Origin of the sequence: Kitasatospora sp. NPDC088264 (assembly GCF_040685715.1) — a bacterium.
In the GTDB taxonomy this organism is placed as follows: domain Bacteria; phylum Actinomycetota; class Actinomycetes; order Streptomycetales; family Streptomycetaceae; genus Kitasatospora.
Map to the genome: position 1 here is coordinate 1 of NZ_JBFBIR010000057.1, position 53,643 is coordinate 53,643.

The following is a 53,643-nucleotide window of genomic DNA, read 5'->3' on the forward strand; positions in this document are numbered from 1 at the left end:
CGGGACGCCCCCCAACGCGTCCGGGCCGTCCTCCACCCACACCCACCATCGGCCCCGGTCAGGGCCTGCTTCGACGCCAGGGGGCCGCGCGACGGCGGGGTGGGGCGCGGTCATGAACCCGGGTGCAGTCGGCCCAGTCCCGCGGACACCCGGGCGGCACCGTCGGCGAGCAGCACGCCGGGAGTCGACTCCGAGAACGGCACCACCACGAAAGCCTTGCGCTGCACGGCGGTGAGCTTGCTCAGCACCGGGTCGTTCTCCAAGTAGTCGATCTTGGACTGGGCCGTGTCCCAGCCGGCGTCCGCGACCACGATGGCGTCCGGGTCCGCCGCGACGACCTTCTCCCAGCTCACGTTCTGCCAGCCACCGGACAGGTCCCCGAAGACGTTGCGGGCGCCCACGGCATTGAGAACGAGTTGAGGTCCGCCGTGGCCGGCCCCGACGAACGGCGCCTTGGTGTCCGAGTCGTACCACAGGACCTTCAAGCCCTTGCCCGCGGCCGTCGCCGTGAACTCGGCCAGCTGCTGCTCCTGTTGCTGCTGGATCGCGGCGGCCCGCTCCGTGACACCGAAGACCTTGGCGACGTCGTTCAGTTCGCCCCACACCGCCTGCCAGGTCGTCGGCGGCACCTGGCTCTTGTCCGAGCAGCCGAACGGGGACAGGTACGACAGGATGCCCTGGCCGCGCAGTTCCCCCCGGGTGCCCGCGACCTTGTCGGTGAACGCGCTGGAGTAGGAGGCGTACAGGAAGTCGGGACGGGCCGCGAGGAGCTTCTCCTTCGTCGGGTAGTCCTTGGAGAGCACCGGGACGGAGTCGTAGGCCGCCTTCCACTTCTCCGGGATGGAATCGTCGAGGTAGGCGGTACCGGCCATGCGGGACTGCAGGCCGAGGGCCAGGGCCACCTCGGTGGCACCCTCGTTGAGCGTCACCAGCCGGTCGGGCGGCGCGCCGACCGTCACGGTGGACCCGCAATTGTCGACGCTGACCGGCGCGGCAGTTCCGGTCGTCCCGCCGGACGTGGTGGGCGCGGGGGCGCCCGTGCAAGCTCCGAGCATGCCGATGAACAGGAAGGCCGCGACCGCCCGGCCGACACGTATCGGACCTGTGGGACGTACGGAACATATGGAACGGAACGGATACGGCAGACCGCTGGGCACGTGTTCTCCAAAACCCTCGTGGAACATGTAGCGCCGTGGCCGGTCTCCTGGCTTCCGCATCAACGCGCCGCGGCCGACCTTCCCGGACGGCTCTTCCAACCCGCCCAGTGGCCCTGACCGCTGGAAAAGCCGGTCAGCGAGGGCCGCGGAACTCCGCGGCAACAGTGGCGAGGGCCGCACCGGACTCAGACCGGTTTCCCGTACACCACGGCGATGGCAAGGTATCAGGCGTGGTCAGGTCGGTGCTGGCCAGCCCGTGGGATGGTCGTCTGGACCGTTCCTGGGGTTGCGGGAGGGATCGGCCACGGGGCCCGGTCGGGGGTCTCAGGTGCGGGCGGCGACGATCCAGTTCCTGAACTCGACGGCGTAGTGCCGCAGGTGGTGGTCCAGGACCTCGTCCGGGCACGTGACGGGGAAGTAGGGCGCCGCCACTCGGCCGGCGGGCGGAGACGCGGCTGGTCGTCGGCGTCGAGCGGATCGAGCACGCCGTCACCGACCCTGCTCGGCGGCGGAGGCACCGGGCCGTCGAAGGGGGGCCCGCGCACGCCCTCCCGCGGACCTGCGACGGGTGGTCAGGGGTGTGTTCCCCCACTTCGGGGGCAAGCGACGAGGCGGAGCGGCTCACCGAAAGGGTGTGTCGTGCCGGACAGAGCGCCACCCCTGGGGATAGTTCGTACATCACCAGCAATCACGCGGGCGACGGCCCGGCGGTCGTGCCCGCCCAGTGCCGGAGGAACGATGGACGACAAGCCGAGACGAAGGAGCAACGGCATGGCGAACGACCAGAACGACGCTACCGCGCGGCGCGACGAATCCCTCGCGGATCCGGTGGCAGGGCGGACAGGGTGGGACGAGGTCGACGCGCGGGCGGTGGACACCGTGCGGCTGCTGGCCGCCGACGCGGTGCAGAAGGTCGGCAACGGCCATCCGGGCACCGCGATGAGCCTGGCCCCACTGGCGTACCTGCTGTTCCAGAACGTCATGCGCCACGACCCCGGCGACGACCGGTGGCTGGGACGGGACCGCTTCGTGCTCTCCTGCGGCCACTCCAGCCTGACCCTCTACATCCAGCTCTACCTGGCCGGCTACGGCCTGGAACTCTCGGACCTGCAGGCTTACCGGACCTGGGGCTCCGCCACCCCCGGGCACCCCGAACACCGGCACACCCCCGGCGTGGAGATCACCACCGGCCCGCTGGGCCAGGGCCTGGCCAGCGCGGTGGGCATGGCGATGGCCGCCCGCCGCGAACGTGGTCTCCTCGACCCGGACGCCGAAGCGGGCACCAGCCCCTTCGACCATCACGTCTACGTGATCGCCTCCGACGGAGACATGATGGAGGGCGTCACCGGCGAGGCCGCCTCCCTGGCAGGGCACCAGGAACTCGGCGACCTCATCGTCTTCTACGACTCCAACCACATCTCCATCGAGGACGACACCGACATCTCCTTCAGCGAGGACGTCCCGGCCCGCTACGCCGCCTACGGCTGGCACGTGCAGACCGTGGACTGGACGCGCACCGGCCGCTACGTCGAGGACGTCGACGTGCTCCTGGCGGCCACCCGCGCCGCCCGGCAGGAGACCGGCCGCCCTTCGCTGATCATGCTGCGCACCGTGATCGGCTGGCCCGCCCCGACCAAGCAGGACAGCGGCAAGGCCCACGGATCCGCGCTGGGCGAGGACGAGGTCGCCGCCACCAAGCGGCTGCTGGGCTTCGACCCCGAAGAGCACTTCATCGTCGAGGAGGACGTCCTGGGCCGCACACGCGAGGCCGCCGACCGCGGCCGACAGGTGCACGCCGAGTGGGACGAGAGGTTCGCGGCCTGGCGCACGGCGAACCCCGAGCGCGCCGTCCTGCTGGACCGACTGCGGGAGCAGCGGCTGCCCGACGGTTGGGCGGACGTCCTGCCGACCTTTCCCCCCGACGCCAAGGGCATGGCCACCCGCGCCGCCTCGGGCGAGGTCCTCACCGCACTGGCCCCGGTCCTGCCCGAGCTGTGGGGCGGCTCCGCCGACCTGGCCGGCAGCAACATCACCACCATGGTCGGCCAGCCGTCCTTCGTCCCCACCGACCGCCAGACAAAGAACTGGAAGGGCGGCCCCTACGGGCGCACCCTGCACTTCGGCATCCGTGAACACGCCATGGGCGCGATCCTCAACGGCATCGCCCTGCAGGGCCTGACCCGCCCCTACGGCGGCACGTTCCTGACCTTCTCCGACTACATGCGCCCCGCCGTCCGGCTGGCCGCCCTGATGCGACTTCCGGTCACGTACGTCTGGACCCACGACTCCATCGGCCTGGGCGAGGACGGCCCCACCCACCAGCCCGTCGAACACCTGGCCGCACTGCGTGCCATCCCCGGTCTGGACGTCGTGCGCCCAGCCGACGCCAACGAAACCACCGCGTGCTGGCGCACCATCCTCGAACACCGCGACCGCCCGGCCGGACTGGTCCTCAGTCGCCAGAACCTGCCTGTCCTCGACCGCGACAGCGGCGAGTTCGCCCCCGCACGGGAAGCGGCTCGGGGCGGGTACGTCCTGGCCGAGGCTCCGGGCGGCGCGACGCCGGACGTCATCCTCATCGCGACGGGCTCCGAGGTGCACCTCGCCCTGGAGGCCCGCACCCTGCTGGCGGCCGGGGGACTCGCGGTGCGGGTGGTGTCGATGCCCTGCCGGGAGTGGTTCGCCGCCCAGCCCCAGGACTACCAGGACCATGTTCTGCCCCTGGACGTACGGGCCCGGGTGAGCGTCGAGGCCGCCGTCGGACAGGGCTGGCGGGAGATGGTGGGCGACGCCGGACGGATCGTCAGCCTGGAGCACTACGGCGCGTCCGCCGACTACCAGCGCCTGTACACCGAGTTCGGCATCACCCCCCAGGCGGTCGCCGCAGCCGCCCGCGACAGCATCCTCGACACCCGGCGGGCACCGCGTCCCGGCGGCCACCAGCAGACCTCCACCCCGACCACAGGTGGCACCGGGGACCTCAGCCGCTCCGACACTTGAACGGTGGGCAGGAGGCCGATGTCCGCTTCGCGCGGCCCGGCACCGTTGGCACGCTCCTTGTGATCAGAGTGCCGTGGGGCTGGTGGCGGTGGCCGCCGAGACGTCGGGGTGGAGGGCGAAGACCCGGTCCAGTCCGACGATGTGCAGAATCCTGATGGTGTTGGCCGGGACCGCGGCCAAGGCCATGTCGGCGCCCTGTTCGGCGGCCACGTTGCGGACGGCCAGCAGAGCGGTGATGCCGCTGGAGTCGCAGAACTCCAGACCGGTCTCGCTGTTCCGCCCTCGGAGGAGGGTGGAACCACAGGACTGGTCGCAACCTCACACAAGCCCTCATTCCCGCACGTCGTGGCGGTTGGTGAACCAACGAGGTCCGCCATCCCGTTGAGGCATGTACCTGACCATCCTCCGATAGAGAGTTGGCTGCCATGACCTCCAAGCGTGTTGTCCAGTCCTCCGTACTGACCGCCGTCCTGGCGCTGAGCGCCGGCTTGGCCCTGGCTCCCGCGGCGCAGGCCGCCGGCCCCTCCGCCGGAACGACGCGGTCGGCCGCCCCAGTGGCGTCCGCCGCCTACGCGGTGCGCAGCACCCAGGTCACCCTGTCGAACCAGACCGGCAGCATGCTCTACCTCGGCTCGGCCACCCTGGCCCACGGGTGCTGGAGCGCCGGCAGTCCTCTGCCCCCGAGCTACATCCTGCCGAACGTGGCCCCCAGCTGGAAGACCGAGTCGTGCGGGTTCCTGACGGGCACCGAGGGGCAGATCGGCTTCGGCGTGGACACCTGGAGCGGGTTGATCCACTGGAGCAACCCCTACGCCGGGTCGAACGTCAACGAGTGCACTGTCGGTGCGGGTCTCACCTGCCAGGTGATCGGCGGCGGGGGGAACAACGCGGAGGTCACCTTCGTGGTGCGGCGCGCCTGAGGCCCGACCCCACCCGGTCGCCCGCCACCTGAACCACGAGTGCCTCCGGCAGGGCGGCCGAAATCGTACCGGCGTCCTGACCGGCCGCCCGCTCCCTATCCTCCCGAGCGGGTTGCGGTGCCGGATCGGTCCGGGGAGTGCGGCGCGGCCGCTCTGCAGGCGGCGACCTCGGTCGTCGGCTCCCGGGCGGCGCGCGGCGCGGTCTGGCTGCGCCGAACCGGTCGCGGGGGCTCCGTGCGACCTTGTCGCGTCCGCGAGCCGCAGCAGGGCTGCCGGGGCGTCACGTTCCCGGTCGTGGGCGGAATGGGGATCGGCTGCCGTCCCTGGGTCGAGCACCGCCTCAAGGGTGCTAACTTAGGCAAGCCTAACCAAGAAGCGCGACCACACAGCCCAGGGGGGCACCATGGCAGACCAACCGACCCGCCGGACACCGCAGGCCCGTGAAGCACAGGTGCTGCGCACCGAGCGGATCACACCGCACATGGTGCGCCTGGTCCTCGGCGGTGCGGGGTTGGAGGACTTCGACGCCACCGAGTTCACCGACCACTACGTCAAGGTGCTCTTCGCACCCGAGGGCGTGAGCTACCCGGAGCCCTTCGACATGGCGCGGATCCGCGAGGAGTTCCCGCCCGAGCAGCGGCCGATCACCCGGACGTACACCGTGCGGGCCTGGGACCCGGCCCTGCGCGAGCTGACCATCGACTTCGTGGTGCACGGTGACGAGGGCCTGGCCGGGCCGTGGGCGGCCCGCGCACAGCCCGGCGAGACGGTGCGCTTCCTGGGCCCCGGCGGCGGCTACGCCCCCGACGCGAGCGCCGACTGGCACCTGCTGGTGGGCGACGAGAGCGCGCTGCCCGCGATCGCCGCGGCGCTGGAGCGGATGCCGGCCGATGCCGTGGTGCACGCCTTCGTCGAGGTCGCGGACGCCGCGGAGGAGCAGAAGATCGTCTCGCCCTCCGGGGCCGAGATCAGCTGGCTGCACCGCGGCGCCCGCCCGGTGGGCGAGGCGCTGGTCGAGGCGGTGGGCGCGCTGGAATTCCCCGCCGGCACGGCATCCGCGTTCGTGCACGGTGAGGCGGGCTTCGTGAAGGAACTGCGGCGCCTGCTGCGCGTGGAGCGAGGCATCCCGCGCGAGCGGCTGTCGGTCTCGGGCTACTGGCGGTCCGGTCAGAGTGACGAGGCCTGGCGGGCGGCCAAGCGCGAGTGGAACGCCCAGGTGGAGGCCGAGCAGGAGTCGGCCGGCTGATCTACGCGGCCGGGCAGCCGCCCCTCCCCGGCCTCTGCCCGCCCCCGGCGGCCCCCCGCCGCCCGCCCCCCGCGGCCCCCCGCCGCCCGCACTCCCGCCTCCGTCGACGCTGTACACGGAATCGTTGTCCTCACCGCGCATGCCTCCGGCCCAGTACCGGTTTCATGATCACTGAGGGAGAATTCCAGAAGGCCAATTCGGCGCAGTCGACAGGGGGTTGGGCGATGTCGAGGCTCTTCGGCGGGCGGGGCGGCGGCAGGGGAGACGAGGGAAGCGGGAGTACGCAGGAGCTGGCCAGGTCACTGGCCCGGCAGGGGGCCTGGGGCGGTCTGTGGAAGCTGGTGCTGTCCCTCCCCTTCCCGCAGGCCGCGGCGGCAGCCGCCCACCTGAAGCCATCGCGGTGGCAGCCCCAGGGAATGGCGGAGCGCCAGCTGGCCCAGCTGCTGGCCGAGACCGACCGTCGTGAGGTGGCACGGGTCGGCGAGTCGGTCCACGCGTCGGCGTCGCGGGTGCTGCCGTCCGCCCTCAACGCCGCCGGCCCGGTCGGCTTCTGCCATCAGCTGCCGCTGGCCGCGATCAACCTGATCGGCGAGGACCTCCACCGGTGCCGGATCGTGACGGTGGACCGCACCGGCGTCCTGAACGAGTTCTACGAAGGCCCGACGAACCACGTGTCGCTGTGCTGCGTGGACGCGGGTACCGTGGTCGCCCTGCGCGACTTCGCCGGCGACGGCCACCTCCGGAACGCGGAACTCGTCGAGTACACACCCGGCGGGGAGACGGTCCTGGCCGGCGGCACGGCGCTGCTCGGAGCACGGGTGGAGGCGACGGCCGACGGTTTCGTGACGGGCCTGAGGCTGGTCAGGGCGGCGCTCGGGTTCTCCGGCGGCCAGGAGCTGCAGCTCGACCTGGCGGAGTTCGGCTTCAACCGCGCCGACCTGTTCGCCGTCGACCCCTCCGGCACCCGGATCGCGTTCGCCGACGGGTTCCGGATCCTGATCACCGACAGCAGGCTCGAACCGATGCACGAGTTCGCCGCGGACGACCACCTCGGCCACGGACCGATCAGCGCCATCGCGTTCACCGCCGACTCCCTGGTCACGGCCGGCCTGGACCGTGGCCTGCAGCGGTGGCAGGTGGTCGGCGACCGCCTGCGCCCGCTGCACCCCGCCTCGTTCCCACCACCCAGGGCCCTGCACAGGCTCAGCCCCGTGCCCGCCTGGGACCTCCTGGTCGGGGACGGCGGCAACGAGAACTTCTTCTACGACCAGACGTCCCTGGACAGCCGGACCTCGCCGCCCTTCCTGGGCTCCCTCGACACCGGCATCGGGCACTTCGAGTCAGCACCGTACGGCAGGCTCGCCGTCTACGAGGGCGGCCTGTTCCCGCCGACCCGCGACAGCGCCGACGGCTTCTACTCCACCGTGGTCCTCGACCTCGACCACCCCCTGAACCTGCTGGCCAGAGGGCTGTCGTCGCTCTCCCGCGCGGACGCCGACCGATCGCGCGCCACCCGCGCCGACGCCGGCCGCTACCCGCTGTCGGACTCCGCCCGGAACGTCCTCGACCGCATCGAAGCAGCCGCCGAACTGGTACCCGAACTCGCCCGGTGACCCCGCGATCGTCCACGTACTCGTCGTTGATCGCCGGAAGAGTTCTCTCGAACGCCCCCACCAATCTCATCAGGCCGCCTCGGGGCGGTTCGGCGAGGGCCCTTGGGGGTGCGGGAAGCGTAGCCGGCGGTGTCAGCGTCGAGCATGACCATGTCCTGGTCCTCCATGTCCAGGCCTCGGAACCTACCCCGCTGAGCCGTGCAACGATTCCCAGGTGAGAGTCCCTGATGCTCCTTTCCGTGAACGCCTGTTTGTCGAGGCGCTGGCCGTGCTGGCGGCCGATCCCTCGGCTCAGCTGACCTGGGTGGACGAGCAGGGTGTCTCGACGGATGAGGTCGCCCTGGACTTCGACCACGCCTTCCGCATGGCCGAGGGCCTGGTCGAGGACGGGGATCTCAGCCGCGAGGCGCTACGTGACCTTCGAGCGATCGATGCGATCTTCGCCGGGATGAGCGGCCGGGAGAACTCGGACCGGTGGGACAGGGAGGCTCTGACGGTCGATCCAGGGTGGATCGAAGCCCGGGAACTGGCCCGCCGGATCCTCATCGGGATGCTGGGCGAGTGGTGCCTGCCGATGCCGGAGATTCTCGTCGTGCGATAGCGGGCCCGGATCCCCCCGCAGTAGGCAGCGAAGTCACCGAAGGGTAATTTCGTAACAGCTTGTCTTTGTGATGAATACTCAGAGTGACTGCTATATGTGGGGACATGACACATGAACAGCACTCAGTCCCTCCCGGACAGCGCCCGCGGCGCGTCCGGACGGCCCGGCTCGCCGCAGGGGCCCTGGCCCTGATCGTGGGCGCCGGAATGCCCCTGTGCCTGGACATCGGGACCCAGGCGCAGCCTCGGGCCGGAGGCTCGCCCCTGGTCAGCGAGACGTTCACCCAGGCCGCCGCCCCGGAGTTCACCGGCGTGGGGTCGGCCTGTCTCACCGGCGCGCCGGCTGCCGCCGCGCCCGGCCCCGGGGACCATCCGCTCGGCGGCTGCCCGGGCGGCGTGGGCCCGGTGCCGCCCCCCGGCGGAGCGCCGCACGGCTATCTGCGGCTGACGGACGCGTCCAACGACCAGGCCGGCGCGGTCCTCTACAACAACGCGCTGCCCGCCAACCAGGGCCTCGATGTCACCTTCGACCAGTGGCAGTACGGGAGCACGACCCCGGCCAACCCCGCTGACGGCATCTCGTTCTTCCTGGTGAACGGCGACGGCGCGCTGACCCACCCCGGCGCCTTCGGCGGCAGCCTCGGGTACGCGCAGAAGCTTCCCGACGACGATCCCACCGCCACCTTCCTGCCCGGTGTGGACCGCGGCTACCTGGGCGTGGGGCTCGATGTCCTCGGGAACTACTTCGGCGACTGGGAGCACCGCGGCAACGGCTGTCCCACCCGCTCGCCCGCCGGGACGGCGTTCCGCGTCCCAGGCCCCGGGGCCAACATGGTCACGGTGCGCGGCCCGGGCGACGGGATCGAGGGCTACTGCTTCCTGACTGCCACCACCAGCAACTTCAGCACCACCGCACCCTGGCCGTCGACGCTCCCGGGCACCCTGCAAGGGCCGCTCACCGCGTTGCCCCCGGGTGCCACCCCCGTCCAGGCCGAGACCGCGCTCGAACCCTCGCGCCGCCGGGTCCATGTCGAGCTCACCCCGACGCCCGACCCGGTGCTCACCGTGTCGGTCGACTTCAACGACGGCACCGGCTCCCACCAGGTGCTCAGCACACCCGCCCCGCAACCGGCGCCCGCCACCTACAAGTTCGGGTTCGCAGCCTCCACCGGCCTGTTCACCGACGTGCACCTCATCCGCAACGTGGTGGTGAGCAGCAACCAGCCGCTGCCGCAGTTGAACCTCGTCAAGCAGGTCCGGCAGCCGCTGCCCGGTGACCTGGTGGCCGGGACGCGGGTGCCGTACGACTTCGTGGTCACCAACTCCGGTGCCACGGACATCACCGGCCTCGCCGTCAACGACCCGAAGGTCGGCCCGGTCTCGTGTCCCACGACGACGCTCGCGAGCGGTCATACGGTCACCTGCACTGCCACCTACACCGTCACCACCGCCGACGTGACCCACGGTTCCATCGACAACACGGCCACCGCGACCGGCGCTTCGGGCGGCCGACCGGTCTCCTCGCCGCCGTCCTCGCAGAGCGTGCCGATCGAACGGCCGCCCGGCCTCGCCATCGAGAAGCAGGTGCAGACGCCCGGCCCCTACACGGTCGGGCAGACGGTCACCTTCCGCTACACCGTCCAGAACACCGGGGGCACCGAGCTGACCGGCGTCCACGTGACCGACGACCACGTCGCCGACATCACCTGCGCCTCGACCGCGCTCGCCCCGGCGGAGAGCCCGGGCGACCGAACCACCTGCCACGGCACGTACACGATCACCGAGAACGACGCTGCGGCCGGCTCCGTCACCAACACCGCCACCGCCACCGGTACGGCGAACGGCCAGCCGGTCACGTCCCCGCAAACCCAACTGACGCTGCCGATCGGGGCGCCGCACCTCGCCCTGAAGAAGCGGGTGCTCTCGCACGGCCCCTACGCCGTCGGCGACACGGTGGAGTACTCCTACACGGTCACCAATACCGGCAGCACCGACCTGCACGGCGTGCTGGTCAACGACGACCGCATCGCCAGCGTCAGCTGCGAGGCGACCACGTTGACGCCCGGGGCCAGCACCACCTGCCACGGCACCTACACGATCACCCTGGCCGACATCGAAGCCTGTAAGGCGGCCCACCACCGCGGCGGCGCCGAGAAGGGCTGCGACCTCACCAACGTGGCGTTCGCGGCGGCCACCGCCCCGCACGGGAACCCGATCGTCAGCGAACCCGCCAAGGCCACCATCACCGTGGGGGAGGAGAAGGACTCCTACTGCCACAAGCACCCCGGCCACGGCCACTGCCGCAAGGGGCTCACCGAGCGCGAGCCCGACCAGGAGAATGACTGACGGTACCTCGCCACCCCCGGCCCTCGCGTCCCCTTCCCGCACGGTGTCTTCCCGGTCGGCGTCTTCCCGCACCGCGTTCACGCAGCGCTTCGTCCAGCGTCCGGGCCGGTCGACGTTCCACCTCTGCGGCGGGGCCTCGGCGCAGAGGACGCAGGCGAAGTCCTCCTCGCGCACGATGCTGAGCTGCTGGCAGGACGGGTGGCGGCGGAACACCACCTCGTGCGGGAAGCCGGACGGGCGAACGACCCCGGCCCGCCGCCGGCCTGCCGCCAGCCGTCCCGGCGGTGCCCGCCGCCCTGGGGCGCTGTGTCCCGGGGTGCCGGTCGGTCGGGTTGACTACCTGTTAGCGTGCGCGAATGGAAGATCTGGGAGCTGTGGTGTGGCCGCCTGAGCCGGTCAGGACCGGGAGGCTCGTGCTCCGTGCGTCCGAGATCCGGGACCGTGCGGCGTTCATCGAGCTGCTCGCCTCGCCGGAGGTGCACGCCTACCTCGGTGGCCCCCGGCCGCGTGACGAGCTTGAGCGCGAGATGCCCGGGGCGCCCGAGCGGTGGCCCGGGAGTTTCGTCGTCGAGCTCGACGGGTCGATGATCGGCCAGATCCTGCTCAGGAGGGCGACGGGGCACCGCCGTCCGGCTGCCGCGGGGAAGATCGATCTCGGCTACCTGTTCCTGCCGCGGGCGTGGGGATTCGGGTACGCCGCCGAGGCGTGCGCGGCGGCACTCGGCTGGCTCGCCGGCGCGCTTCCCGGCGAGCCGGTGGTGCTCACCACCCAGAGCGCCAACGTGGGCTCGATGCGTCTGGCGGCGAAGCTGGGGTTCACCGAGGTGGAGCGGTTCGAGGCCTGGGGCGCCGAGCAGTGGCTCGGCATGCGCTCCCCGGCCACGCCGTCCGATTGAGTCTGCGACGCAACCGCCGGGGAGCCCCCGCCCACCTGCGCGCGGGAGGGACCCGTGGGTTCTCGGCCGGACGCCGTCAGGAGTCGGCGCACCTGTCGTTCTCTCGTGGCGGAGAGGGGCGCTTCGCGCGCGTCCAGACGGGCGGGGGCCCGGCGCGCGCGTGTCGGTAGTGGCCGTCGCGACGGGTGCGCCGTCCGCGAACTGGCGCGGAGCAGCACCGGCCCCCTGTCCCGGCACTCCAGCAGGCTCGGCATCGAGGTCCGGCTGGAGTACCGGGGACAGGGGACCGGTACCGCGCGCGCGATCAGGCGTTCTGCGCCCCGTTGAAGACGTTGTAGGCGTCGTCACGGTAGTAGGCGCTCACCGCCCACCACTTGCCCTGCCAGCTGTTGCCCGTGACGAAGTCGCCGGTCTGAACGGCCGAGCCGTCGTTCTGGTCGTAGTTCACGAAGAACGGCCCGCCGCTGGCACCTCCGCCCAGTCCGATGCAGTTGTCGATCCGCGCGGTGGGAGGCTGCTCGGGGCCGGCCACCGGCTGGCCGCCGCACCAGAGCATGTGCTCCCGCTCGGCGGGGACCACTCCGGGGATGCCGATGATGTGCGCGTAGTTGTTGATGTCCCGGTTGAACCCGATGCCGGTGGCCCCGACGACATCCGCGATGTGTCGGCCGTTCAGCGTGTTCAGCACGAGGAAGGCGATGTCGCCCTGCGGAGCGGGGGCGTCGACCCAGCCGGCCGCCCGCCAGGTCCACCAGCCGTAGGGGGCGTTCCCCGCGTCGTAGCCGGGAGCGAACTTGAAGTCGTGCCCGCCCTCCACGCAGTGCCGGGCGGTGGCGATGACATCGCGGTTGGCGCTGGAGACGACGTTGGCGGTGCACACGCCGTCCCCGGTGAGCAGCCGCCCGGTGGTGCCCCAGACGCTGGCCTTGGCGCCGGCCATCGCGTCGGCGTTGGCCTTGGCGCCTCCGTTCGGGCTGACGGTCGGTTCGGTCGCGTGGATCGTCAGCGGCTGGCCGTCGAGGGAGCTCTCCTTCTCGGGCGCCCAGCTCGTACTGCCGGCATTCGCCGGGTTGATCAAGACGTGGCTCTTGCCGCTGACCCGCTCGATCGGCTTGGCGTCCGTGGCCGGTGCGGCGGACGAGGCCGGCACGGCCATGCCGAGGGCCGCCACCGATGCCACGACTGCTGCGAGGAGACCGCGCATGCGCATGGTTGTCCTTCCTTCGCTGTGGGGTGTGCTGTCTGCTGTCCCGTCAGCTTGGAGGCAGCATGTCAACAACGAGTCAACAACATGTCAATGGCCGGCGCGGCGACCGGCGCCGGCGACCGCGGCCCAACGCGGTGATCACCGTCCTCGGCCCGCCGATGCCGCCCCTGCTGCCGGTGGCCCAGCTCTACGCGCGCTACATCCCCTTGCTGCCGTGCCCTGAGGGCGCGGACCTGCTGCAGGTGCTGTGGTGTCCGCTGAACCACGATCCGTCGCGGTTGCCCGCGGCCAGGGTGGTGTGGGGCTCCTCCGCGCAGGTCGACGCGCTGCTGACCGATCCGCCGCTACCGGCTGACGTGGAGAATGACGGCGACTACGTGCCCGAGCCGTGCGTGCTGCACCCGGAGGTGGTGACGGAGTACCCGGCGCCGCTGGAGCTGGGGGCCGACCTCGCGGACCGGATCGGGGACTGGTGCGAGCGGGAGTTCACCGGCACCGATCCGAGGTACCGGTACGCCGAGGAGTTCCGGGCCTGCTACCAGTACGAGCTGTCGGTCGCCCCTGGGTGGAAGGTCGGCGGGCAGTTCGACCGGTGGGTGAGCAGCAAACGGCGACGCGGGCGAGGACGAGTCCGGTGTTTGTCCGGCGGCGGCGGGCCGGGCGTCGTGCGGAGCGGTCGGGGACCAGGCCTCGCAACTCACCCAACCCGTGCGGCCCTTCCACCGCCACGGCCCCACCAGCACCGGGACCGTTCATCCCATGGCCGTCAATCCGCCTCTTGGTCCCAGGGCGGCAGCTTGGTGGTCGCAGGCTGTCCGAGGTGGTCGCGCAGTTCGTGCCTGCCCAGATCCGTGAGGGCGAGGGCACGGGTGGTTCCGATCCGGGTCAGCCACCCGGCGGCCAGGGCGTGCCCGCAGATGGCGGCGCCGACGGCCCCGCCCAGGTGCGGGCGCCGTTCGGTCCAGTCCAGGCAGGCGCGTACCAGCGGTCTGCGGGAGGCGTCGGGCAGTGCGATGCCCAGGTCGTGGAGCCAGGCCGCCCCTTCGGCGGTGAGCGACGGATCGGCTCCCCACGCCAACAGGCCGAGGCCGGCCATCGAGTCGGTGACGGCCAGGCCCAGTTCTCCGGCCAGGTGGTCGTAGCAGAGCCGCGCGCGGGCCAGGGCCCGCTGCCGCCCTGAGCCCGACAGCGAACGCGGCCTGGGGGTGTGGCGCGGGGCGAGTGCGGCGAGGCTCTCGATCAGGGCCATCACGCGCGGATCGGCCATCCGCAGGTAACGGTGGCGTCCGTGGCGTTCCTCGGCGAGGAGTCCGCCACGTACGAGCACGTTCAGGTGCTCGGTCGCGGACGAGGCCGCGACACCGGCATGGCGGGCCAGTTCCATGGCCGTCCAGGCCCGGCCGTCCAGCAGGGCCAGGCAGAAGTCCGCCCTGGTGCCGTCGGCCAGCAGCCTGGCCACGGCGGCCAGGTCCACGCCGACGTCCCGGCCCTCGCGCTGGTGGTCCATGTCCCCGATTGTCGTCGATCTCGCTTCGGGCTCGGCCGAAGCGTCCGCGCCCTAACGTCCCGTACCGGCCGAGGCCACCGCGCCCTGCGCCCGCACACCTTCCGCCAACCGCCCTGGGAGCCCCATGCCTGCCACCGACAACACGCCATCGAACCCCTGGCCCGGCATCGGCCTCACGGTCACCGACGCCCCGAAGCCCGCCGACGTATCGCTCATCTCCGACGCCCTGGACCGGTTCAACACCGACTCGACAGCCGTCGACGACCGCCGCCCACTGGCCGTCCTGGTACGTGACTGCGTGACCTCCCAGGTGATCGGTGGCCTGACCGGTCGCACCTCACTCGGGCTGTTCTTCCTCGACCTGTTCTTCCTGCCGGCCGAGTTGCGCCACGGTGGCCTGGGCAGTGAGATCCTGCGCCGGGCCGAAAGCGAAGCCCGCGCACGCGGCTGCCGCACGGCGGTCCTGTACACGATCAGCTTCCAGGCTCCCGGCTTCTACGCGAAGCACGGCTGGCGACGCCTGGGCGAAGTCCCGTGCGACCCGCCGGGCACCAGCAGGGTCTTCATGACAAAGGACCTCGACCCGCCGACAGCTGCCTGAATCCGCAGCACCGCGGTTCTGCGTGCCGTGTTCTGCCCGCTCCTCAAGGACCGCGGTGGCGGGTGAGCATACGGCCCCTGCCTGAGCAGCCGACGGGCTGGCGAGCAGCCGACGGGTTGGCCCCCGCGGCCGGCAGAGCGGCGGCGGGGGCCTGCCGTCAGGTCGCCTCCGTCCGTCGAGGTACTCGCGCGTCCCTGGCCTGACCTCGTCCATTCCCGCCCCTTCCTTCTCACTCCTGTGGCACCTGTTGCCCCGGACGATACGCACCGCCGCAGACAACCCCCGGTGCCGCGGCCCGCCCGGCGCGGCCGGTTCTGAGCGGGCCGCAGGGCCGCAGGCGCGCAGGCCGGTTACGGGGAAGCTTCCGAAACGAGAACCGTTTCCAAAAACCCCACCATCGATCGGTCAAGGTCTGGCGGAACGCGGCCGTAGCGACGGCCCGCTGCGCCAGGGTGGGCGCCATGAGACTCCTGAAACCCCGTCCTGCCCCGCGCGCGGGCCGAACGCCGTTCCGCGCGCTGCCGCTGATCGCGCTGGTGGTGGCCGGCGCGGTGATATCCCTCGGTACGGTCGTCCCGGCCGCGGCCGCGACCTCCCGGGTCGACCTGAACGTCCTCGTCGTCACCGACGGCAACCCGTGGGTCGAGGGCATCCACAAGCAACTGGTCTCCGAGGGCGTGCCGACCACCGTGGTCGACCTCACCAGCAGCAACCGCGCCACCCTCACGGCGTCCTTCCTCGCCGACGCCCTGGCCGACGGCACACCGCACGGCCACTTCGAGGGCGTCGTCCTGCCCAACGACGCGCCGAGCCAGCTCTCCGCCGCCGAACTCTCCGCCCTCACCGGCTACGAGCAGGCCTACCACGTCCGGCAGGTCGACTCCTACGTGTGGCCGGGCGCCAACACCGGTCTGAGCACGCCCTCGTGGACCGGTTCGCTCGACGCGACCACCGCCACCGCGTCCTCCTCCGCCCGGACCGACGCCTTCCGCTACCTCAACGGCCCGGTGCCGTTCGAGGGCACCGCGGGCGGCAGCGGCTCGTACGGCGCGCTGGCCACGCCGGTGCCCGACAACCCGACCACCGGCTCGCACTTCGAACCGTTCCTCACCGAGACGGTGCCCGGCACCTCGACGCAGGGCGTGCTCGCTGGCGTCTACACCAGCGGCGGCCGCCAGCAGTTGGTCCTCACCTTTGCCTACAACTACGACCAGCAGCAGTTCCGGCTGCTCGCACACGGAATCGTCGACTGGGTGACGCGGGGCGTCCACCTGGGCTACTGGCGCAACTACTTCTCGGCACACATCGACGACCTGTTCAACGCCAACTCCCGGTGGAGCCAGAGCGGCAAGTGCACCCCGGGCGAAGGCGACTGCGCCGCCGGCGTGCCGGACACCACGCCCATCCGGATGGCCGCCTCCGACGTCACCGACACGGTGAACTGGCAGCAGCAGAACGGCTACACCCTGGACTTCCTGTTCAACGCCGGCCCGGGTGTCGAGTACCAGCAGGAGCAGGGCGGCGACGACCCGCTGAGCGACGCGCTGCTGGCGAACAAGAACAGCTTCCGGTGGGTCAACCACACCTACGACCACCCGTTCCTGGGCTGCGTGCAGGACTTCTCGGTGATCCCCTGGCGGTGCCAGACCGACGCCTCGGGCGCCATCGAATACGTCGACCAGCCCACCATCAGCTCCCAGATCACCCAGAACATCCAGTTCGCCCAGGCCAACGGCCTCCCGTTCCGGCCGAACGAACTGGTCGCGGGCGAGCACTCCGGCACCGTGATGCTGCCGCAGCAGCCCGACGACAACCCGAACTTCCTGGCCGCGCTGAGCGCCGACAACATCCAGTGGCTCGGCGTCGACGCCTCCCGCGAGAGCGGGCAGCGTCAGATCGCCTCCGCGCTCGGTACCCCGCGCCACCCGGTCAACGTGTTCTACAACGTCTCCACCCAGGCCGACGAGGTGAGCGAGTACAACTGGCTCTACACCTCCAAGGCGAACGGTGGCAGCGGCAACTGCGAGGCCAACCCGGCCACCACGACCTGCATCGCACCGCTGGACCCGAACACCGCCTGGTCGAGCTACGTCCTGCCGCTGCAGGTCAGGATCACCCTCGGGTACGTGCTCTCCAACGACCCGCGGCCCTTCTTCATGCACCAGTCCAACCTGACCGACGACAAGCTGGCCCTGCAGACCCTCACCGGCATCCTGTCCACCTACCGCACCTGGTTCACCGCGGACACCCCGGTGGTCAACCAGACCCTCACCGACTCCGGGACGGTCCTCCAGCAGCAGGCCGGCTGGCAGCACGCCCAGAACACGGGCTCGGCCACCGGCTACGTCCAGGGCGGCGTGGTCACCCTCCAGGGGACCTCCGGCACCGCCGTGCCGGTCACCGTGCCCGCCGGCACCACCGTCGCCGGCGGTGCCACCTTCGGGGCCGCGTACGGTGGCGAGCAGTCCGCGAACACCACGCTCGGCGCGACGGCGACCGCACTGACGCTGCCCACGAACGTGTTCGGTACGGTGGCCGACTCGACCCCCACCGGCCCGGGCGCGGAGCTCGCCTCCTACGCCAAGGGCTCCCCGCACGACGTGCGCCGCGACGGCGACGCCATCGTCATCACCGACCCGACCGGCACCCACGTCCTGCCCAAGCTCGCCGGCGCGCCGGAGGAGCAACTGCACATCGGCGACCACCACCACAACCCGTACAACGCCGTCCCGAAGGCACCGGCCAAGAAGTAGCCCGCACCCCGTACCGCGCACCCCGTACCGCGGCGGCGGGCCGCACGAGCGCTCCCCGGCCCGTGCGGCCCGCCGCCCGCCGCCCGCCGTCGGCCCGGCTACGCGGTGCCGACGGTGAGCCGGGTGATGGTCCCGACCACCTCGGTGTCGGTCGCGTCGAGCAGCGAGGCCCGGACGGCCGCCGTGTCACCCGCGACGTAGCGGCTCTGGTTCAAAGTCGTGACCGGGACGGTCACTTGGACATTCGCGCCCGTGCAGTTCGGGGTGAAGCGGGCGTAGCCAAGGGCGCCGGACGCACGGTCCTCGGCGGTCACGGTCGCGGACGCGACGAGACCGCCGGCGTCGCAGGAGTACGCGATGGTGACGTTCACCGTCGCCGAGGCGCCACCGGAAACGGTCGCGCCGTCGACCCGCACCCCGGCGCCGGCGTGCGCCGGGGCCGCACCGAGCACCACCCCCGCGAGCAGTACGGGTACGCCGAGCAGAGTCACGATCCTGCCGTTCATGATGCCCCTTCCAACGCCGATCGCTGTTCCCACACCGTCGACGACGGTACGGACCGGCCGGACGGCAAGTCGATCCCGGAGTCCTTCCCCGGGGTGATACGCCGGGGCCGGCGCCGCCGGCAGTGTCACCGCCGGGACCTGCAAAACTGACCTGACCATACATCATCAGTGCTAACTGGCAAGGAAGTTGACTCAGATCGCGCGCACGCGGCGGCCTGTAGATAGCCCGGCGGCCTCGCAACCCGGCCTGGCTCCCGTCCCACCCCGTCTCGTCGCGCTGCGACAGCCAGGACCGTAGGCCACCGTCGCCCCGATGCGCCTGGCCTGTGTACAGGTGACAGGGGGCTCAGGTGCCGTGGTGGGCGGTGTGTCCGGGCAGGGGGCCGTAGGCGGTGCAGTAGCCGCAGTCGCAGGTGGTGAGGGAGTTGGCCTGGCAGTGGGCGGTGGGCCAGGCCCAGGAGGTGCAGGGCCCGGGGTCGACGGGGGTGCCGTCGTCGGGCAGGGTGCGCCGGCACCAGTCACACCGGACGGAGGCAGGTACGCCGGCCCGGCGCAGCTGGCGGGCCGCGGTGGCGGCGATCTCGAACGGAACGTCTTCCCGCACGGTGGCCGGTGCGCTGTCCAGGAGCCGCTTGCTGTGCCACAGACTCAGGCCGGTGACCGCACGTACCGCCTTCAGGGCCGTCGCCCCGCCAGGCGAGCCACCGTTCACCACGATCGTGAACTGCGGATCCTCCACGAACCCCCCTTGGTCGGTCAGTGTCGTGTCCGGTGCCAGTCAACCGCCCGGGCCCGAGCCCGGCCACCGGTTTTCCACACCGGGCGCGCCGTCAGACCCCGACACCCGGCCGCACCCCGGTGAGCCGTGCCGTACGCCTTCCCGCCGACTACCGTGACTTCGTCACGTACTACGGCGGCGAGCTGGACGAGTACCTCGGCGTCAGCACGCCGCCGGTGGCCGGCTCCCCCCCGGTACGGCGACCTCGTCGACGGACTGGACTTCGACCCGGCGGAGGGGGCGCCGCCCCTCCCGCGCGGCTGAACGCAAGCGCTCGGAGCTGTAGCGGAGCTCGCGCACCAGGACGGCCCTCCACGGGCTTTCGGGGCGTGAGGCTGCCTGCCCGCAGCGCGCGTCGGACGACCGCTCTCCCATGGCTGACGGGCAAGAAGGTAGCGATTCATCGTCGCCGCGTGACTACGAGAGGAGCCTGGCCTCGACCCACGTCAGCAGGGAAGCAGAGCCAGAAACCTCGCGGCCTTCTCCATCAAGGAAGGCGGCAGATCGGCCAACCCTGAGACGATCACGCCGAGCTTCCGTCCAAGCTCGGGCCACTCGCGCCAGACCGCTGAACTCCTGGTGAGTACGGCGGACAGCAGGTCGCCCTCATACATGTCGCCCTCTGCCATTGGGTTGTCTCGCAGTACCTCCACGGCCATCGGCAGGAGATGAGCAAGGCCCACGTCCTGTCCAATCAGCAGACGCATATCCTCGACGGTCAGCTCGCAGATTGGCCGACGCCGAAGCGCATGCACCGTCGCGACGAGATGGCTCGTGTAAGCCGGCGTGGCGGGCCAACGGTCGCGTTCAAGCTCCTCCAGGGAACGGCCAGGGTCTACGAGTCGAGTCACCGGCCGATCGTCCCACGCCTCACATCCCAAACGCAGTCAGACTGAGGACCCGCTGGGGCCTGACCGTTGCCGCCCGGTAGCGGGAGGCGACGGAGCAGCTGGCCGCCGGCTGCCCCAACGAGGCGCTGGCTGTGGCCGTCGCCGCTGACCGGTGCCCCATGGGGGCTGCCCGTGTCGCCGCTACTGCCTCGGCGCGCTCGGCGAGTTCGGGTGTGTTCGAGGTCGCGGCCGCGGACCAGCGGCGGATCACTCTCCAGGTTCGACCCACTGCGACCGCCAGGCCGGCGGGTCGAACGGGTCGGCGAAGTACTGCGTCTCCCGCACCACGCGGCCTGCCGAGAACTCCATGATGCTCACGGTCTGCGTGGGTTTGCCGTCATAGGTGAGCACGAATTCGGTCACCCAGAGGTCGCCGGATCCGAGGATCCTGCGCACGGTGAAGGTCCGGACCGCGGGATGTTGGGTGCGCAGTGCCTGGATGTTGCTCCTGCCGCGGATGACCTCGCCGGACTGCGGGTACTCGACGATGACGTCGTCGGCGTAGATGTCGTGTTCCGCGTCCGCGTCGCCGCTGTTCGATGCGGCCCAGTGCCGATCCAGCAGGGCCCGGGCAACCGTCGCTTCCACCGTCATGGCTCCTTCGCTCGGAACACCACGCGTCCGATGTCCTGCGACGCGGGCGCGTGCCTGGGCCGGATCGCTCCAGGACTGGTCACTTGAGGATCTCCAGCATCCGGTTCCCGAGGACCGCGGCCGAGGCCGGGTTCTGTCCGGTCACCAGGTTGCGGTCCTCGACCATGTAGGGCTCCCAGACCGGACCGCGGCTGAAGTCGACCCCGACCTTCGCCTTCACGTCGGTCTCCAGCAGCCACGGCGCCCTGGAGGCCAGTCCGACGCCGTCCTCCTCCTCGTCGGTGAAGCAGGTGATGTGGTAGCCCTTGAACGGCGACTCGCCGTGGATCCTGGTGGCCAGCATCGCGGCGGGACCGTGACAGACGATGAACAGCGGCTTGCCCGAGGCCAGTTGCCGGGTCAGCAGCCGCCCCACGTCGGCGTCCCACGCCAGGTCCGCCATCGGACCGTGACCGCCCGGCAGGTAGACCGCGTCGTAGTCCTCCAGACGCACGTCCGACAGCTGTAGCGGTCGACGCAGCACCTCGGCGGAACGGATGACGGCCTCCAGCTCCAGGGCGCTGTCGTTTCCGCCGACCATCTCGGGGCGCAGGCTCATCATGTCGACGGTCGGTGTCACACCGTTGGGCGTCGCGACGACGACCTCGTGACCGGCGTCCGTGAGGATCTTGTACGGGTTCGCGAACTCCTCGGCCCAGTAGCCGGTCGCGTGCCGCGTGCCGTCCTTCAACACCCAGTAGGTGGCTCCGCTGACGATGAAAAGCACCGTTGCCATGGCAGAGATCCCCTCTCGGACACATGCCAGGAGTGGGTTCGGCGGGATGCCCCACGGTGGGATGTCCCACGCAACCGACCCGCCCCGCCGGTCTCCTCCCCTCGCCCCACGCAACCACGCTAGGCAGCTGCGCCGACCGCGCGCAACCCGGTGCTCCGTCGGCGGTAGCGCCCCCGGTCACGGACACCTCCGGTTACATGTCCAGGACCACGTCGGCCGGGGGCGTCGAGCAGCAGATGAGCGCGCTTCCCGTGGCGGGGGGCTCCAGGGGCTGCGGGGCGTACTCGACGTGGCCGGAGAGGAGCGCGGTCTCGCAGGTGTGGCAGATTCCGGTGCGGCAGGACCAGCGTACGGGCACGTCGCACGCCTCGGCGAGTCCGAGCAGCGTGCCGTAGTCAGGGTGCCAGGGGACGATCAGCCCGGTGCGCGCGAAGGCTACGGACGGTCCCGGGCGGCCGGCGGGAGGAGCGGCCGGCTGGTGCGGTGCCCGGGCGGGTCCGGTCACCAGGCCGGGGGTGACGGCGGACGTGGCCCCGAAGACCTCGGTGTGGATCCGGGAGGACGGCAGGCCGCAGGCCTGAAGGGCTCCGGTCATGTCCCGCATGAACGCGTTCGGTCCGCAGATGTAGGCGTCGGCGTCCGGAGGCGGCTCCAGGCCGCGGATCCGCTCGGGACTGAACCGCCCGCTGACCGTGTAGTCGACACCCGGGCGGTCGGCGCCGGACGGACGACTGTAGGAGACGAACGACCGGCGTGCGGGCAGTTGGGCGAGCAGTGCGCGCACTTCGTCGGCGAACGGGTGGTTCTCGCCGTCCCGGGCCGCGTGCAGCCACCACACCGCGCGCTGCGAGTGCTCCGCGGCCAGGGCGTGCAGCATGGCCAGGACCGGGGTGGCGCCGACACCGGCGGACAGCAGCAGGACCGGAGTGTCCGCGTCCGTGAGCAGGAACGTGCCGCGCGGGGCGGCGACATCGAGGACGTCACCCACCTTCACGTGCTGGCGCAGGTAGGTGCTGGCGACACCGTTCGGCTCCTGCTTGACACTGATGCGGTACGTTTCGGCGCCCGGCCGGCCGGAGAGCGAGTAGTTGCGGATGACCGGGGAGGCCTGGGGGTCCGGCCGCAGGCGGACCGTGAGGAACTGCCCCGGCAGAGCGGCGGGGAGGGGCTCGCCGTCGACCGCCGCCAGAGTGAGCGAGAAGATGCCCGCGCTCTCCGGCTCGATGCGGGAGACTTCGAGCCGACGGAACCCGGGCCAGGCCGGCGGCGGGCTGCTGGTGGTCAGCCCGCGGTTTCCACCCGCGGCGCCGGAGCCGCGGTCCGCGTCGTCGAGCAGGGCTCGCAGCGACGTCTTCCAGCCGGGGCTCAACGCGGTGATGCGCAGGGCCCGTTCGAGCTGTGGCCGGGCGTGGCCGGGCAGGTAGAGCAGCGCGTCGATCTCCGCGACGGTCATCTCCTCGGGGCCCGAGGCGATCTTCACGATCTCGTCCCCGGCCCGCACCCGCCCTTCGGTCAGCACCCGCATGTAGAAGCCTGGGCGGCGATGGGACACCAGCAGGGCGGCCATCTGCGGCTCGCCGAGCCGCAACCCCACGCGGTAGCACGTCACGCGGGGTTGGGTGACCTCGAAGACCGCACCGCCGATCCCGTAGCGGTCACCGACGCACACCTCGTCGTCGGCGAGTCCGTCCACGGTGAGGTTCTCGCCGAACTGGCCGTACGTGAAGTCGTCCCGTTTCAGGTGCTCCTGCCAATGGCGGTAGGAGCTCAACTGGTAGACCAGTACGGCACGTTGCTCGCCGCCGTGCCCGGTGAGGTCACCCTGCCCGTCGCCGTCCAGGTTGAGCCGGCGCGCCATCACGGGCCCGGCGACGGGGTGCTTCCAGATGCCGGTGCGGGTGGTCCTGCCCTGCCAGGGGACGTCCTTGGGCATGCCGACGTTCACGGCGATCAGAACGGCCATGACCTGTGCTCCTCCCGCGCTCGACAGGCCGGTTCCTCCAGCGTCGTATGGTCGGCCGCCGGCCGCACCCGATGAGCTCTGCGCGGCGCCGGGGCGCGGCGACGAGTAGGGTGAGAACCGGTGGGCACCGCCGCCGGACGCGTGCCGCAGGCGCGGGTACGCCGTCGTCGGTGAGGCGATCATGAACCTCGACGATCATGAACCTCGAACAGGCCTCGTTCGTCACCGGCGAGGTCCTGTGTGTCGACGGCGGCCAGAGCGCCGGCTTCTGAAAGAACCGGGATCGGGAGCGATCGACATATGCGCACTCGCAAGCAGCTGACCCCGCTTGGCGCTGTCGGTGCGGGCCTGGCGGCGGGAGTGGTCGGCACCGTCTGCATGGACGCCGCGCGGTTCCTGCGCCAGCGCCGGGTCGGTGGCGAACGCAACGCCCTGCACTGGGAGTTCGCCCCGGTCCGCACCTGGCAGGAGGCGCCGGACCCAGGGCAGGTCGGAAAGCGTCTGGTCGAGGCCTTCACCCGGCGCGAGCTGCCGGACAGCGCGGCGTTCCCCGTCAGCACGTTCATGCACTGGGCTTACGGAGTGGGCAACGCGGCCTTCTACGGCGCCGTCAGTGCCTCGCTGCGCAAGCCCCACGTCCTCTACGGGCTCCCGTACGGTGCGCTCGTGTGGCTCAGCGGATACGTGGTGCTTCCGATCGCGGGACTCTACAAACCCATCTGGACATACGACGCCAAGACGCTGGGTGATGATCTGACCGCCCACCTCGCCTACGGCCTTGGCACCAGCAGCGCTTTCTGGTTGCTGAGCAGGGTTTCCGTGTTCTCACGACAGCTGTAGTTCGCGATCCGGCCGATGCTGGTGCTGGTCGGCGAGGTGGTGGCCGGGTCCGGGCATGATGACGGTACACATCGCGACCATGGCGAGGTGTGACCCAGGATCCGACCTGATCAATATCGCGCTGTTCACGCACTTCATCCCGTGCGGGGTGTGGGAGGCCGTCTACATCATCGAGGGCCTCCTCAAGAACACCTCCGAGGTCAAGCCGACCACCGTGCACGCCGACACCCAGGGCCAGAGCGTGCCCGTTTTCGCCCTGGCGCATCTGCTGGGCTTCGATCTGATGCCCAGGATCAGGAACTGGAAGGGCCTGACCTTCTACCGTCCGTCCAAGCAAAGCGAATACGTCCACATCGACTCCCTGTTCGGCGAGCCGGGCAAGAACGTCATCGACTGGGATCTGATCGAGTCCCAGTTCCGGCACCTGATGAAGGTGGCCGTGTCCGTGCGGGAGGGCGCCATCTCGTCCTCGACGCTGCTCAAGCGGCTGCGGTCGGGCTCGCACAAGAACTCCACCTACACCGCCTTCCGCGAGGTCGGCCGCGTGATCCGCACGGTGCAGCTGCTGCGCTACCTCTCGGACGCGCCGCTTCGCCGGCGGGTGACCGCGGCGACCAACAAGGTCGAGTCGTTCAACCGGTTCTCCCAGTGGGTCGGCTTCGGCAATCAGGGCGTCCTCGCCGACAACGACCCCATCGAGCAGGAGAAGGCGATGAAGTTCAACGCCCTGCTCACGAACGCGGTGATCTTCCACAACGCCCTGGATATCGCGGAGATCATCCGCCAGCTCCTGGAGGAGGGCTGGGAGATCGACCCGGAGGACCTGGCCCACATCTCGCCGTACCTGACCGAGCACATCAAACGATTCGGCGAGTACTCCACCCACGAACTCGGTATCCAGCCCGAGGCGTACGACCCGAAACTCGACGTCGACTTCACCCAGCTTCGGGACCAGGACCCGGCCGCCTCCGGCTTCAGCACAGCCGCCTGACCGTCACCTCTGTGAAGGACCCTGTCATGCCCGTTGAGCAGTACGGCCCTCCGCCTCGCTCGCATTCGGCAGGAGCTGAGCGTCACGCCGGCGGCCGGGCGAGTTTGGCGGCCACGGCGTCGAGGACCCAGTCCAGGCCGGTCGCGAAGGATGCCTCGGCGTCCACGTCCGTGCCCTCGTACACGGCCTTGGTCAGCGCCGGGAAGCGGCCCGTGGCCAGCATTCTCGTCAGGTGCGGGCCGCGGGCGCGCTGCCAGTCGTGCTTGGACAGGCCCGTGGCGCGCTCGGCCCGCAGATTCGTGATCTCGCGCCTGATCGCGCCCGTGAAGTAGGCGCTGACCGTCTCCACGGCGCGCATGACGGTGTCGATGTCGGCGAGGCCGTCAAGGGCGGACAGGGTGGACTCGGCCACGGCGAGGCCGTTCGGGCCGAAGGCCGGGCGGCCGCCGAGCAGGTCGGCCAGCCATTCGTGACGGAGGGCGGCCTGCCTGGTGCGGTGGGCGAGGACGCCCAGCGCCTCCCGCCAGTCACCGGGCTGTTCCTCGGGGAGAATCTCGGCCTGGACCTCGTCCACCATGAGGTCGAACAGCTCCTCCTTGGTGGAGATATATCCGTACAGCCGCATCGGGCCGGCCTCCAGCCGGGCGGCGACCTTGCGCAACGACACCGCCGCAAGGCCGCCCTCGTCGGCCAGCGCGATGGCGGCGGCGACGATCCGCTCCCGGTCGAGCGGCACGGGGCGAGTCGGCGGCTCCGGCCGGTCCCACACGGTCATGGTCACTCCGAACTGTTGCGATGCATCGTAATGAGCAAATACAGTGTATCGATATGAGACATCGTATCGCTGTGGTCGGGAGCGGCCCCGCCGGCCTTACCTTCGCCCGCGTCCTGCACCGCCATGGCCACCCCGTCACCGTCCTCGAACGCGATCCCGCCCCCGACGCCCGCCCCCCGGGCGGCACCCTGGACCTGCACGAAGGGCTGGGCCAGCTCGCGCTGGACAAGGCGGGGCTGCTGGCGGAGTTCCAGGAGCTGTCCCGTCCCGAGGGACAGGCCATGCGCATCCTGGACACGGACGGGACCGTCCTGCGCGACTGGCAACCCCGTCCAGATGACCGGGCCAATCCCGAGATCGACCGCGGGCAACTTCGTGACCTGCTGCTCGGGCCTCTGGACGTTCAGTGGGGGCGGGGCGTGACGGAGGTGGTGCCGGGGACCCGGGATGGCGTACTGGTCCATTTCGCGGACGGGCGGCAGGAGACGTTCGACCTCGTGGTCGGCGCGGACGGCGCCTGGTCCCGGATCCGTCCGGCGGTCTCGTCGGTGACGCCGCACTACACCGGCGTCACCTCGGTCGAGACCTTCCTCGACGACGTCGACACCCGCCACCCTGACCTCGCCCGGTTGATCGGCGACGGTTCCGTGGCTGTGTACGGTGTGAACCGAGCTCTCGTCGCCCAGCGCAACAGCGGCGGCCACGTCAAGGTGTACGCCAAGTTCCGCGCGCCGCTGGACTGGCACACGAACCTGGACCTGGCCGACGTCGACGCCGTGCGATCGAGCCTGCTGGCTCTGTTCGACGGCTGGGCCGCTCCCGTCCTCGACCTCCTCCGCCACGGCACCGCTTTCGTCCACCGCCCCCTCTACGTCCTACCCGTGTCCCACACGTGGGTCCACGTGCCCGGGGTGACGCTCCTGGGCGACGCCGCCCACCTGATGCCCCCCTTGGGGGCGGGCGCGAACCTCGCGATGCTGGAAGGCGCCGAACTCGCCGAGTCCATCGCCACCGGCCCTGGAGATCTGGACGAGGCCGTCCGCGCCTTCGAGGAACAGATGTGGGCACGGGCCGGCAGGTGGGCGAAGATCACGACGGCCGGTCTGGAACGCCTCGTGAGCCCGGACCCTGCCGAAGCCCTCGCCCTCTTCGACCAAGTCCAGCCATCCTGACTGCCAAGCGCGAGAGCACCAGTATCAATAGCTCGCCACGGCTTCACGGGAAGGTACGGCACCGTCGCTCCCTTCCGGCAAAACCACCGTTAGACGAACGCACGAACGCACGGACGCCTGTACCGAACGCAGCCCTCAGCCCGCTACCGCGAATCCGGTCCGATCCTCCTCGCACACATAACTACCAGGTGCGCGAAGAGTGATGGGCTCCGGCCGGGACGTCCTGTCCGTCCTCCGTGTCGTCAAAGGATCGAATGGCGACAGGCGCGGCGGACGTCCAATGAACCCGGGCTTTCCGGGGCCCGGCGGCGGCGCAGATCCAATCAGATCCGATGACGGATGATGACAGGGTTTGCTGACAGCTAGGGTCGAATGCGACCACCACAATGGGGAGCAGCATGGCCAACCTGGTCTACAAGCGGGTGTCGACCGACCAGCAGTCGACCGACCGCCAGAACCTGGTGCTGGACGAGGCCGGGATCGAGGCCCCGGTTGTCTTCGAGGAACAGGCCGGGACCTCCAGCCGCCTTCATCCGCTGGAGCGGCCGAAGTTCGGCGAGCTGCTCGCGTACGCGCGGCCAGGCGACGCTGTGCACATCTCCGAGATGTTCCGCCTGGTGCGCGGCACCGGGCACATCCTCGACGTGCTCGACGTCCTGCACCGCGACCGCCTCGCCCTGCGCATCCACGATGGCGCGTTCTCCGCGATGGACCTCACCGCCCGCCACCCGCGTACCGGCGAGCTGCTGTCCACCGTGAAATTCATGGTGCAGACCCTCGCCGCCGCCGGCGAACTCCAGCGCGACCTTCAGCGCGAACTGACCCACGACGGGCTGCGGGCCGCCGAGGCGAAGGGCAACAAGGGCGGGCGCCGCCCCGCCGTCCCGGCCGCGAAGACCGACGCCGTACGCACCGCGTACCTGGAACGCCGGTCCATCGCGGCCCTCGCCCGCGAGCATGATGTCAGCCGCGGCGCCATCCGCACTGCCGTCGTGGACCTCCTGCCCGAGTACACACCCGCCGACCCAGGCGCCCCGGCCCCGGAACTGCCGATCGTCCTCGACATGCCGGGCAAGGTCGCCGACTTCCTCCGCGCCGCCGAGTTGGAGCCCGTCGAGCGCGTCACGCTCGACCAGGGCGTGACCGTACGGTGCGGCCAGGGCTACACCCTTTGCGTCACTGCCGTGCCCGCGGTCCACCGCCAACTCCTCGACCGCTGCCAGTCCCTCGACGGCACCACGGCGGTCCCGGCCCAGCGCAAGGCCCGCCGCGAGTACGAGAACCGTGTCAACGCGCTCCCGGTTGCCAGCCTGCGTTGAACGGACCGAGCACCACACCCACCAAGATCAAGTACTGGCGGCTTCTGGGCTTACCTCGGCGCTACCCCTTGTTGTGAGGATAGGTGAACCTGCGGATGAGCGCCCGTACTCGTGGACAGGGCGATCTGCCGTGGTACGGGGTCAGCCGTCAGTGGCCCGTGGCCGTGTTCAACAGGGCCACGGGCGGTGCCGTCGTCACCGGTGACCGGGGCACGTCACCTGCACCCGCAGTGACGCCCTTCCCGCCGGGGTACGACCTGCGCTGCGACCACCGCGAGCACTGGTGGAGCAACCCGGGGTCCGACGGGGCGAAGCATCGGCCACCAGCGCGGTGGCCGGTGCTTCTTGCCGTCCGGTGAGGGGCCCGAAGGTGTGACCTGGCCTGCTTGCAGTGCTCGCTCCTGGAGGGCCCTGGGCGGGGCCGCCGGTCCGGTGCGGATGCGCGTTGGGCCATTGGTGTGCAGGGTGGATGGGTACGGTCCGGGCTGCCCGGCGGCGGCAGTCCGTCCAGCCGTGGAGCGCTCGGTGGGCGGGTGATCGCCCGGCCGCCGGTGAACTTCCCGGGAGCGCCGTCGATGACCGAAGGAGACGCCATGCCCACCTGGAAGGTCCTCCGCCGGGCTCTGGCCCCGACCGCCCTCGCCGCCGTGTTGGCCGCGCCGTTCACGATGCCGTCGCCGGCGCTCGCCACGGGGGTCCTCGCCCCGCAGGTGGTGGCCGCTGTCGCGCCGGTCTCGTTCGTCGGCCTGCCGGACCGGCCGCTGCCATCCGACCACGCGGCGCACCCGATGACTGTCACCTACCGCAACGACTCGTCGGCGGACCGGACCGTCGCCCCGCAGATCCTCGTCGAGTCACCGGACGACGGGCCCTTCCTCGCCCCGACGGACATCAAGCTCGAGGTCCTGACCGGCGGCCACTGGAGGACCGTGCGGCTGGCCAGCCAGACCGGAACGCTGTACACGGACCTCACCCGGGCGAAACTGGTCCTCCACAGCCATCACACCCTCACCCAGCGGTACCGGCTCACCGTCGTCAAGGCCGGCCCGGGCACGGTCCAGCCCAGGATCGCGCTGTACGCCTGAAGCCCTCGGGGCTCCGCCGGCCGCATGGGTCGCATGGGTCGCATGGGCCGCATGGGCCGCGTCGAGATGCCTGGCGACTCGCACCCGGCCACGAACGACGCCGGGGCGTCTTCGGAGCGGGGTATGCCGGCGGGACGGACGGGCGTCTCGGTGGCCCGGCCGGGATCCCGTGACGGCTTCGCGCCCTGCCCGACCGCCGCCCTGCCGGCCAGGGGGCCGTCAGCTGTGGCGACGCCCTGTGGTGCCGTTCCCGCGTCGGCCGGGTGTGGTGGCGGTCTCAATGGCGGCCGATCGGCGGTGACTCGGCGTGGTGGCGGCGGGCCGGTCGGTGATGGCGCCGGGGTTGGGGCCGTGAGTGCGCTCACATGTGAATGCGGTGTACGACGACGGATAGTGGTGTCCGTTTTGCACTATTTTGCAACTGTTTGGTGGGTTATTGGGGGGTGTTTGTGCAGGCGGAGCGGGGTCGGCGCGCTCCGGGCGGCCCGCCCCTCGAACCAGTGCCGGTCGCTTCGCTACGACGGCGGATCGTAGCGGAGGGGTCTTGGCGAGCGCCGATCCGGTCTGGCAACTTGGCATTCATCGCCAGCCACACCGGCTCCTGTCCCACCGGTGAACGGCTTACCGCCGAGTCACACCCCGCGACCGTTCGGCCCCTGTCCGGCCACGGTCGAGGCGGGGAGTGACGCCGGCCCAACTGATTGAGGTCTTGCTCTATATGCCCGCTTTCAAGTTCCGTATGCGTACCACTGCCGTGATTCTTGCCGGTGCCGCCGGTGTGACCGCCCTGGGTGCCGCCGTGGTCCCCGCCGTCGCCTCGGCCGCGGACGCCTCCCCGCAGGCCATCGCCGCGCAGATCGTGCCGGCGGACCAGCTGGCCTCGTTCAGCCAGATCATCTCCCACGAGTCGGGCTGGAACGTCACGGCGACCAACCCGAGCTCGGGCTCGTACGGTCTGGGCCAGGCGCTGCCGGCCTCCAAGATGGCCTCGGCCGGCGCGGACTGGAAGACCAACCCGTCCACCCAGATCAAGTGGTCGCTGGACTACATGAACACCCGCTACGGCAGCCCGAACGCGGCCTGGAACTTCTGGCAGGCCAACCACTGGTACTAAGCCGACCACTCGGCTTCCCCTCACCCCGGGGGCCGGACAGGGGCAACCGGAGTGACCCACGAGGGCCTGTTCCCGCGCATCTGCGCGGGAACAGGCCCTCGTGCCGTCTCCGGGCCGTTCGAAACACACGATCGGCAGCAGCGCACCTGTGCCGGCGCCTGCCGTGGCGGCACGGCGACGTACCACTTCCGTGACGGCTGCCGGGAGGTGTTCGTCATCGGCACCGGCCACGCCGTGTGGACGCGTTGGACCCGCCCCTCGGGGACGTCGGTTACGGGATGCTCATGAGGCCGTCGAACCGCGGTGACACAACGGTCAAACGGCGCGAAAAGAGGTCTCCTAGCTTCTTCCGCATGACCTACGAACACCGAACGTCCCATGACCACGACACCCACGCCGTTGGCCGCGGCCTGCGCCGGGGTGGCATCCTCTGCGCTGCCGTCCTCGCCGGCGCCCTCGCCCTGACCTCCTGCGGAAGCTCCCCGGCCGAGGACGGGGGTGGCCCGGGGCCGGCGAAGGCCGGGGCCGGCGCGGAGCGGCCGTCGTCGGTGCCCGGCGCCGGAGGGTTGAAGAAGCCCTCAAGGATCCTGTGGATGGGGGACTCCATCGCCGTCGGGGAGGCGCTGCCGCTGGCCGCCGCGCTCAAGTCCACCGGCATCGAGCTCACCTCCGTCGCCGCCGACGGCGGCGGCGCAGCGGTCGGACCGGTGGCGATGTCCAGCGGCGACGTCGCCTCCCGGCTCACGTCGGTCCGCCCCGAGCTGGTGGCCTACCAGATCACCACCTACGACTGGGGCGGCCCGCAGGCGCAGCAGCAGGCGTACGAGAAGCTGATCGACACGGTCAAGGCCGCGGGTGCCCGTCTGGTGATCGTCACCACTCCGCCGTTCGACACGGGCGATGACTTCTACGCCCCGCACAGGGCCGACATCGAGTCCGCTCCGGGGGCGGCGAAGGCGGCCGTCGCCGCGCACCCCGGCGATGCCTTCTTCCTCGACGCCTCCGCCTTGTGGGGCACCGACTTCAAGGCCCCGCAGGCGCAGCGTTCGAACGACAGGACGCACTCCTGCCAGCAGGGCACGGCGAAGTTCGCGCAGTGGTTCACCACCGAGGTGGGCAAGCTGGCCGGGTTCTCGCCCGCCGATCCCAAGAGCTGGGCCAACGGCGACTGGACCAAGTCGGATGTGTTCGCCCAGCTGAACTGCGCCTGAGCCGGTGTCCGAGATGAAGACCGCCTCGCCGACGGCCCGGCGGGGGAACGCGCGCGTGTCCCGCCGCCGGCCGGGCCCGGGGACCGCCGCGCGCTCCGGCTCCCGCCGCTCCCACGTCCCGGCCCTGGACGGCCTGCGCGGGCTGGCCGTCCTCGGGGTCCTCCTGTTCCACCTCGGGGACTTCCCCGGCGGGTTCCTGGGGGTCGACCTGTTCTTCGTGCTCTCCGGCTTCCTCATCACGGGGCTGTTGCTGCGGGAGGCCGGGGAGAACGGCGGCCGGATCGACCTGGCGGCCTTCTGGGGCCGCCGGGCCAGGCGGCTGATGCCCGCCCTCGCCCTGGCCCTGGGCTCGGCGATGGTGCTGGCCTCCGTGCTGGGCACGGCGGCCATGGCCCGCTTCGCGCACCAGGACGCCCCCTGGGTGGTGGCCAACCTCGCGAACTGGCATTTCATCGACGCGCAGGTCGGTTACTTCCAGGCGAACCCGACCCGGGTGTTCACCCACCTGTGGAGCATCGCGGTGGAGGAGCAGTTCTACCTGCTGTGGCCACCGCTGGTGCTGCTTCTGTTGCGGCTGCGCCGGACCGCGGGTGCCGTCGCGGTGGCCGGCGTGGCGCTGGTCGGTGCGCTGGTGTCCGCGGCGCTGATGGCGCTGCTCGTCGACCCGATGGACACCACCCGGGTCTACGAGGGCACCGACACCCGGGTGTTCGCCCTGCTGCTCGGCGCGCTCGCGGCCACTCCGGCGGTGCGGCTGCGGGTGGCGCGGTTGCCGGGGCCCGCCGCGGGCCGGCTGGCGCTGATCCCGGCGGGCCTGCTGGCCGCCGGGTGGGCGCTGGCCTCGGGGACGGGGCAGCTCGTCCTGTTCCGCGGCGGGTTGCTGTTGCACTCGGCGGCGGCGGCCGCGCTGATCGCCCTGCTCGCGCACGTCCCGGCGTCCCCGCTGGGCAGGGTGCTGAGCTGGCGCCCGCTGACGGTACTGGGCGGGCTCTCGTACGGCCTGTACCTGTGGCACTGGCCGCTGATCCTGCTCCTGGACCACGCTGGTCCCCGCCTGGAGGGCTGGGCCCGGATGTTGTGGCTGGGCGGGCTGGCGGTGGCGGTCGCGGCCGGGTTGAAGGCACTGCTGGAGGACCCCGTCCGCTACCGGGCCCGCTGGGCCCGCGGCCGCCCCGGGGTCCTGGCGGCCGTGAGCACCCTGGGCGCGCTCGCCGCACTGTGGCTGGTGCTGCCGCTGATCGCGCCGACGGCGCCGGGTGCCGTCGTGGACGTCACCCAACTGTCCCTTCCCTGAGGCGCGGTGGCCGGATCCGCGCTGTGCCTGCGTGCGTTCGGGCCGGGCTTCGGGACCTGTCCCAGACCGTCGCGGGCGGGCAGGCAGGCAGACAGGTAGGCAGCCGGTGCCGGTGATCCGGCTCGCTGAGCCCGGGCGGGCGTCCTCACCGAGGTGTGTGGCGAGGCCTCGTGCGACCTTCCAGGTCGGGTTCCGTCGGCTTCAGCCGGTGTGGTGGAGGTCGCACTGCGCGAAGACCGGTCCGGGGGCGTCGCTGCTGACCACGGCGATCCGGGGGGCGGTCGCGGTGGTCGCGGGGGCGTCCTCGGCGGTGCAGACCAGCTGCTGGATGGCGTAGGGGCTCAGCGCGGAGGTCGGCCAGGACAGGCGCAGGGTGACGGTGCCGTCCTCGCCGGCGGCGGTGACCTTGCCGGAGGCGGGCAGGGCGGTGCCGAGACCGGTGTGCTGCTCCGTCTGGGTGGGGCCTGCCATGAGGGCGTCCAGGGTCTGCTGGAGGCCTTCGCGTTCGGTGCCCGGCCTGATCGTCAGGCGGATTCCCTGGGGGCTGAGGAAGTACAGCCGGGTGCCGGACTCGATCCCGGTGGCGGGCTTGCCCGACTTCACCGCGCCCGCCGTGTCGGGGATCGCGCAGCCGCAGGCCGTGAGGAGCAGCGCCGCTGCGGCGGTCGAGCGGAGGCGGATGGTCATGGGGCGTCCTTCGTCAGGGGTCCGCGGGGCAGGACGAGGGTGAACACCGCGCCGCTGCCGGGGGCGTTGGCGGCCTCGATGAAGCCGCCGTGCAGGCGGGCGTTCTCCTGGGCGATGGCCAGGCCGAGCCCGCTGCCCTCGGAGCGGGTGCGGGCCCTGTCGGCCTTGTAGAAGCGGTCGAACAGGTGCGGGAGTTCGGCGGGCGGGATGCCCGGGCCGCGGTCGGTGACGGTCAGCACCAGGTCGGATCCCGGCCGCGGGTCACGGGTGGTGAGGGTGAGGCGTACGGGCGGGCGGCCGTGGCGCAGGGCGTTGCCGGCCAGATTGGCGACGATGACGTCGAAGCGGCGTGCGTCGAGGCGGACGGGCAGGGCGGCGGGCAGGTCCAGCTCGATCCGGTCGCTCCAGCCGCGCAGGTCGAGGGTGGCGCGTACGGCTTCCGCGGCGTCCACGTCCTCGGTGCGCAGCGGGGCGGCGCCGGCGTCCATGCGGGAGATCTCGATGAGGTCGTTGACCAGGCGGGTGAGGCGGCCGGTCTCGTTGCTGATCATGCGCAGGGCGGTCGCGGTGTCGGCGGGCAGGTGTTCGGCGTCCTCGTCGAGGATGTCGGTGACGGCGGCCATGGCGGCCAGCGGGGTGCGCAGTTCGTGGGAGACGTCGGCGGCGAACCGGCGGCCCTGGCTCTCGACCGCCCGAAGCTCCTCGATGGTGCCCTGGAGGGTGCGGGCGGTGTGGTTGAACGTCTTGGACAGCTGGGCGAGTTCGTCGTGACCGGAGACGGCGAGGCGGGTGTCGAGCCGTCCCTGGGCGAGGGCCTGGGCGGCGTCGCCCAGGGCGCGGACGGGGCGCAGGACCTGGCGGGTGGCGAGCAGGGCGAGTCCGGCGGCCAGTACGGCGGCGAACACGCCGGCGCCGGTGGCGGCGGCCAGCAGGGTGCTGGTGGCCTCCTGTTCGCGGTCCAGGGGCAGGAGGGCGTAGACGGTCAGCCCGGACAGGTCGCCGGCTCTTGCGGCCGGGGTGGCGGGGCCGGCGGTGGTGTGGGTGGTGTGGGTGACGGGGACGCCGACCGCGAGCCAGGAGTGCCCGTCGGCGGTGAATCGCTGGAAGGCGCCGTGGCCCGAGCCGACGGTGTCCTGGAGGGCGGCCGGGATGGTGACGGCGGCGGTCCACTCGGAGTGGGCGGCGCCGTAGCGGGCCAGGACGTGCCAGTCGCGGAAGCCGCCGGTGCCCGAGAGCCGGAGGGACAGGCGGTCGAGTTCGGCCTGGGTCGGGGGGAAGGGCAGGGCGGGGGCCAGGACGTCGACGCGGCGGCGCAGCTCGTCCAGGGCGGTGTCCTGGGTCAGGTCGAGGGTGGAGCCGGTGGCGGCCTGGTAGGTGAGTGCGGAGGTGGCCAGGGCGCTGACGGCGGCGGTGGCGACGAACGCGGCGAGCATCCGCGGACGCAGCCCCAGGACGGCCCGGCGCCACCGGAGGAAGCGGGAGGCGTCGGGGCGGTCCGGCCGGTCGTCGGCACGGGCGGTGCCGTTCGCGGCTCCGCGCGTCCGGGTTTCGGCCGAGGGGTGCTCCGGTGTGTGCGGCGGGGTGGTCACAGGGGGCCGAATCGGTAGCCGAAACCGCGCACGGTCTGGAGGTAGCGGGGCACGGAGGGGTCGTCCTCCAGCTTCGCGCGCAGCCGGTTCACCCCGGCGTCGACCAGGCGGATGTCCTCCTGGCGGCCCAGGCCCCAGACGGAGTCCAGCAGCTGCTCCCGGCTGAAGACCCGGCCCGGCGCGGCGGACAGCTCCAGCAGCAGGCGCAGCTCGCCGGGTGCCAGGGGCAGCGGGGTGCCGCGTTTGGCGACGGTCAGCGCGGCCCGGTCCAGCACCAGGTCGCCGTGCACCTCCCGCACCGCCTCGGCCACCCCGGGCGCGGGGGACACGTTGGTGGTGCGGCGCAGGACGGCCTTGATCCGGGCGTCGAGGACCCTGGACTGCGCGGGCTTGACCACGTAGTCGTCGGCCCCGTACTCCAGGCCGAGGACGGTGTCGATGTCGTCCCCTCGCGCGGTCAGCATGATCACCGGGACACTCCCGTGCGTGCGCAGCCGCCGGCACACCTCGAAGCCGTCGATCCCGGGCAGCATCAGATCCAGCACCACGATCTCCGGAGGCTCCCGGAACACCTGCTCCAGGCCGTCCTCGCCGGTGGCGGCCATCCGCACCTCGTGGCCCTGGCGGCGCAGGCCCAGGGCCAGCGCCTCGCGCACCGACGCGTCGTCCTCGATCAGCAGTACCCGTGACATATCCACCAGTATCCGGCCCTCCGACCTGCGCAGGAGGCCGTGGAGCAGGGATCGGTGAGGTTGTTGCGAAACGCTCATACGCAGCTCACAGGCCCGGAAACCGCGCGACGGACGGTGGTTCCGTCGCCGTGGCGACTCCGCCGAACAGTCGCCACCCCCGCCAACGCGTGAGGAACCCCACGTCCAACGGCTACACCTTCAGTTTCCCCGAGCAGTGCCCCCGCCCTGCGGATCTGCTGCTCCGCGCCCGGGCCCCCGGGCCGGCGGATCAGGTCGTGGGGAACTCGACCCGGACCCGCAGTCCGCCCGTGCCGGCGGGGACGGCGGTGACGACGGCGTGATGGGCGCGCGCGATGGAGGCGACGATGGACAGGCCCAGGCCCGCGCCCTCACCCGGGCTGTGCCGACGCTCCCGGAGGCGGCGGAAGGGCTCGAAGAGATAGGGGACGGTCTCCGGCGGCACCTGGGGACCGGTGTTGGCGACCTCCAGGACACCGTCGTGCACGCCGACCTCGACCCGGCCGCCGTCGTGGTTGTAGCGCAGGGCGTTGCCGACCAGGTTGCGCACCAGGTGTGCCAGCAGCACCGGATCACCCTCGACGGACACGGGGGCGGTGTCGGTCCGGACGGTGACGCGGTTCTCCCGGGCTTCCTGCGAGGCGTCGCACTCGGCGGCCACCGCGCGGGCCAGCTCGTCCAGTGCGACCGGTTCGCGCCGGTCCAGCCTCTGGTCGGAGACGGACAGCAACAGCAGGCCCTCGATGAGCCGTTCGCTGCTCTCGGAGACCTCGATCAGTTTGCGGCGGACCCGGGCGACGGCGGCCGGATCCTCGGTGGCCAGCCCGATTTCGGCCGCGGCCCGCTGCACCGCGAGCGGAGTCCGCAGTTCGTGCGCGGCGTTGGCCGCGAACCGCTGCTGCGCACCCACCAGTTGTTCCATGCGGTCGAGCATGGCGTCGAAGGTGTCGGCGAGCTGTTTGAGCTCGCCCGGGGGTGCGTCGAGGGCGATCCGCTCGTGCAGGTTCTCACCCGAGAGCCGCCGCGCCGTGTTGGTGATCACCGCCACCGGGCGCAGCACCCGCCCCGACATCCACCAGGCGAGCGCCACCGAGATGACGGCGAAGGCGGCCAGAGCGATCAGGGAGACGGTCAGCAGCTGGTTCTGGGCTGCCTGCTCGGCGGCCTGGGTGACGACCTTGACGGCCTGGAAGTGGGACTGTCCGCCGTCGGCGGGGGCGGTTCCGGGTGGAGCGTTCGCGGGTGAAGCGGTTCCCATCGTGAGGGATTTCGCCGCGGCGGGGTCCGGGGTCGCCAGTGTGGCCAGTCGCGGTTCGACGGCGACGGCCGTGCTGATCGAGGTGTACAGGCCCTCCCGGACCAGGAAGTTGACCAGGAAGATGAGCATGGCCCCGGCGAGGACGAGCAGCCCGCCGTAGAGCATGGTCAGCCGGCCCCGTTCCCCGCCCGGCAGCCGCGGGCGTGGTCGGCCGGGCAGCGGAGGCCGGTTCAGGCCGACCGAGGCGAAGCGCCTCATGCCGGGACGCCGATGCGGTAGCCGTGGCCGGGCACGGTGTCGATGACCGAGGGCTCGCCGAGCTTGGCGCGGAGTTTGCTGAGGACGACCCGAACCGCGTTGGTGCGGTATCCCATGTTCCGCTCCCACACCTGCTCGATCAGGTCATCACCGCAGACCACGGCGCCCTCGGCCTGCATCAGCACCTCCAGTACGCCGAACTCCTTGCGGGACAGGGCGAGGTAGCGGCCCTCCCGGAAGGCCTGGCGGCGAGCGGTGTCGAGGGTGATGCCCGCACGTTCGATGACCGGCGGAAGGGCGGGGTGGGTGCGGCGGCCGAGCGCCAGGACCCGGGCCAGCAGCTCCTCGTAGGCGAACGGCTTGGTGAGGTAGTCGTCCGCGCCCAGGTCCAGGCCGTCGACGCGGTCGCGGACGGTACCGGAGGCGGTGAGCATCAGCACCCGGGTCAGCAGCCGCTGCTCGACGACGCTCTGGCACACCTCGTCGCCGTGCGCCCCGGGCAGGTCGCGGTCGAGTACGAGCACGGCGTAGTCGGTGAGCCTCAGCCGCTCCAGCGCGTCGGCGCCGTTGTACACGACGTCGACGGCCAGGGCGTCGCGCCGCAATCCCTCGGCGATCATGTCCGCCAGGAATTCCTCGTCCTCCACGATCAGTACACGCATGACACCAGGTGTACCTGAGACCCACCTTTCGTCGCCGTAAAGGTCTCGGCTGACAGCGGCGAAATGCGGGTGCGTGCCAGCCTCTGCGTGGCCGGAGCGGTCGGCCACTCGTCATCGGCCACTCGTCATCGGCCACTCGTCATCGGACACGGAGGAATTCCATGCGGAACCACATGCGGAATCACAGGTACGGCGCGGCGGCCGCGCTGGTGGCGGGGATCGCGCTGTTCGCCACGGCCTGCGGCGGAGGCGCCACGGGCTCCGGCGGGGGCGGCGGCTCGGACTCGTCGGGCAAGGGCGCGGCGGCGGACCAGGCCTACGAGCACCGTAAGTGTCTGCGCGAACACGGCGCCCAGGTGAAGGAGCCCGAGCCGGGCCAGGACCCGCGGGCCATGGTCCTGGAGGGCGGCCAGGACAAGATGGCGGAAGCCCTCAAGGCCTGCGGGGGAGTCGGTGGCGCGGGTGGCGCGAAGATGTCCCAGGCCGACAAGGACAAGGCCCTCGAATTCGCCCGGTGCATGCGCGGTAACGGTGTGGACATGCCGGACCCGAATTTCGACGGCGACTCGGCGATGTCGGGATCGGCGATGAAGATCCCGGAGGGCGCCGAGAAGGACAGGTTCGACCAGGCGAACAAGGCGTGCAGTGGTCAGAATGCGCAGTGAGCGCGGGCGCAGCCGCCGGACGTACCTGATCGCCGTGCTGGCCACCTCGGTCACGCTGGCGGGCGGGGTCACGGCCCTCTCGCGGACCGGAGGCGGCGGCAACGCCGGCGTGGACCGCACGGACGGGCTGCCGCCGAGCACGGGCTCGGTGGAGCGGCAGGACCTGAGCAGTCGGACCAGGGTGGACGGGGTCCTCGGTTACGCCGAGGAGCGCCGGATCAACGCCGGTGTGCCGGGCACCCTCACCTGGCTCCCGGAGGCCGGCGCGGTGGTGAAACGCGACGGGGTTCTCTACGAGGTCGACGGCCGGAAGGTCCGGCTCATGGTCGGCGAGCGCCCGATGTACCGGACGCTGAAGGCCGGCGACGAGGGGCCGGACGTCAGACAGCTGAAGGAGAACCTCCGCGACCTGGGCTACGGCAAGGGGCTGGCCGCGGACGAGAAGTTCACCGCCGGTACGGCGGAAGCGGTCAAGCGCTGGCAGAAGGCCCACGGCCTGGCCCAGACCGGCGAGATCGGCCCCGAGCAGATCGCCTTCTCGCCCGCTCCGGTGCGGATCAAGAAGAACGACGCGGCCGTCGGCGACCAGGCAGCTCCCGGCAAGCCGGTCCTCACCGCCACCGGTTCCGAACGGCAGGTGCAGATCAAGATCGAGGTCTCCCGGGCCGACCTCGCCAAGCCCGGCACCCGGGTCGAGGTCGACCTGCCCGGCGGCGCCAGGGCCAAGGGCAAGGTCGCCTCCGTGGACCGCACCATCGGTGAGGACGGCAAGGAGCAGGGCTCCCCGGACAAGCCCGCCAAGATCACCGCCCGGGTGGTCTTCGACGACCCGGGGCAGGCGGAGGGCTTCGACCAGGCGCCCGTCACCGTCGAGCTCGAAGGCGAGGTCCACAAGGACGTGCTGACCGTACCGGTCAACGCACTGCTCGCGCTGTCCGGCGGGGGCTTCGGCGTCCAGGTCGTGGAGAACGGGAAGGTGCGCGAAGTCCCGGTCCAGCTCGGCATGTTCGGACAGGGCCGGGTCGAGGTCAGCGGGACCGACCTGACCGAGGGGATGAAGGTCGGGGTGCCCAAGTCATGAGCGCGGTGGTCGAGTTGAACCAGGTCACCAAGGAGTATCCGGGCGGGGTCACGGCGCTGCACGGAGTGGACCTGCGCATCGGACGCGGCGAACTGCTCGCCATCGTCGGCCCTTCGGGGTCGGGCAAGTCCACCCTGCTGCACATCGTCGGCACCCTGGACCGGCCCAGCGCCGGATCCGTCACCCTGGCGGGCCACGACGTCGCCGCCCTCTCCGACCGCAGGCTGTCCGCCCTGCGCGCCCGGCACATCGGCTTCGTCTTCCAGTCCTTCCACCTGGTGGCCGGGGTCAGCGCCCGGGACAACGTCGCCGAGGGCCTGCTCTACTCGGGCCTGCCGCGCGCCCAGCGCCGCAGGCGCGCGGCCCTGGCCCTGGAGCGGGTCGGGCTCGCGGACCGGATGCACCACCGTCCGCACGAGCTGTCGGGCGGCCAGCGGCAGCGGGTGGCCATCGCCCGGGCGGTGGTCGGCGAACCGGACCTGCTGCTGGCCGACGAGCCGACCGGCGCGCTGGACTCCGCCTCGAGCGAAGCGGTGATGGAGCTGCTCTACGACCTCAACGCCGAGGGTGCCACCATCGCGGTGATCACCCATGACGGCGAGATCGCCGAGAGCCTGCCACGCCAGGTCCGCATCCGCGACGGCCGCGTCGTGGCGGATCTGCGCACGGGCGCCGCAGACCCGGCCGATCGGGGTGGGGAGCGATGAGTCGCACACGGCTCTCCCCGGCCCGGCTCGGCCCCCGCGACGTCCTCCACGTCGGCTCGGCCGGCCTGCGCACCCGGCCGCTGCGGGTGGTGCTGTCCGCGCTGGGCATCGCCATCGGCATCGCCACCATGATCGCGGTGGTCGGCATCTCCTCCTCCAGTAAGGCCCAACTCCTCCGGCAACTCGACCAGTTGGGCACCAACCTGCTGGTGGCATCCCCTGGGCAGGGGCTGTTCGGCGAGAAGGTGAAGCTGCCCGAGGAGTCGATCGGCATGCTGAGCCGCGTCCCCGGGGTCGAGCAGGTCGGCGCGACCGGGGACCTGGCGCAGTCCGTCAGACGCAGTGAGAAGATCCCCAACGACGAAACCGGCGGCATCACCGTGAAGGCCGCCACCGAAGGACTGCTGGACGTCGTGCGCGGCGCGGTCGGCTCGGGCACCTGGCTCAACGAGGCCAACGGGCGCTACCCGTCGACGGTTCTCGGACACGTCGCGGCCCGGCGCCTGGGTATCGCCGCCCCCGGCCAGCAGGTCCACATCGGCGGCCAGTACTTCACCGTCATCGGCATCCTCGACCCGCTGCCGCTGGCTCCCGAGATCGAACGGGCCGCCCTGGTCGGCTGGGACGGCGCCGGCGCGCTGCTGGGCTTCGACGGCCACCCGACCCAGATCTACGAACGGTCGACGGACCAGACGGTCGGCGCCGTCCGCGCGCTGATCCCACGCACCGTCGACCCGCAGAACCCGCACAACGTGCAGGTCACCGACCCCTCCGCGGCACTCCAGGCCAAGGCCGCCACCGAGGGGGCGTTCACCGACCTCCTGCTCGGACTGGGCGGGGTGGCACTCCTGGTCGGCGGCGTCGGGGTCGCCAACACGATGATCATCTCAGTGCTGGAGAGGCGCCACGAGATCGGACTGCGCCGCTCCCTGGGCGCCACCAGGGGCCAGATCCGTCTCCAGTTCGTGACGGAGTCCCTCCTGCTCTCCGGACTGGGCGGGCTGGCCGGCGTGGCCCTGGGCGCGACCGCCACCTACGCCTTCGCCGCCTCGGGCGGCCTGCCCTGGGTGATCCCCTTGTGGGCCGTCACCGGGGGCTTCGCCGCCACCTTGCTCATCGGTACGGTCGCAGGCCTCTACCCGGCCGTCCGGGCCTCCCGACTCTCCCCGACCCTCGCCCTCCACGCCGGCTAGCGGGCGGCACGGCGTGGGGTGCTCCTGGGAGCCGATCCACCCGACCTGCCCAGAACGTGTCCGGCCCCGACGTCTCCGTCGGGGCCGGACACGTTCTGCAAAACAATGAGGCCGGCCGGACCGGCACAGCTTCGATCCGACCGGCCCCATCGGGTCAGTTGACCTCTGTTACTTGACCTCTGTTACTGCGCCACCGAGGACTCGATGCCGACGCCGTCCTGCACGCCGACGAGTCGATCCGTGGGCAACTGGTCAAGGGCGCGATCCTTGAGAAGGACCAGAGCACGGGCGGGCAGAACTCGTCGCTGGGCTGCCCCACCACCCGAGAAGCCCCCTGACCAGCCTCGATGGCCGCGCGGGCAGCCGGTCGAAAGCCGCGAGGAATCCTGCCGCCCGGCTGCTGCCGCGCAGGGTGGATACGGAGAGTGCTGGATCACGGTGGTCGGCCCGCACGTCACGCGACAGGTCCAGGTCCAGGTGCTGGAGCGGCGCGGCCTCGTCCGTCGCGTCGGCGCGCCCAAGAATCCGACCTGGTACCACAACCTGGTCGCGCATCCGCGGGTCGAGCTCCAGGGCGGCGGCGTGCGCCAGGACATGACGGCCCGCGAGGTCGAGGGCGCGGAGCGGGAGCTGTGGTGGTCCCGCGCGGTCGAGGTCTGGCCGGACTACGCCGAATACCAGACGAAGACGGACCGGGTGGTCCCTGTCTTCGTGTTGGAGCCGGAGACCGCCGGCCGTTGACCCCGAACGGCTCGGGCGGGACCCGGACGGTCAGAAATCGCCCACCCGCCCGAGCCCTTCGACCTGCCGTGCCGAATCGTCGTACCTGCGAGGGTCTTCGAAAATACCGGCTGGGGTGTTTTTCCCTGCGGCGATAACGCGGACGGGAGTCCGGTCGGCGCTACCTGCGACCCGCCGGCCACTTCGGGGCGGTGGCCGCCTCCCGCTCCTTCCTTCCCTCCCTCCCTCCCTGCTGCGCGGACCCACCGGCGCAGCCGAGCCCTCGCCGCCGGAACAGACCACCCCACCGGCCGTCGACGTCATGGCGTAGCCCCGCGCGCTGTCGGCGGCCGCTACCGGCACCGTGGAGGGAGGCTTCCCGGGCTCGAACCCCCGAGCGGGTCCGGGAAGCCGTACCAACGGCAACGGCCTCAGCACAATGCCCTCTCGCTGGGGGGCAGCCGGAACTTCTGGCTCGATTCCGCCGCCGATGCCTTGCTCTGCGGGCGGGGTTCCGCCCGTCCACGCCGGACGGCCCGGCCCTCATGAGGAGAGCCGGGCCGTTGCGATCTCGGTTCGGGTGGTGGGTCAGCTGGCGGGGGTGCCGACGATGTTGGTGAGGTCGACGGTGGCCCATTGGCCGTTGGGTTGGAGGGCGGTGAGGCTGAGGTGTCCGCCGTCGGTCGAGCCGCGGGAGTAGATGGCGAGGGTGCCGTCGGGGTCGGTGGTGGCGCTGAGGGCGCCGTCGGTTACCGGGGTGCCGACTTTGTTGGTGAGGTCGGTGGTGGCCCAGTGGTTGGCGGTGTCCTTGTAGGTGATCTGCAGGTGGCCGTTGGCGGCGTTGGCACTGACCACGCCGGTGACACCGTTCTTCATGGTGAAAGCACTGGGCGCGCCACCCGCCGAGACCGGGGTACCGACGACGTTCGTGAGGTCGACCGTCGCCCACTGGCCGTTCGCATACCTGGCGGTCCCCTGGAGATGACCGTCGACACTGCGGGAGTAGATCATGAGGGTGCCGTCGGAGTCGGTCGTGGCACTGAGCGCGCCGTCGGTGGCCGGTGTGCCGGCCTGGTTGGCGAGGTCGGTGGTCGCCCACTGGCCGGCGGCGTCCTTGTAGGTGATCTGCAGGTGGCCGTTGGCGGCATTCGCGCTGGCCACACCGACGGTCCCGTTCTTCTGGGTGAAGGTCGCGGGCGCCCCACCCGCCGATATCGGGGTGCCGACGACGTTGGTGAGGTCGACGGTGGCCCAACTCCCGTTCGGCTGGAGAGCGGTGAGACTCAGATGCCCGCCATCGTTCGAACCACGGGAATAGATCGCGAGAGTGCCATCGGGATCCGTCGTGGCACGGACCGCACCCCCGGTGACCGGCGTACCGACCTGGTTGGTGAGGTCGCTGGTGGCCCACTTGTCGGCGGCGTCGCGATACGTGATCTGCAGGTGGCCGTTGGCGGCGTTGGCGCTGGCCACGCCGGTGACACCGTTCTTCATCGCGAACGCACTCGGCGCGCCACCCGCCGAAATCGGAGTGCCCACGACATTGGTGAGGTCGACGGTCGCCCACTTGTCGGTCGGATACCTGGCAGTCCCCTGAAGATGACCGTCGACGCTGCGGGTGAAGGTGTAGGCCGTGCCGTCGACACCACTCACCGAACTACCGTCACCAACCGCCGGCACCCACGCCGAACCCGGCGCCGGGTCGTTGACGACGTTCTTGTAGCGCAGTGCCTTGTAGTCGCCGTTCGGGTGCGAGTCGAGGGCCGCGGCGTTGATCGAGACCCCGGTCCGGTGCTTCACCGGTGTGCTGCCGAAGGAGTAGTACGAGAAGGTGGTGCGGGCGGCGTCGTCCCACTTCTCGAAGAGGATGACGTGGTCGTAGTACGAGTTCAGGATGTCGCCCGGCATCAGATCGCTGCGGCTGATCTGGTAGGTGAAGCTGTCCGCGAGGCCCTGCGTGTTGGCGCTGGTGCCGAGGTGCCAGGCCATCGAGACATAGCCCGAGCAATCCGTGCGGTAGGAGCGGCCGGAGGAGTCCGGGTACGAGCCGCCCTGGTCGTAGCCGATGGACTTGCCGTACCAGTACTGGGCACGGGCGAGGATCTCCGATCGGGTGATCTGGCCGCCGACCGAGGAGGTCGTCGCCGCGTACGAACTCCCGGCGGTGACGGCCGTGACGACCACGGCACCGGAGGCGGCGATGGCGGCGGCGAGCGTGACGCGCAGCAGCTTGGAGGCGTTCGAAGGCATGACAGCTCCAGCAGGCATGACAGCTCCAGCAGGGAGGAAGGGGTGGGATCGGGCCGTGCGTGGCGCTGAGCGCACACCGGGAGGTGACGGCTGCCCTGCAGGAGCAGCGGTCGGTGACACCTGGTCCGGTGTGCTGCCCCGGGCAGGTGCTCCCTGGCGGCGGTCACCAGTCTCACCACCGGTCAGGAGCCTCGAAAGGACCTTGGGCAGGCCGGAACCGGCCAGGCCCGTTCCGGCCTGCCCGCTCGTTCTCCTTCACCGGGTTCCGGCCAAGTGCTGCTCTACAGTGCGTCGTTGAGTGGCGTTGATCAGGAGGCGAGTCCAGTGAGGCAGAGGTCGCCCGCGCAGTCGAGGGCTGCACGGACCTCTCCCGACTCCACGGTGAGCTCGGTGAGCTCGGCGAACGCGGCGCACGCCGCCGCACCCTGCGCGACTACGTCCTTCCACCGCATCCCGGCCGCCGGTCCGGGGCGACCACACCCCCGACGGCACGGCCTCCCTCGCCCCGCGAAGCCACCCGCTGGATCATGGGCCACCCCGGCCACCTGCGCGAGGATGACCAGCAGCAGCTGAAAGCACTGCTCGCCCGTTCACCCGGGCTCACGGCCGCCGCCGGTCGCGTCCGCACCTTCGTGATCATCACGACCAACCGCGAAGGCGACAAGCTGCGGCACTGGATCGCCAACGTCTGCGCGGACGAGCAGGCCGGCCCGGCCGAGATGGAAGGTCGGGCCCAACTGCCCCGCGCTGGAGCCGTGGTGGAAAGCAGTGAGGCCCAAAACGCCTGTATCGGATGCCCCTACTTCTGGTGGACCCAGCCCAGATGCCACGCCTTCAGGAGATCCACGCCAACCTCGTCGACCGCCTCCAGGGGGCAAAGGAGCAGGGATGGTTCGGCGAGGTCGCCGCCATCGAGACACCCTGGCCGCCGCCGCGCAGAAGCTGGAGGCCATGTGCGAGCGTGCAGCGCAACCGTCTACCGTCCACCTCGGGATGCCCGACCTCCGTCGGGACGCCGACCGGAGCAGCGCCGATTCGGAGGACTGAGCGTCGACCGCTGGAACCCAAGACCCGTGGGCGCGGCGGACGCTCTCGTGCGCGCCCCGTGGGTGCTCCTGCACGCCGTCTACCGCGTGGCGTGGAGGTGCGCGAGGATGGGCGGCCGACCGTGTCCGGCACACGACCGAAGGGGCAGCAAAATGGGTGAGCACGAGAAGCCGCCGCCGGATCCTCAGAAGGGCACGCCGCCTCCCAACAACGCCGACGGCGAGGTCCCTCCGGCTCCGCCGTCCGACGGCAAGCACCGCAAGTAGAACCGTGGCTGACGAGGACTTGGCCGGGCGCCGGGCGCGCCTGGACGCGGAGATGGAGCGGTGCGGGGCGTGGCCGGCCGCTTCGCCGTGGCTGCGTGGCGCCTTCACCGCGCTGCCGCGCGACGCGTTCGCGCCGGACCGGCTGTGGCGGTGGGACAACCGGGCCTACGTGCCGCTCGACCGCTCGGCGGATCCGGACGGCTGGGCGGCCGAGTTGTACTCCGGCGTCTACTCCGCGGCCGTCACCCAGCTCGACGGCGGCCGGCCGTCCTCGTCGCTGTCCGCGCCCTCGGTGGTGGCGGACATGCTGGACAGCCTCAGGGTGGAGCCGGGGCACCGGGTGTGGGACGTCGGTACCGGCCAGGGCTGGACGGCGGCGCTGGCCGCCTGGCGGGCCGGGCCCGGCCTGGTCGTGACCACCGAGGTGGACGGGTACCTGGCCGAATCCGCGCGCGCCCGCCTCGCGGCCGCCGGACTCGACGCCGAGGTCACCCTGGGCAACGGCACCCGCAGCGGCCCGCCCGGCGGCGTCCCGGTCGACCGGCTCCACGCCACTTACGCCGTGGAGACCGTCCCCTGGTCCTGGGTGGCGGCGGTACGGCCGGGCGGACGGATCGTCTATCCCTGGGGGCGGCTGGGCCACGTCGCCCTGACCGTGGCCGACGACGGACGGTCCGCCACAGGATGGGTCCAGGGCCTGGCCCAGTTCATGGGCGACCGGCACGGCCCGGCACAGCCGAGCACCGGCAGCGCCGCCTTCGCGCAGGTGCGCGGCGGTACCGAGCCCGAGACCCGCCAGGCGCTGGACCGTGACTCGCAACTGCTGGACGACTGGGACCTGCGGTTCGCCCTGCGGGTGGCCGTGCCGGACGCTGTGGTGCTCACCGCCCGGGACGACGACGGCCTCAACGCCTGGATCCACGACGGCACCCGGTCGTGGGCGACGGTGACCGCGCGCGGTGACGGCGAGGCGCCGCTGCTTCTTCAGGGCGGACCGCGCCGCCTCGGGGACGAGGTGGTCGCCGCCTGGACCCGGTGGGAGGAACTCGGCCGGCCGGGCCGCTACGACTACGGGATCACCGTCACCCCTGAGGAGCAGTGGGCATGGCAGGGCGGCCCGGGCGGCCCCCGCTGGCCCATCGCGCAGGCAGCCCCGGCCGGACGCTGACCGGGGCGGCGCGGTGGGGACACCGTTGCAGCGCCCCGAGGGCCTACTCGGTGACGGCGCGTCCGGCGTCCCCCGGGCGACGGCCTCCGTTCCCCGGGCGAGGACGGCGGTGGTGAACGAGTCCAGCGGGGCGGGACCGGTCCTGGGGGGCTACCCGTCACGGACCGATTCGTCAGCGCTCGCCCCGTCGGCGTCAGCCGTTGGCTGACGGGCACATCCATCGGTCAAGGTCCGGTGGCACAGGACCTTCTGGAGGAACCGGAACTCCTGACAGGGCCGCGGCGGCCGTCCTCGACCACGGTTGCGGAAAACCCTCAGGCTCCGTGCTCCCGGACTGCCGCGATACCCGCCCGTACCTGTTCCAGTAGGGCTTCCAGGCCCTGTGCCTGCTGCCATTCCTCGGCCGAGTGGTGCCATGTGTGCTGCGTCGCCGGGGCTTCGGGCGGGCCGGCGACGATCTCGACGGTCCGCCTCCCCTTCCGGTCGGGGCCCGCGACCCGCAGGTTCGTGTTCCGGATGTGGAACCGCTTCGGAGAGCTGCCGAAGACCTCCAGGATCCGGCCGTCGAACGTGTAGAACTCTCTGCCTGCCCTGGCCGTGGTCTCGTCGGTCATGGGGTGGCGCTACAGGCGGGGACCCGCGGCTGCCAGGCCTCCGTTCGCCGGCAGGTCCGGGTTCGAGACCCGTGGACAGTCCAAAGGAATCCACGCGATCTCAACTCCTGCAAGCCGAAGGAAACTTGCAGAAGATGATCGTGTCCATCCCGTCGGACGACGACGAGCAGGCAGCCGTCGAGGGCGGCCAGGCAGCCCTTTGACCGGCTGCTCGACCGCCTCGCCGACACACCCACTCCAGTCGGCCCGATACCACGCGAACTGGACGTGCCGGTGACGGCCCGCGTCCCGCCACTCGTCGACGTCCGACAGGGCGAAAACGAGTGCGTGGCCACCCCGAGTTACCCGGCAGAGTCAAGCTGCGATGCCGGTCGTGGTCGGGGGATCGACGGTCTCGGGCGGACCGTAGTCGCTGAAAGCCATCGTGAAGGCGACCGGTGTTCCGTCTGTGGCCCATCGCTTCTCGGCGTAGCGGGTGCGGCCCTGCGTGTCGATCCACATGTCGAGGTCGATGCCGGCCCGGCGGCTCGGGCCGACAACGCGGCCGCGGGGTGCCGGGGGTCGCGGGGAAGGGCTTCGCCGGGGTGACGGCCACGACCTGCTCTATCGTTCCCGTACGGATCGGGTGGGACAGGTGGGACGGGTGAGCGGCCGTGGGCCGGGGAGGGGGTGTGCGGTGTCGGGGCGTTCGGGCCGGACGGTCACGGTGTTGGGCGGTGGGGTGGCCGGGCTGACGGCGGCCATGGAGCTGGCGGAGCGCGGCTTCGAGGTGACCGTGGTGGAGCCCTCCGGGTGGGGCGGGAAGGCCCGTAGTGCCTCGGTTCCGGGGACGGGTACCGGCGGGCGGCTCGACCTGCCCAGCGAGCACGGGTTCCGGTTCTTCCCCGGCTTCTACCGGAGCCTGCCGGACACGATGCGGCGGATCCCCCTCCCGGGATCGCCCTCGGGGGTGGAAGGCAACCTGCGGGAGGCACCGCAGATGCTGTCCGCCCGGTCGGGGAGGATCGGGGAGACGGTCTCCGACGTGTCCCTGGCCGCCGGTCCGAGGACGCCCCTGCAGATCCTGCGGGCCCGGGGCATGAAGCTGGGCGCCGGGGGAGAGCTGAACGAGGAACTGCTGTACTTCGCCAACCGGCTGCTCGTCTACATGACCAGCAGCGCGCAGCGGCGGCTGGGGCAGTGGGAGCAGATGTCGTGGTGGGACTTCACCGCCGCCGACGGCGCCTCCGAGGAGTACCGGAAGGTGTGCGTCGTCGGGGCGACCCGTACGGTCGTGGCGGCCAGGGCGGAGGTGTGCAGCGCGCACACCGTCGGGGGGTTCCTGGAGGCCTTCGGCTACGGCTTCCTCGGCCGGGGCGAGGCCCAGGCCGCCGACCGGGTCCTGAACGCCCCGACCAGCACCGCCTGGATCGACCCCTGGGTGCGGCACCTGGAGCGGCTGGGGGTGCGGCTCGAACTCGGTTGGCAGGTGGAGCGCCTGACGGTGCGGGGCCGCGCTGTCGCCGGCGCCGTCCTGCGCGGCCCGGGCGGCCGGCGGCGGGAAGCGGCCGCCGACTGGTACGTGTGCGCGCTCCCGGTCGACCGGATCGGGGCGCTGCTGGAGCGCGGCCTGGCCGAGGCGGACCCGGAGCTGAAGAAGACGGCGGACCTGCGCACCGACTGGATGGTCGGCCTGCAGTTCTACCTCACCGAGCCCACCCCGATCACCCGCGGCCACGTCATCTACCAGGACTCCCCGTGGGCCCTGACCTCCATCAGCCAGGCGCAGTTCTGGGACACCGACTTCCGCGCCACCTACGGCGACGGGACGGTGGCCGACTGCCTGTCGGTCGACATCTCCTCCTGGGACACCCCCGGAATCCTCTACGGCAAGCCGGCCCGCGACTGCACCCGGGCCGAGGTCGTCGCCGAGGTCTGGGCCCAGCTCGCCGACGCCCTCAACGACGGCCGCCGCCGGACCCTCCACGACGGCCTGCTCCACTCCTGGCACCTGGACCCGGCCGTCAAGAACCTCGACGGCCCCGGTCCCGCCACCAACGACGAGGCCCTGCTGATCAACACCACCGGCTCGTGGACGCTGCGCCCGCGGGCGCGGACGGCCGCGGTGAACCTGTTCATGGCCGGGGACTTCGTCCGCTGCCCGGTGAACCTGGCCACCATGGAGGGCGCGAACCAGAGCGGCCGGGCGGCGGCGAACGCGCTGCTGGAGGCCGCCGGGCACGGGGCCGAGCCGGCCGTGGTCCATGCCCTGTACGAGCCGCAGGAACTGCGCCGCCTGAAGGAGGTGGACGCCGCGCTCTACCGGCAGGGTCGTGCGCACATCCTCGACACCCCGGCGCCCTGGTCCTCCCGCGCCGGGGGCGACCGGTTCAGTGCGACCGGTTGACGATCAGTTCGCAGAGCGCGTCGAGGTCGGCGACGGCACCGGCCACCGCGCCGGGGCCGTCGGCGAGGCTCCGCAGACGGCGTCGGGCCCCGTCCGCGTGCTCGGCGGCGCGCTCCACCGTCCAGCGCCGGCCGCCGGCCTCCTCCACCAGCCGGGCCAGCTCCGCCTCCCCGGCCCGGCCAGGGCCGGCCGACAGCGCGTAGCGGCGGGTCAGTTCGTCGCCCGCCGCAGTGTTCGAGGCCATCGCGGCCACCACCGGCACCGAGAGCTTGCGGGCCCGCAGGTCCGCGAAGACCGGTTTGCCCGTGACCGCTTCGTCGCCCCAGATCCCCAGCAGGTCGTCCACCAGCTGGAACGCCATGCCCAGGTCGTGTCCGAACGCGGCCAGGGTCTCGACCTGCGCCGGCCCGCCGCCGCCGTAGAGGGCGCCCAGCCGACAGGCGCAGGAGATCAGCGACGCCGTCTTGCCCGACACCATCTCCAGGCACTCGGACAGCTCGACGCGGGGCGCGGCCTCGAACAGCACGTCCAGGCTCTCACCGACCGCGAGCTGGATGAGCGTGTCCAGCAGGGCCGTCGACGCTTCACCGGCGACGGCTTCACCGGCGAATGCTTCGCCGTCGGGGCCTGCGAGCACCTCGAACGCCAGCATCAGCAGTGCGTCGGCAGACCGGGTCGCCGCGCCCGGCCCGAACACCTCCCAGGCGGAGGCCCGGTGGCGACGGAGCGCGTCGCCGTCCAGGACGTCGTCGTACAGCAGCGACAGGTTGTGCACCATCTCCACCACCACGGCGGCGGGCACCGCCCGCTCCGGGTCCCCTCCCACCGCCCGGGCGCAGCCCAGTGCCAGGGCCGCTCGAACGTTCTTGCCGCCGTGCCGCCGGTGAGGGGATCCGTCGCGGGTCCATCCGAACTGGTAGGCCGCCACCTGCCCGACCGCGCCCTCCAACTGTCCGACCCAGCGCCGCAGGTGCGCCTCACAGGTGGCAGCCGCGTCCTTGAGGACCGATTCGGCCCGCGCACGATCCGACAACACCCACCCCTGCCTCCCACCCCTGCCTCCCGGCCCGGCCCGGCCCGGCCGCGCCCGGCGACCCGGCCGCCGCCCCACACCTTGGCGGCACCCGGGCGAGCCTACGCGACCGCGTGGCCCGGCGGTCCTGCGATCGGCCGAGGACCGGCAGAAGCGGACGGCGTGCGGGCGCGGCTGATGCCCCGAGGGGGCCGTGCCGCAGGTGTTCTTCACCGAGCCGGGGCCCCGCCCGGTCACCGGACAGGCCGATTTCGCCGGGTGGCTGACTGTGCGTGCCGACGGTGTTACGCTCCCGAGAGAAGAGAGAGCTGACTCTCACTTGTTGGGCCGGGATGCCGCTCATCCGCCCTGGTCCGGACGTGCAGGAGAGGGCGGTTCTGCCAAGCGTTCGCTGCTGTTGTGGCCTTTGGCCGGTGAGGAGACCACCATGACCGCCCCCGCACCGCAGTTACCCTTCGAGCGCCCCGACGCCCTGGACCTGGCGCCGCTGTTCGCGCGTCTGCGCGAGGAAGGTCCGATCACGAGGGTGACGACACCCGCTGGCGACCCGGCCTGGCTGGTGACCCGCTACGAGGAGGCCCGGGAGGTTCTGAGCGACGCCCGGTTCTCCCGGCTGCGCCCCGATTCCGAGGGCGCGCCGAGGATCTCGGAGTCGGCGCTGCACACGCGCCCCGCCCCCACGCCCGAGGAGGAGGACCGCGAGCACACGCGGATGCGGCGGATGCTGGCGCCCGCGTTCAGCGCGCCGCGGATGCGCCGGCTGGGCGAGCGGATCGGGGAACTCGCCGCATCCTGCCTGGACGCGATGGAGGAGGAGCGCTCACGGGAGCCGGAACGCGCCGTCAACCTGCACGACCACCTGTCGTTCCCGTTGCCGGTGATGGTGATCTGCGAGCTGCTGGGTGTGCCGGTCGCGGACCGGGGCCTGCTGCGCGGCTGGTCGGAGCGGATCGCCGCGCTGTACGGCGGGGCCGACGGCGCCGCGGCCATGGCCGAGTTCGAGGCGTACGTGGCCGGCATCGCCGAGGAGAAGCGGAAGAAGCCGGGACAGGACGTGATCAGCGACATCCTGGCCGTGCAGGCGGAGGACCCCTCGTTCACCGAGGGGGAGATGACCCGGCTGGCGGTGGGGCTGCTGTTCGCGGGCCACGAGACGACGTCGGCCCGGATCGACCTCGGAGTCCTGTTCCTGCTGAGCGACACCGGCCGGCGGGACCGCTTCGCCGCCGAGCCCGAGACGCTGGCCCGCGCCACCGTGGAGGAGGTCCTGCGGATGGCCTCGCCCGGTGGCCTGGGCCTGACCCGCTACGCCCGCGAGGACGTCACCGTCGCGGGGACCGCGATCGCGCGGGGCGAGGCGGTGCTGGTGGCGATCAACGCCGCGAACCGGGACGGGCGGGTGTTCGAGGAGCCGGACACCTTCGACCCGTCGCGTTCCCCCAACGCGCACCTGGCCTTCGGGCACGGCGGTCACTACTGCATCGGCAACGTGCTGGCACGCACCGAGATGCAGGTCGCGCTGACCGCGCTGTTCCGGCGCTTCCCCGGCCTGCGGCTGGCGGTGGACGCGCGGAGCCTGCGCGACCACGCCGAACGGCTGGCGGGCGGCCTCAGCGAGGTTCCGGTCCTGTGGTGAACGGGGAGCAGCCTCGCGAGCGGCCGGTCGCGCGGGTGGAGGCGGACACCTCGCGGTGCGTGTCGTCGGGGCAGTGCGCGGTGACCGCGCCGCTGGTGTTCGACCAGGACGAGGACGGGCAGGTCTTCGTGCTCGTTGCCGAGCCCGGCGCACGGGCGGCGGAACTGGCCCGCGAGGCGGCCGCCATGTGCCCGGCCTCGGCGATCCGGGTGCACCCGGCGCGCTAGGCCCTCTCCGGCAGGATCGACCGGACAGGTCTAGCGGTCGGTGGTGTCGGCCGCCCCCACCGCGCGAGGGTGGCCGGCATCCGCCTCGGTGTCAGGGTGTGCGGGTGTGCAGTGTGGGGGCGGGGCAGGGTAGTGGGCGGGCCCCGGTGGGGGTGAGGCCGTCGAGGACGAGGGCCAGGTAGCGGCGCCAGCCGTTCTCGTGGGGTTCCATCGTCCACAGTACGGAGACCAGCATGATGACGATGCGGTGGAGGTCGTCGGGTACGAGGTCGGCGCGGATCGCGCCTGTGTGCTGACCGCGTGCCAGGAGGGCGTCGAGGGCGGCGAAGAACT

45 protein-coding genes, 2 pseudogenes and 1 riboswitch are annotated in these 53,643 nt (G+C 71.6%); of the genes and pseudogenes, 26 read left to right on the forward strand and 21 right to left on the reverse strand.

Translation table 11 applies throughout. From position 1 onward, the window contains the following. Positions 1 to 110 precede the first annotated feature (110 nt). A complete protein-coding gene (locus AB0O82_RS30945) occupies positions 111 to 959 on the reverse strand; it encodes an ABC transporter substrate-binding protein (protein WP_363587212.1) in 849 nt (282 codons plus the stop codon). Positions 960 to 1,176: 217 nt separating this feature from the next. Continuing rightward, positions 1,177 to 1,382: riboswitch (cobalamin riboswitch) on the reverse strand. A gap of 546 nt (positions 1,383 to 1,928) precedes the next feature. Here AB0O82_RS30945 and tkt point away from each other — a divergent pair. Then, positions 1,929 to 4,157: a transketolase gene (tkt, locus tag AB0O82_RS30950; RefSeq protein ID WP_363587213.1), complete on the forward strand. Its 2,229-nt coding sequence runs from the start codon at positions 1,929 to 1,931 to the stop codon at positions 4,155 to 4,157. Positions 4,158 to 4,220: 63 nt separating this feature from the next. Here tkt and AB0O82_RS30955 read toward each other — a convergent pair. Then, a pseudogene (locus AB0O82_RS30955) lies at positions 4,221 to 4,418 on the reverse strand (STAS domain-containing protein); the annotation flags it as partial. 164 nt (positions 4,419 to 4,582) lie between these two features. Here AB0O82_RS30955 and AB0O82_RS30960 point away from each other — a divergent pair. The 6 genes from AB0O82_RS30960 to AB0O82_RS30985 all read left to right on the forward strand — a co-directional run bounded on the left by AB0O82_RS30960 (position 4,583) and on the right by AB0O82_RS30985 (position 11,778). After that, entirely contained in the window at positions 4,583 to 5,077 is a 495-nt protein-coding gene (locus AB0O82_RS30960) for a hypothetical protein (protein ID WP_363587214.1), read from the forward strand. A 403-nt stretch (positions 5,078 to 5,480) separates the two neighbouring features. Then, complete coding sequence (locus AB0O82_RS30965; RefSeq protein ID WP_363587215.1) at positions 5,481 to 6,323, forward strand: siderophore-interacting protein; 843 nt, start codon at positions 5,481 to 5,483, stop codon at positions 6,321 to 6,323. Positions 6,324 to 6,547: 224 nt separating this feature from the next. Continuing rightward, a complete protein-coding gene (locus AB0O82_RS30970) occupies positions 6,548 to 7,936 on the forward strand; it encodes a hypothetical protein (protein WP_363587216.1) in 1,389 nt (462 codons plus the stop codon). A gap of 214 nt (positions 7,937 to 8,150) precedes the next feature. Beyond that, on the forward strand, positions 8,151 to 8,537 hold the full coding sequence (locus tag AB0O82_RS30975; protein ID WP_363587217.1) for a hypothetical protein: 387 nt from the start codon (positions 8,151 to 8,153) through the stop codon (positions 8,535 to 8,537). 206 nt (positions 8,538 to 8,743) lie between these two features. Then, positions 8,744 to 10,882, forward strand: a complete 2,139-nt coding sequence (locus tag AB0O82_RS30980; protein WP_363587218.1) for a hypothetical protein — start codon at positions 8,744 to 8,746, stop codon at positions 10,880 to 10,882. A 356-nt stretch (positions 10,883 to 11,238) separates the two neighbouring features. Continuing rightward, positions 11,239 to 11,778 (forward strand): GNAT family N-acetyltransferase, encoded by a 540-nt coding sequence (locus AB0O82_RS30985; RefSeq protein ID WP_363587219.1) that lies wholly within the window; start codon positions 11,239 to 11,241, stop codon positions 11,776 to 11,778. A gap of 304 nt (positions 11,779 to 12,082) precedes the next feature. Here the strand turns inward: AB0O82_RS30985 and AB0O82_RS30990 are convergent, their stop codons facing one another. Then, positions 12,083 to 12,988 carry a peptidase gene (locus AB0O82_RS30990; RefSeq protein ID WP_363587220.1) on the reverse strand — a complete coding sequence of 302 codons (906 nt, stop codon included), beginning with the start codon at positions 12,986 to 12,988 and terminating at the stop codon, positions 12,083 to 12,085. Between the two features lie 763 nt (positions 12,989 to 13,751). After that, positions 13,752 to 14,492 carry a winged helix-turn-helix domain-containing protein gene (locus AB0O82_RS30995; RefSeq protein ID WP_363587221.1) on the reverse strand — a complete coding sequence of 247 codons (741 nt, stop codon included), beginning with the start codon at positions 14,490 to 14,492 and terminating at the stop codon, positions 13,752 to 13,754. A gap of 124 nt (positions 14,493 to 14,616) precedes the next feature. Between AB0O82_RS30995 and AB0O82_RS31000 the strand changes: the two genes are divergently transcribed. Then, the gene (locus AB0O82_RS31000) at positions 14,617 to 15,093 is read left to right on the forward strand and encodes a GNAT family N-acetyltransferase (RefSeq protein ID WP_363587222.1); all 477 of its coding nucleotides are present in this window, start codon (positions 14,617 to 14,619) and stop codon (positions 15,091 to 15,093) included. Between the two features lie 461 nt (positions 15,094 to 15,554). Continuing rightward, entirely contained in the window at positions 15,555 to 17,846 is a 2,292-nt protein-coding gene (locus AB0O82_RS31005) for a hypothetical protein (RefSeq protein WP_363587223.1), read from the forward strand. 98 nt (positions 17,847 to 17,944) lie between these two features. Here AB0O82_RS31005 and AB0O82_RS31010 read toward each other — a convergent pair whose 3' ends face one another. From AB0O82_RS31010 to AB0O82_RS31035, 6 genes are all read right to left on the reverse strand, one after another. Beyond that, complete coding sequence (locus tag AB0O82_RS31010; RefSeq protein WP_363587224.1) at positions 17,945 to 18,352, reverse strand: hypothetical protein; 408 nt, start codon at positions 18,350 to 18,352, stop codon at positions 17,945 to 17,947. Between the two features lie 346 nt (positions 18,353 to 18,698). Then, positions 18,699 to 19,091, reverse strand: a complete 393-nt coding sequence (locus AB0O82_RS31015) for a ribosomal protein L7/L12 (protein WP_363587225.1) — start codon at positions 19,089 to 19,091, stop codon at positions 18,699 to 18,701. Positions 19,092 to 19,576: 485 nt separating this feature from the next. Next, positions 19,577 to 19,981, reverse strand: coding sequence for a contact-dependent growth inhibition system immunity protein (locus tag AB0O82_RS31020; protein WP_363587226.1), 405 nt, complete (start codon positions 19,979 to 19,981; stop codon positions 19,577 to 19,579). A 246-nt stretch (positions 19,982 to 20,227) separates the two neighbouring features. Beyond that, the gene (locus tag AB0O82_RS31025; RefSeq protein ID WP_363587227.1) at positions 20,228 to 20,614 is read right to left on the reverse strand and encodes a nuclear transport factor 2 family protein; all 387 of its coding nucleotides are present in this window, start codon (positions 20,612 to 20,614) and stop codon (positions 20,228 to 20,230) included. 79 nt (positions 20,615 to 20,693) lie between these two features. Next, complete coding sequence (locus AB0O82_RS31030) at positions 20,694 to 21,389, reverse strand: type 1 glutamine amidotransferase domain-containing protein (protein WP_363587228.1); 696 nt, start codon at positions 21,387 to 21,389, stop codon at positions 20,694 to 20,696. Between the two features lie 193 nt (positions 21,390 to 21,582). Next, positions 21,583 to 23,352, reverse strand: coding sequence for an MOSC and FAD-binding oxidoreductase domain-containing protein (locus AB0O82_RS31035; protein WP_363587229.1), 1,770 nt, complete (start codon positions 23,350 to 23,352; stop codon positions 21,583 to 21,585). A 300-nt stretch (positions 23,353 to 23,652) separates the two neighbouring features. Between AB0O82_RS31035 and AB0O82_RS31040 the strand changes: the two genes are divergently transcribed. Next, positions 23,653 to 24,192 (forward strand): hypothetical protein, encoded by a 540-nt coding sequence (locus AB0O82_RS31040; protein ID WP_363587230.1) that lies wholly within the window; start codon positions 23,653 to 23,655, stop codon positions 24,190 to 24,192. A 79-nt stretch (positions 24,193 to 24,271) separates the two neighbouring features. Continuing rightward, positions 24,272 to 25,183: a Tn3 family transposase gene (locus AB0O82_RS31045; protein WP_363587231.1), complete on the forward strand. Its 912-nt coding sequence runs from the start codon at positions 24,272 to 24,274 to the stop codon at positions 25,181 to 25,183. Positions 25,184 to 25,265: 82 nt separating this feature from the next. Here the strand turns inward: AB0O82_RS31045 and AB0O82_RS31050 are convergent, their stop codons facing one another. Beyond that, positions 25,266 to 25,958 carry a TetR/AcrR family transcriptional regulator gene (locus AB0O82_RS31050; RefSeq protein WP_363587232.1) on the reverse strand — a complete coding sequence of 231 codons (693 nt, stop codon included), beginning with the start codon at positions 25,956 to 25,958 and terminating at the stop codon, positions 25,266 to 25,268. 53 nt (positions 25,959 to 26,011) lie between these two features. Here AB0O82_RS31050 and AB0O82_RS31055 point away from each other — a divergent pair, with 53 nt between their 5' ends. The 6 genes from AB0O82_RS31055 to AB0O82_RS31080 all read left to right on the forward strand — a co-directional run bounded on the left by AB0O82_RS31055 (position 26,012) and on the right by AB0O82_RS31080 (position 33,153). Next, complete coding sequence (locus tag AB0O82_RS31055; protein ID WP_363587233.1) at positions 26,012 to 27,130, forward strand: NAD(P)/FAD-dependent oxidoreductase; 1,119 nt, start codon at positions 26,012 to 26,014, stop codon at positions 27,128 to 27,130. A gap of 398 nt (positions 27,131 to 27,528) precedes the next feature. After that, a complete protein-coding gene (locus AB0O82_RS31060) occupies positions 27,529 to 28,449 on the forward strand; it encodes a recombinase family protein (RefSeq protein WP_363587234.1) in 921 nt (306 codons plus the stop codon). A 593-nt stretch (positions 28,450 to 29,042) separates the two neighbouring features. Next, entirely contained in the window at positions 29,043 to 29,534 is a 492-nt protein-coding gene (locus AB0O82_RS31065) for a signal peptide protein (RefSeq protein ID WP_363587235.1), read from the forward strand. A 739-nt stretch (positions 29,535 to 30,273) separates the two neighbouring features. Continuing rightward, complete coding sequence (locus AB0O82_RS31070; RefSeq protein ID WP_363587236.1) at positions 30,274 to 30,648, forward strand: transglycosylase SLT domain-containing protein; 375 nt, start codon at positions 30,274 to 30,276, stop codon at positions 30,646 to 30,648. A 353-nt stretch (positions 30,649 to 31,001) separates the two neighbouring features. Further along, positions 31,002 to 31,859, forward strand: a complete 858-nt coding sequence (locus AB0O82_RS31075) for an SGNH/GDSL hydrolase family protein (RefSeq protein WP_363587237.1) — start codon at positions 31,002 to 31,004, stop codon at positions 31,857 to 31,859. 55 nt (positions 31,860 to 31,914) lie between these two features. After that, positions 31,915 to 33,153 (forward strand): acyltransferase, encoded by a 1,239-nt coding sequence (locus tag AB0O82_RS31080; RefSeq protein ID WP_363587238.1) that lies wholly within the window; start codon positions 31,915 to 31,917, stop codon positions 33,151 to 33,153. Between the two features lie 201 nt (positions 33,154 to 33,354). Here the strand turns inward: AB0O82_RS31080 and AB0O82_RS31085 are convergent, their stop codons facing one another. The 5 genes from AB0O82_RS31085 to AB0O82_RS31105 all read right to left on the reverse strand — a co-directional run bounded on the left by AB0O82_RS31085 (position 33,355) and on the right by AB0O82_RS31105 (position 38,317). Next, positions 33,355 to 33,840, reverse strand: coding sequence for a GerMN domain-containing protein (locus tag AB0O82_RS31085; RefSeq protein ID WP_363587239.1), 486 nt, complete (start codon positions 33,838 to 33,840; stop codon positions 33,355 to 33,357). Further along, positions 33,837 to 35,429 carry a HAMP domain-containing sensor histidine kinase gene (locus tag AB0O82_RS31090; RefSeq protein WP_363587240.1) on the reverse strand — a complete coding sequence of 531 codons (1,593 nt, stop codon included), beginning with the start codon at positions 35,427 to 35,429 and terminating at the stop codon, positions 33,837 to 33,839. The genes AB0O82_RS31085 and AB0O82_RS31090 overlap by 4 nt, the downstream gene beginning before the upstream one ends. Then, the gene (locus tag AB0O82_RS31095) at positions 35,426 to 36,121 is read right to left on the reverse strand and encodes a response regulator transcription factor (RefSeq protein ID WP_363587241.1); all 696 of its coding nucleotides are present in this window, start codon (positions 36,119 to 36,121) and stop codon (positions 35,426 to 35,428) included. The genes AB0O82_RS31090 and AB0O82_RS31095 overlap by 4 nt, the downstream gene beginning before the upstream one ends. A gap of 268 nt (positions 36,122 to 36,389) precedes the next feature. Next, positions 36,390 to 37,562: an ATP-binding protein gene (locus tag AB0O82_RS31100; RefSeq protein WP_363587256.1), complete on the reverse strand. Its 1,173-nt coding sequence runs from the start codon at positions 37,560 to 37,562 to the stop codon at positions 36,390 to 36,392. Between the two features lie 89 nt (positions 37,563 to 37,651). Next, the gene (locus tag AB0O82_RS31105) at positions 37,652 to 38,317 is read right to left on the reverse strand and encodes a response regulator transcription factor (protein ID WP_363587242.1); all 666 of its coding nucleotides are present in this window, start codon (positions 38,315 to 38,317) and stop codon (positions 37,652 to 37,654) included. 161 nt (positions 38,318 to 38,478) lie between these two features. On the opposite strand from AB0O82_RS31105, the gene AB0O82_RS31110 reads away from it, so the two are divergent. The 5 genes from AB0O82_RS31110 (at position 38,479) to AB0O82_RS31130 (ending at position 42,704) form a co-directional block, all read left to right on the forward strand. Continuing rightward, complete coding sequence (locus AB0O82_RS31110) at positions 38,479 to 38,982, forward strand: hypothetical protein (RefSeq protein ID WP_363587243.1); 504 nt, start codon at positions 38,479 to 38,481, stop codon at positions 38,980 to 38,982. After that, the gene (locus AB0O82_RS31115) at positions 38,972 to 40,063 is read left to right on the forward strand and encodes a peptidoglycan-binding protein (protein ID WP_363587244.1); all 1,092 of its coding nucleotides are present in this window, start codon (positions 38,972 to 38,974) and stop codon (positions 40,061 to 40,063) included. Before AB0O82_RS31110 ends, AB0O82_RS31115 begins: the two co-directional genes overlap by 11 nt. Continuing rightward, a complete protein-coding gene (locus AB0O82_RS31120) occupies positions 40,060 to 40,770 on the forward strand; it encodes an ABC transporter ATP-binding protein (RefSeq protein ID WP_363587245.1) in 711 nt (236 codons plus the stop codon). Before AB0O82_RS31115 ends, AB0O82_RS31120 begins: the two co-directional genes overlap by 4 nt. Next, entirely contained in the window at positions 40,767 to 41,963 is a 1,197-nt protein-coding gene (locus tag AB0O82_RS31125; protein ID WP_363587246.1) for an ABC transporter permease, read from the forward strand. Before AB0O82_RS31120 ends, AB0O82_RS31125 begins: the two co-directional genes overlap by 4 nt. Before the next feature lie 204 nt (positions 41,964 to 42,167). Further along, the gene (locus AB0O82_RS31130) at positions 42,168 to 42,704 is read left to right on the forward strand and encodes a nitroreductase/quinone reductase family protein (protein ID WP_363587247.1); all 537 of its coding nucleotides are present in this window, start codon (positions 42,168 to 42,170) and stop codon (positions 42,702 to 42,704) included. Positions 42,705 to 43,271: 567 nt separating this feature from the next. On the opposite strand, the gene AB0O82_RS31135 is transcribed toward AB0O82_RS31130, so the two are convergent. After that, positions 43,272 to 44,933, reverse strand: coding sequence for a hypothetical protein (locus AB0O82_RS31135; protein WP_363587248.1), 1,662 nt, complete (start codon positions 44,931 to 44,933; stop codon positions 43,272 to 43,274). Positions 44,934 to 46,250: 1,317 nt separating this feature from the next. Between AB0O82_RS31135 and AB0O82_RS31140 the strand changes: the two genes are divergently transcribed. After that, on the forward strand, positions 46,251 to 47,414 hold the full coding sequence (locus tag AB0O82_RS31140) for a protein-L-isoaspartate O-methyltransferase (protein WP_363587249.1): 1,164 nt from the start codon (positions 46,251 to 46,253) through the stop codon (positions 47,412 to 47,414). Positions 47,415 to 47,728: 314 nt separating this feature from the next. Here the strand turns inward: AB0O82_RS31140 and AB0O82_RS31145 are convergent, their stop codons facing one another. Then, positions 47,729 to 48,028, reverse strand: a complete 300-nt coding sequence (locus AB0O82_RS31145) for a hypothetical protein (protein WP_363587250.1) — start codon at positions 48,026 to 48,028, stop codon at positions 47,729 to 47,731. Between the two features lie 354 nt (positions 48,029 to 48,382). Continuing rightward, a complete protein-coding gene (locus AB0O82_RS31150) occupies positions 48,383 to 48,529 on the reverse strand; it encodes a hypothetical protein (protein WP_363587251.1) in 147 nt (48 codons plus the stop codon). Positions 48,530 to 48,704: 175 nt separating this feature from the next. Here AB0O82_RS31150 and AB0O82_RS31155 point away from each other — a divergent pair, with 175 nt between their 5' ends. After that, positions 48,705 to 50,414, forward strand: a complete 1,710-nt coding sequence (locus AB0O82_RS31155; RefSeq protein ID WP_363587252.1) for an FAD-dependent oxidoreductase — start codon at positions 48,705 to 48,707, stop codon at positions 50,412 to 50,414. Here AB0O82_RS31155 and AB0O82_RS31160 read toward each other — a convergent pair. Further along, complete coding sequence (locus tag AB0O82_RS31160; RefSeq protein ID WP_363587253.1) at positions 50,398 to 51,447, reverse strand: polyprenyl synthetase family protein; 1,050 nt, start codon at positions 51,445 to 51,447, stop codon at positions 50,398 to 50,400. The genes AB0O82_RS31155 and AB0O82_RS31160 overlap by 17 nt on opposite strands. Positions 51,448 to 51,874: 427 nt before the next feature. Here AB0O82_RS31160 and AB0O82_RS31165 point away from each other — a divergent pair, with 427 nt between their 5' ends. Both AB0O82_RS31165 and AB0O82_RS31170 read left to right on the forward strand, forming a co-directional pair. After that, positions 51,875 to 53,083, forward strand: a complete 1,209-nt coding sequence (locus AB0O82_RS31165) for a cytochrome P450 (protein WP_363587254.1) — start codon at positions 51,875 to 51,877, stop codon at positions 53,081 to 53,083. Next, a complete protein-coding gene (locus tag AB0O82_RS31170) occupies positions 53,080 to 53,310 on the forward strand; it encodes a ferredoxin (RefSeq protein WP_363587255.1) in 231 nt (76 codons plus the stop codon). Before AB0O82_RS31165 ends, AB0O82_RS31170 begins: the two co-directional genes overlap by 4 nt. A 91-nt stretch (positions 53,311 to 53,401) precedes the next feature. On the opposite strand, the pseudogene AB0O82_RS31175 reads toward AB0O82_RS31170, so the two are convergent. Then, a pseudogene (locus AB0O82_RS31175) lies at positions 53,402 to 53,643 on the reverse strand (hypothetical protein); the annotation flags it as partial.

Coding starts and splice junctions, on each gene's coding strand:
- AB0O82_RS31100 (WP_363587256.1), bottom strand. CDS start 37,562: ATGCTCTACGGCGGGCTGCTCGTCCTCGCCGGGGCCATGCTCATCTTC.
- AB0O82_RS31105 (WP_363587242.1), bottom strand. CDS start 38,317: ATGCGTGTACTGATCGTGGAGGACGAGGAATTCCTGGCGGACATGATC.
- AB0O82_RS31060 (WP_363587234.1), top strand. CDS start 27,529: ATGGCCAACCTGGTCTACAAGCGGGTGTCGACCGACCAGCAGTCGACC.
- AB0O82_RS30965 (WP_363587215.1), top strand. CDS start 5,481: ATGGCAGACCAACCGACCCGCCGGACACCGCAGGCCCGTGAAGCACAG.
- AB0O82_RS31005 (WP_363587223.1), top strand. CDS start 15,555: ATGAGACTCCTGAAACCCCGTCCTGCCCCGCGCGCGGGCCGAACGCCG.
- AB0O82_RS30980 (WP_363587218.1), top strand. CDS start 8,744: ATGCCCCTGTGCCTGGACATCGGGACCCAGGCGCAGCCTCGGGCCGGA.
- AB0O82_RS31030 (WP_363587228.1), bottom strand. CDS start 21,389: ATGGCAACGGTGCTTTTCATCGTCAGCGGAGCCACCTACTGGGTGTTG.
- AB0O82_RS31040 (WP_363587230.1), top strand. CDS start 23,653: ATGCGCACTCGCAAGCAGCTGACCCCGCTTGGCGCTGTCGGTGCGGGC.
- AB0O82_RS31045 (WP_363587231.1), top strand. CDS start 24,272: ATGGCGAGGTGTGACCCAGGATCCGACCTGATCAATATCGCGCTGTTC.
- AB0O82_RS30970 (WP_363587216.1), top strand. CDS start 6,548: ATGTCGAGGCTCTTCGGCGGGCGGGGCGGCGGCAGGGGAGACGAGGGA.
- AB0O82_RS30995 (WP_363587221.1), bottom strand. CDS start 14,492: ATGGACCACCAGCGCGAGGGCCGGGACGTCGGCGTGGACCTGGCCGCC.
- AB0O82_RS31135 (WP_363587248.1), bottom strand. CDS start 44,933: ATGCCTTCGAACGCCTCCAAGCTGCTGCGCGTCACGCTCGCCGCCGCC.
- AB0O82_RS30990 (WP_363587220.1), bottom strand. CDS start 12,988: ATGCGCATGCGCGGTCTCCTCGCAGCAGTCGTGGCATCGGTGGCGGCC.
- AB0O82_RS31145 (WP_363587250.1), bottom strand. CDS start 48,028: ATGACCGACGAGACCACGGCCAGGGCAGGCAGAGAGTTCTACACGTTC.
- AB0O82_RS30960 (WP_363587214.1), top strand. CDS start 4,583: ATGACCTCCAAGCGTGTTGTCCAGTCCTCCGTACTGACCGCCGTCCTG.
- AB0O82_RS31130 (WP_363587247.1), top strand. CDS start 42,168: ATGCCGACGCCGTCCTGCACGCCGACGAGTCGATCCGTGGGCAACTGG.
- AB0O82_RS31050 (WP_363587232.1), bottom strand. CDS start 25,958: ATGACCGTGTGGGACCGGCCGGAGCCGCCGACTCGCCCCGTGCCGCTC.
- AB0O82_RS31075 (WP_363587237.1), top strand. CDS start 31,002: ATGACCTACGAACACCGAACGTCCCATGACCACGACACCCACGCCGTT.
- AB0O82_RS31165 (WP_363587254.1), top strand. CDS start 51,875: ATGACCGCCCCCGCACCGCAGTTACCCTTCGAGCGCCCCGACGCCCTG.
- AB0O82_RS31120 (WP_363587245.1), top strand. CDS start 40,060: ATGAGCGCGGTGGTCGAGTTGAACCAGGTCACCAAGGAGTATCCGGGC.
- AB0O82_RS31065 (WP_363587235.1), top strand. CDS start 29,043: ATGCCCACCTGGAAGGTCCTCCGCCGGGCTCTGGCCCCGACCGCCCTC.
- tkt (WP_363587213.1), top strand. CDS start 1,929: ATGGCGAACGACCAGAACGACGCTACCGCGCGGCGCGACGAATCCCTC.
- AB0O82_RS31125 (WP_363587246.1), top strand. CDS start 40,767: ATGAGTCGCACACGGCTCTCCCCGGCCCGGCTCGGCCCCCGCGACGTC.
- AB0O82_RS31055 (WP_363587233.1), top strand. CDS start 26,012: ATGAGACATCGTATCGCTGTGGTCGGGAGCGGCCCCGCCGGCCTTACC.
- AB0O82_RS31115 (WP_363587244.1), top strand. CDS start 38,972: ATGCGCAGTGAGCGCGGGCGCAGCCGCCGGACGTACCTGATCGCCGTG.
- AB0O82_RS31025 (WP_363587227.1), bottom strand. CDS start 20,614: ATGACGGTGGAAGCGACGGTTGCCCGGGCCCTGCTGGATCGGCACTGG.
- AB0O82_RS31110 (WP_363587243.1), top strand. CDS start 38,479: ATGCGGAACCACATGCGGAATCACAGGTACGGCGCGGCGGCCGCGCTG.
- AB0O82_RS31095 (WP_363587241.1), bottom strand. CDS start 36,121: ATGTCACGGGTACTGCTGATCGAGGACGACGCGTCGGTGCGCGAGGCG.
- AB0O82_RS31150 (WP_363587251.1), bottom strand. CDS start 48,529: ATGTGGATCGACACGCAGGGCCGCACCCGCTACGCCGAGAAGCGATGG.
- AB0O82_RS30985 (WP_363587219.1), top strand. CDS start 11,239: ATGGAAGATCTGGGAGCTGTGGTGTGGCCGCCTGAGCCGGTCAGGACC.
- AB0O82_RS31070 (WP_363587236.1), top strand. CDS start 30,274: ATGCGTACCACTGCCGTGATTCTTGCCGGTGCCGCCGGTGTGACCGCC.
- AB0O82_RS31000 (WP_363587222.1), top strand. CDS start 14,617: ATGCCTGCCACCGACAACACGCCATCGAACCCCTGGCCCGGCATCGGC.
- AB0O82_RS31010 (WP_363587224.1), bottom strand. CDS start 18,352: ATGAACGGCAGGATCGTGACTCTGCTCGGCGTACCCGTACTGCTCGCG.
- AB0O82_RS31035 (WP_363587229.1), bottom strand. CDS start 23,352: ATGGCCGTTCTGATCGCCGTGAACGTCGGCATGCCCAAGGACGTCCCC.
- AB0O82_RS31085 (WP_363587239.1), bottom strand. CDS start 33,840: ATGACCATCCGCCTCCGCTCGACCGCCGCAGCGGCGCTGCTCCTCACG.